Origin of the sequence: Streptomyces sp. NPDC093600 (genome assembly GCF_044764755.1) — a bacterium.
In the GTDB taxonomy this organism is placed as follows: Bacteria; Actinomycetota; Actinomycetes; order Streptomycetales; family Streptomycetaceae; genus Streptomyces.
This window is the reverse complement of record NZ_JBIWIU010000015.1, coordinates 1-56,982: the sequence shown is the minus strand read 5'-3', so window position 1 is coordinate 56,982 and position 56,982 is coordinate 1. Positions and strand designations below refer to the sequence as shown.

General features: G+C 71.3%; 47 protein-coding genes and 1 pseudogene (1 of these 48 only partly in view). 29 read left to right on the top strand and 19 right to left on the bottom strand.

Annotated features, from left to right (window positions below; translation table 11 throughout):
- From ACIRB4_RS28345 to ACIRB4_RS28335, 3 genes are all read right to left on the bottom strand, one after another.
- Nucleotides 1-440, bottom strand: the beginning of a protein-coding gene (locus ACIRB4_RS28345) for a protoporphyrinogen/coproporphyrinogen oxidase (protein WP_403295061.1). Its footprint begins 985 nt before the window's first position; 440 of the gene's 1,425 nt are visible here — the first part of the coding sequence; its start codon is at nt 438-440; its stop codon lies off the left edge, out of view.
- A gap of 201 nt (nt 441-641) precedes the next feature.
- Nucleotides 642-896, bottom strand: coding sequence for a hypothetical protein (locus tag ACIRB4_RS28340; protein WP_403295060.1), 255 nt, complete (start codon nt 894-896; stop codon nt 642-644).
- 64 nt (nt 897-960) lie between these two features.
- Nucleotides 961-2,145, bottom strand: a complete 1,185-nt coding sequence (locus tag ACIRB4_RS28335) for a helix-turn-helix domain-containing protein (protein WP_403295059.1) — start codon at nt 2,143-2,145, stop codon at nt 961-963.
- 120 nt (nt 2,146-2,265) lie between these two features.
- Here ACIRB4_RS28335 and ACIRB4_RS28330 point away from each other — a divergent pair, with 120 nt between their 5' ends.
- Nucleotides 2,266-2,820, top strand: coding sequence for a flavoprotein (locus tag ACIRB4_RS28330; RefSeq protein WP_403295057.1), 555 nt, complete (start codon nt 2,266-2,268; stop codon nt 2,818-2,820).
- A 788-nt stretch (nt 2,821-3,608) separates the two neighbouring features.
- Here ACIRB4_RS28330 and ACIRB4_RS28325 read toward each other — a convergent pair.
- Nucleotides 3,609-10,322 (bottom strand): DUF3320 domain-containing protein, encoded by a 6,714-nt coding sequence (locus ACIRB4_RS28325; RefSeq protein ID WP_403295055.1) that lies wholly within the window; start codon nt 10,320-10,322, stop codon nt 3,609-3,611.
- A gap of 355 nt (nt 10,323-10,677) precedes the next feature.
- On the opposite strand from ACIRB4_RS28325, the gene ACIRB4_RS28320 reads away from it, so the two are divergent.
- The 4 genes from ACIRB4_RS28320 to ACIRB4_RS28305 all read left to right on the top strand — a co-directional run bounded on the left by ACIRB4_RS28320 (nt 10,678) and on the right by ACIRB4_RS28305 (nt 14,077).
- On the top strand, nt 10,678-11,349 hold the full coding sequence (locus ACIRB4_RS28320) for an SMI1/KNR4 family protein (RefSeq protein WP_403295054.1): 672 nt from the start codon (nt 10,678-10,680) through the stop codon (nt 11,347-11,349).
- Nucleotides 11,350-12,084: 735 nt separating this feature from the next.
- Complete coding sequence (locus ACIRB4_RS28315; RefSeq protein WP_403295053.1) at nt 12,085-12,648, top strand: papain-like cysteine protease family protein; 564 nt, start codon at nt 12,085-12,087, stop codon at nt 12,646-12,648.
- A gap of 10 nt (nt 12,649-12,658) precedes the next feature.
- Nucleotides 12,659-13,537, top strand: coding sequence for a hypothetical protein (locus tag ACIRB4_RS28310; RefSeq protein WP_403295051.1), 879 nt, complete (start codon nt 12,659-12,661; stop codon nt 13,535-13,537).
- 204 nt (nt 13,538-13,741) lie between these two features.
- Entirely contained in the window at nt 13,742-14,077 is a 336-nt protein-coding gene (locus ACIRB4_RS28305; RefSeq protein WP_403295049.1) for a thioredoxin family protein, read from the top strand.
- A 375-nt stretch (nt 14,078-14,452) separates the two neighbouring features.
- Here ACIRB4_RS28305 and ACIRB4_RS28300 read toward each other — a convergent pair whose 3' ends face one another.
- Together ACIRB4_RS28300 and ACIRB4_RS28295 are read right to left on the bottom strand one after the other, a co-directional pair.
- Nucleotides 14,453-16,057: an ABC-F family ATP-binding cassette domain-containing protein gene (locus ACIRB4_RS28300; RefSeq protein ID WP_403295048.1), complete on the bottom strand. Its 1,605-nt coding sequence runs from the start codon at nt 16,055-16,057 to the stop codon at nt 14,453-14,455.
- A 200-nt stretch (nt 16,058-16,257) separates the two neighbouring features.
- Complete coding sequence (locus ACIRB4_RS28295) at nt 16,258-16,566, bottom strand: hypothetical protein (RefSeq protein ID WP_403295046.1); 309 nt, start codon at nt 16,564-16,566, stop codon at nt 16,258-16,260.
- 638 nt (nt 16,567-17,204) lie between these two features.
- Between ACIRB4_RS28295 and ACIRB4_RS28290 the strand changes: the two genes are divergently transcribed.
- The 3 genes from ACIRB4_RS28290 to ACIRB4_RS28280 all read left to right on the top strand — a co-directional run bounded on the left by ACIRB4_RS28290 (nt 17,205) and on the right by ACIRB4_RS28280 (nt 20,888).
- The gene (locus ACIRB4_RS28290) at nt 17,205-17,852 is read left to right on the top strand and encodes a LuxR C-terminal-related transcriptional regulator (RefSeq protein WP_403295044.1); all 648 of its coding nucleotides are present in this window, start codon (nt 17,205-17,207) and stop codon (nt 17,850-17,852) included.
- Between the two features lie 154 nt (nt 17,853-18,006).
- Entirely contained in the window at nt 18,007-18,750 is a 744-nt protein-coding gene (locus tag ACIRB4_RS28285; protein WP_403295042.1) for a DUF4255 domain-containing protein, read from the top strand.
- Nucleotides 18,747-20,888 (top strand): ATP-binding protein, encoded by a 2,142-nt coding sequence (locus ACIRB4_RS28280; RefSeq protein ID WP_403295041.1) that lies wholly within the window; start codon nt 18,747-18,749, stop codon nt 20,886-20,888. The genes ACIRB4_RS28285 and ACIRB4_RS28280 overlap by 4 nt, the downstream gene beginning before the upstream one ends.
- A gap of 111 nt (nt 20,889-20,999) precedes the next feature.
- Here the strand turns inward: ACIRB4_RS28280 and ACIRB4_RS28275 are convergent, their stop codons facing one another.
- On the bottom strand, nt 21,000-22,376 hold the full coding sequence (locus tag ACIRB4_RS28275; RefSeq protein WP_403295039.1) for a ricin-type beta-trefoil lectin domain protein: 1,377 nt from the start codon (nt 22,374-22,376) through the stop codon (nt 21,000-21,002).
- Nucleotides 22,377-22,555: 179 nt separating this feature from the next.
- Nucleotides 22,556-23,980 carry a DUF4157 domain-containing protein gene (locus tag ACIRB4_RS28270; RefSeq protein WP_403295037.1) on the bottom strand — a complete coding sequence of 475 codons (1,425 nt, stop codon included), beginning with the start codon at nt 23,978-23,980 and terminating at the stop codon, nt 22,556-22,558.
- Between the two features lie 245 nt (nt 23,981-24,225).
- Here ACIRB4_RS28270 and ACIRB4_RS28265 point away from each other — a divergent pair, with 245 nt between their 5' ends.
- The 12 genes from ACIRB4_RS28265 to ACIRB4_RS28210 all read left to right on the top strand — a co-directional run bounded on the left by ACIRB4_RS28265 (nt 24,226) and on the right by ACIRB4_RS28210 (nt 37,923).
- Complete coding sequence (locus tag ACIRB4_RS28265; protein WP_403295035.1) at nt 24,226-25,848, top strand: phage tail sheath subtilisin-like domain-containing protein; 1,623 nt, start codon at nt 24,226-24,228, stop codon at nt 25,846-25,848.
- Nucleotides 25,849-25,962: 114 nt separating this feature from the next.
- Nucleotides 25,963-26,406 (top strand): phage tail protein, encoded by a 444-nt coding sequence (locus tag ACIRB4_RS28260; RefSeq protein WP_403295033.1) that lies wholly within the window; start codon nt 25,963-25,965, stop codon nt 26,404-26,406.
- On the top strand, nt 26,406-26,930 hold the full coding sequence (locus ACIRB4_RS28255; RefSeq protein ID WP_403295032.1) for a hypothetical protein: 525 nt from the start codon (nt 26,406-26,408) through the stop codon (nt 26,928-26,930). Before ACIRB4_RS28260 ends, ACIRB4_RS28255 begins: the two co-directional genes overlap by 1 nt.
- Entirely contained in the window at nt 26,927-27,085 is a 159-nt protein-coding gene (locus tag ACIRB4_RS28250; protein ID WP_403295030.1) for a DUF6760 family protein, read from the top strand. Before ACIRB4_RS28255 ends, ACIRB4_RS28250 begins: the two co-directional genes overlap by 4 nt.
- Before the next feature lie 2,874 nt (nt 27,086-29,959).
- Complete coding sequence (locus ACIRB4_RS28245) at nt 29,960-30,529, top strand: extensin (RefSeq protein WP_403295028.1); 570 nt, start codon at nt 29,960-29,962, stop codon at nt 30,527-30,529.
- Nucleotides 30,530-30,599: 70 nt separating this feature from the next.
- A complete protein-coding gene (locus ACIRB4_RS28240) occupies nt 30,600-31,025 on the top strand; it encodes a phage tail protein (RefSeq protein ID WP_019884200.1) in 426 nt (141 codons plus the stop codon).
- 13 nt (nt 31,026-31,038) lie between these two features.
- The gene (locus tag ACIRB4_RS28235; RefSeq protein ID WP_403295026.1) at nt 31,039-31,779 is read left to right on the top strand and encodes a LysM peptidoglycan-binding domain-containing protein; all 741 of its coding nucleotides are present in this window, start codon (nt 31,039-31,041) and stop codon (nt 31,777-31,779) included.
- Nucleotides 31,779-33,683 carry a VgrG-related protein gene (locus ACIRB4_RS28230; protein ID WP_403295024.1) on the top strand — a complete coding sequence of 635 codons (1,905 nt, stop codon included), beginning with the start codon at nt 31,779-31,781 and terminating at the stop codon, nt 33,681-33,683. Before ACIRB4_RS28235 ends, ACIRB4_RS28230 begins: the two co-directional genes overlap by 1 nt.
- A gap of 37 nt (nt 33,684-33,720) precedes the next feature.
- Entirely contained in the window at nt 33,721-34,161 is a 441-nt protein-coding gene (locus ACIRB4_RS28225; protein WP_403295023.1) for a GPW/gp25 family protein, read from the top strand.
- The gene (locus tag ACIRB4_RS28220) at nt 34,161-36,119 is read left to right on the top strand and encodes a putative baseplate assembly protein (RefSeq protein ID WP_403295022.1); all 1,959 of its coding nucleotides are present in this window, start codon (nt 34,161-34,163) and stop codon (nt 36,117-36,119) included. Before ACIRB4_RS28225 ends, ACIRB4_RS28220 begins: the two co-directional genes overlap by 1 nt.
- Before the next feature lie 17 nt (nt 36,120-36,136).
- Nucleotides 36,137-36,673 (top strand): phage tail protein, encoded by a 537-nt coding sequence (locus tag ACIRB4_RS28215; RefSeq protein WP_403295021.1) that lies wholly within the window; start codon nt 36,137-36,139, stop codon nt 36,671-36,673.
- Nucleotides 36,670-37,923 carry an NADase-type glycan-binding domain-containing protein gene (locus ACIRB4_RS28210; protein WP_403295020.1) on the top strand — a complete coding sequence of 418 codons (1,254 nt, stop codon included), beginning with the start codon at nt 36,670-36,672 and terminating at the stop codon, nt 37,921-37,923. Before ACIRB4_RS28215 ends, ACIRB4_RS28210 begins: the two co-directional genes overlap by 4 nt.
- Before the next feature lie 149 nt (nt 37,924-38,072).
- On the opposite strand, the gene ACIRB4_RS28205 is transcribed toward ACIRB4_RS28210, so the two are convergent.
- From ACIRB4_RS28205 to ACIRB4_RS28180, 6 genes are all read right to left on the bottom strand, one after another.
- On the bottom strand, nt 38,073-38,777 hold the full coding sequence (locus ACIRB4_RS28205; protein ID WP_403295019.1) for a hypothetical protein: 705 nt from the start codon (nt 38,775-38,777) through the stop codon (nt 38,073-38,075).
- A gap of 100 nt (nt 38,778-38,877) precedes the next feature.
- On the bottom strand, nt 38,878-40,218 hold the full coding sequence (locus ACIRB4_RS28200; protein ID WP_403295018.1) for a peptidase inhibitor family I36 protein: 1,341 nt from the start codon (nt 40,216-40,218) through the stop codon (nt 38,878-38,880).
- A 160-nt stretch (nt 40,219-40,378) separates the two neighbouring features.
- The gene (locus ACIRB4_RS28195) at nt 40,379-40,996 is read right to left on the bottom strand and encodes a TOPRIM nucleotidyl transferase/hydrolase domain-containing protein (protein ID WP_403295017.1); all 618 of its coding nucleotides are present in this window, start codon (nt 40,994-40,996) and stop codon (nt 40,379-40,381) included.
- Nucleotides 40,997-41,161: 165 nt separating this feature from the next.
- Nucleotides 41,162-41,947, bottom strand: a complete 786-nt coding sequence (locus ACIRB4_RS28190; RefSeq protein WP_403295016.1) for an ABC transporter permease — start codon at nt 41,945-41,947, stop codon at nt 41,162-41,164.
- A complete protein-coding gene (locus ACIRB4_RS28185) occupies nt 41,944-42,948 on the bottom strand; it encodes an ATP-binding cassette domain-containing protein (RefSeq protein ID WP_403295015.1) in 1,005 nt (334 codons plus the stop codon). The genes ACIRB4_RS28190 and ACIRB4_RS28185 overlap by 4 nt, the downstream gene beginning before the upstream one ends.
- 20 nt (nt 42,949-42,968) lie before the next feature.
- A complete protein-coding gene (locus ACIRB4_RS28180; protein ID WP_403295014.1) occupies nt 42,969-43,637 on the bottom strand; it encodes a DUF4097 family beta strand repeat-containing protein in 669 nt (222 codons plus the stop codon).
- A 229-nt stretch (nt 43,638-43,866) separates the two neighbouring features.
- On the opposite strand from ACIRB4_RS28180, the gene ACIRB4_RS28175 reads away from it, so the two are divergent.
- Nucleotides 43,867-44,655: a helix-turn-helix domain-containing protein gene (locus ACIRB4_RS28175; protein WP_403295013.1), complete on the top strand. Its 789-nt coding sequence runs from the start codon at nt 43,867-43,869 to the stop codon at nt 44,653-44,655.
- Here the strand turns inward: ACIRB4_RS28175 and ACIRB4_RS28170 are convergent.
- Nucleotides 44,633-45,520, bottom strand: a pseudogene (locus tag ACIRB4_RS28170) (DMT family transporter); the annotation flags it as partial. The gene ACIRB4_RS28175 and the pseudogene ACIRB4_RS28170 sit on opposite strands and share 23 nt — an antisense overlap.
- Nucleotides 45,521-45,567: 47 nt before the next feature.
- Nucleotides 45,568-46,173: a TetR/AcrR family transcriptional regulator gene (locus tag ACIRB4_RS28165; RefSeq protein ID WP_403295012.1), complete on the bottom strand. Its 606-nt coding sequence runs from the start codon at nt 46,171-46,173 to the stop codon at nt 45,568-45,570.
- Between the two features lie 192 nt (nt 46,174-46,365).
- On the opposite strand from ACIRB4_RS28165, the gene ACIRB4_RS28160 reads away from it, so the two are divergent.
- Complete coding sequence (locus tag ACIRB4_RS28160) at nt 46,366-47,523, top strand: ABC transporter substrate-binding protein (RefSeq protein ID WP_403295011.1); 1,158 nt, start codon at nt 46,366-46,368, stop codon at nt 47,521-47,523.
- Nucleotides 47,524-47,854: 331 nt separating this feature from the next.
- Entirely contained in the window at nt 47,855-49,162 is a 1,308-nt protein-coding gene (locus ACIRB4_RS28155; RefSeq protein WP_403295010.1) for a hypothetical protein, read from the top strand.
- Between the two features lie 173 nt (nt 49,163-49,335).
- Here the strand turns inward: ACIRB4_RS28155 and ACIRB4_RS28150 are convergent, their stop codons facing one another.
- Both ACIRB4_RS28150 and ACIRB4_RS28145 read right to left on the bottom strand, forming a co-directional pair.
- Nucleotides 49,336-50,019 carry an esterase/lipase family protein gene (locus tag ACIRB4_RS28150; protein ID WP_403295009.1) on the bottom strand — a complete coding sequence of 228 codons (684 nt, stop codon included), beginning with the start codon at nt 50,017-50,019 and terminating at the stop codon, nt 49,336-49,338.
- Between the two features lie 736 nt (nt 50,020-50,755).
- Nucleotides 50,756-51,424, bottom strand: coding sequence for a class I SAM-dependent methyltransferase (locus ACIRB4_RS28145; RefSeq protein ID WP_403295008.1), 669 nt, complete (start codon nt 51,422-51,424; stop codon nt 50,756-50,758).
- Nucleotides 51,425-51,569: 145 nt separating this feature from the next.
- Between ACIRB4_RS28145 and ACIRB4_RS28140 the strand changes: the two genes are divergently transcribed.
- From ACIRB4_RS28140 to ACIRB4_RS28125, 4 genes are all read left to right on the top strand, one after another.
- Nucleotides 51,570-51,998, top strand: a complete 429-nt coding sequence (locus ACIRB4_RS28140; RefSeq protein ID WP_403295007.1) for a cell division protein SepF — start codon at nt 51,570-51,572, stop codon at nt 51,996-51,998.
- 54 nt (nt 51,999-52,052) lie between these two features.
- Nucleotides 52,053-53,453 carry an AAA family ATPase gene (locus ACIRB4_RS28135; protein WP_403295006.1) on the top strand — a complete coding sequence of 467 codons (1,401 nt, stop codon included), beginning with the start codon at nt 52,053-52,055 and terminating at the stop codon, nt 53,451-53,453.
- A complete protein-coding gene (locus ACIRB4_RS28130) occupies nt 53,450-53,830 on the top strand; it encodes a nucleotide pyrophosphohydrolase (RefSeq protein WP_403295005.1) in 381 nt (126 codons plus the stop codon). Before ACIRB4_RS28135 ends, ACIRB4_RS28130 begins: the two co-directional genes overlap by 4 nt.
- Nucleotides 53,831-53,955: 125 nt before the next feature.
- On the top strand, nt 53,956-54,453 hold the full coding sequence (locus tag ACIRB4_RS28125) for a DUF6099 family protein (protein ID WP_403295004.1): 498 nt from the start codon (nt 53,956-53,958) through the stop codon (nt 54,451-54,453).
- Between the two features lie 26 nt (nt 54,454-54,479).
- Here the strand turns inward: ACIRB4_RS28125 and ACIRB4_RS28120 are convergent, their stop codons facing one another.
- Complete coding sequence (locus ACIRB4_RS28120; protein WP_403295003.1) at nt 54,480-54,773, bottom strand: hypothetical protein; 294 nt, start codon at nt 54,771-54,773, stop codon at nt 54,480-54,482.
- Nucleotides 54,774-55,028: 255 nt separating this feature from the next.
- Between ACIRB4_RS28120 and ACIRB4_RS28115 the strand changes: the two genes are divergently transcribed.
- Nucleotides 55,029-55,952 (top strand): LLM class F420-dependent oxidoreductase, encoded by a 924-nt coding sequence (locus ACIRB4_RS28115; protein ID WP_403295002.1) that lies wholly within the window; start codon nt 55,029-55,031, stop codon nt 55,950-55,952.
- A 15-nt stretch (nt 55,953-55,967) separates the two neighbouring features.
- Entirely contained in the window at nt 55,968-56,891 is a 924-nt protein-coding gene (mmuM, locus tag ACIRB4_RS28110; RefSeq protein ID WP_403295001.1) for a homocysteine S-methyltransferase, read from the top strand.
- Nucleotides 56,892-56,982 lie beyond the last annotated feature (91 nt).

Below are 56,982 nucleotides of genomic sequence, written 5' to 3'. Positions count from 1 at the left end.
CACGTGGCGAAGTCCATACCCGCGGTCATCCCCTCCTCGCGCCGTTGGCAGGCGCGAAGAAGATCGTGCACACATGCCTCGGCGTCCTCGGCCGGGAGGCGGTGGAGGTACTGCTGGAAGGGGTAGGGCACCCACCGGTTGCGGAAGCGGATGTAGGACGACCGGTCGTGATGCAGCAGCTCGTCGGGGGTGAACAGCTCGGCAAGTAACCGGTCGAACTCGCCGAAGTGGGAGAAGACCACGTGCCCGCCCAGGTCCCAAGTGAAGCCGGCCGGATCGACCACGGACGAGGCAAGTCCGCCGGGCAGAGGGGCAGCCTCCAGCAGCGTCCAGGAACGGTGACCCAGCCGCTTCAACTCGTCCGCACAGGCCAGGCCACAAGGGCCGGCGCCGAGAATGACAATCCTCTCGGAGGGTAAGGCGTGCGGTGAATCGGGCATGAAGCCTCCTTCGATCGGCAGACGGTAAAGCTATGGCCCGCGTCCGGCGGGCAGCGGTGACAGAACGGGGGCGGGGTGACCCCACCGCCGATGCACGGGAAGCGGCGGGGTCACCCTGCTCAGCGACGGTTTCGACCACGAGGGGTTGGTGCGTGAGCGCGGGCCGCCGACAGGGTCCGGTCGGCGCAAGCTGGCGGAGCCTCAGGTCGCCGGCCCCTCGGTGTCCGGGTCCACGTGTGCGTTGTGGATGTGGAAGTAGGCCACCTCCACCTGCTCCTCGAAGCCCTTGCCGTCCACGAGCGCCTGGAACATCGTCGCGCTGACGGACCGGCAGTAGTCGCAGGTCTCAACACCAGCGGGTCCTTCGCGGCGCGCCATGGCCGCACGGGCCTGCTCCACTGCTTCGGGAGACAGCCCATCCAACAATTCCTCGGTCAGGTCCGTGTCATCGCTCACGCCGCCATCGTGGCCACTGAGGACCCTGGAAACTCTTTCACTTGAGCGAGAGTCCCATCGGCCCCTACATGCCGATCCAGCCCGCCATGTTCCGCAACGGCTCCGGCGTCCGGCGGGAGAGGTGAACGAGCCCGCGGATCGTCTCCCTGGCACCAGGGTGATAGCGGGTCTGCTCCGGCGCAGCCCGCCGCGCCGCCCAGAGCGACCTCAACGACGCCTCTGCTTTGCCCAGTTCCATCTCGACGCGGGCCCGGTCGATGAAGAAGTGCGCGCGGCGGGACGTCGCGATCGAGGCCGGCAGCTTGATCGCCTTGGCTTGCCGCAGCGCCTCGTCATACTGACGCATCTCCATCGCCACAGTCATCTCGTGCAAGGCCACGTTCACCGGACCGAAATTGAGCCAGTGCACCTTGCTGGCATCTCCGACCCGCCCCGCGTACTCGCGGGCCCGTGCGATGTGGTCGGCGGCCGCGCTAGCGTCCTCGGCCCGCGCGGCAAGCACGGAGCCGCCGAGGTGAAGCTGGCCGGCGACGGTGAGGGCTTCGCGGGTCGCGTCGCCCGGGCCGAGCAGCCTGTGGCCGGAGCCGACCAGGCGCAGGCCGATGCCGTACTCCCCTTCGCGGAAGTAGACCAACCCCCGGAAGTACTGCCGCATGGCCGCCAGGCAGGGGTCCGAGGCCCGCTCCGCGGCCCAGCCGAGCCGGTCGAGGGCGACGCTGGCAAGATCGAAGTACCCCAGCTTCACCGTGACGTCGTGCGCGGTGCGGTAGGCGGAACCTAGGGCCCGCCACAGCTCCGTCGTCGGCGAGCGCCAGCACAGGACGGTCAGCTCCGTAATGACGTCCGGAAGCGCTGCCGCCGCCGCATGCAGGTGGGTGGCGCGGACATGGGCACACAATTCCTCGGTGGCGGTGACGAGCTCGCCGGCCGTGCGTGTGGTGACCTGGGGATCGTCGCCGAGGTCGTACAGGTCTAGGGACTCACGGATCGGCCGGATCAGCTCCGCCAGCCGGTCCTCCTGCATCTGCGTCACGTACGGCTGACCCGTCAGCACCGTGACATCGATCCGCAGCGCCCGCGCGACGGCCGCGACGAAGTCCGAGGACGCCGGCCGGGCTCCGCACTCGACCTGGGTGAGCCAGCTGTACGAGTACGGAATCCGGTCGGACAGCTCCCGCTGCGTCAGCCCCGCCAGCCTCCGCTGTTCCTTGATCCGCGTACCGGTGTGGTCGTCGTCCCGCGTCGGCATGCCTGCCTCCCGTCTTTGACCCGTCACCCGGAACGCTACGCGCTGCTCTATGCCGCGACAGGTGGATTCACAAGGGGAGCCGCCAAGTTGGTGGCCGCCTGACTGTGATCGGATACCCTCATGACCACTCCGACCCTGTACCTGTTCAGTAGCGCGGCCCCGCCCGTCTTCGACGTTGCACGCGTCATCGAGGAGGCGCAGGCCGACGGCTGGGACGTATGCATCGGTCTTACCCCGACGGCCGCCCGCTGGCTCGCCGACTCCCTCGACGGCCTCGCCGCCCTCACCGGCCACCCCGTCCGCTGGGACTACCGCCTCCCCGGACAGCCGGACGTGTGGCCGAAGCCGGATGCCGTCATCGTCGCTCCGGCGACCTTCAACACGATCAACCAGTGGGCGCTCGGGATCACGGACAAGTGGCTCGTCGGCGTAGTTGCCGAGGGCATCGGCAAGGGCATCCCCATGGCGATGATGCCGTGCGTGAACCGGGCATACGTTGCGCACCCGCAGTTCGAGCGCTCGATCGACGCCCTCCGGAGCGCTGGGGTCCGGGTGCTGTACGGCGAAGGCGGTTTCATCCCGAATGAGCCGGGCCAGGGCAATCCCGCCACGTACCCGTGGCGGGCAGCCCTGGACGCCGTCGTCGACAGCCTTGGCCCGACCTCCATTGCATAGAGCCTGTCCAGCCGATCACGTACGGAGCCAGATGGACAGGGCCGCTGCGGTGAGGGTGCCGAGGTAGACGTCGACACGCGTGTCGTATCGGGTGGTGATCAGCCAGACAGGTCCTATCCGTCCGTGCTCGTGGCGAACGGGTCAGTCTGGTCCGAGGCGCACATGATGAGCGGCTGGCAGGCGATCGAGTGGCGGGCGATCGCCCCCAGTGCGCGCGATCGGATCACGCGAACATGGGCACATCCTCCCGCTCGGAGGGCTCTAGACGGCGTCTCATCTCTTGGCCTGATTGCAGCAGGGTGTTGATGTGTTGTTTGGCGAGCTCCTTGTGCCCTTCATCGATCAGCTCTTGTACGGCATCTACCGCAGCCTGGTAGTGGCGAACCCACTGGTAGAGAGGACTGTTGGCTCTGCGGACGATGCAGCTGGCCGCTCGAGCGACTGCCACGAGGAGATCACTGTCAAGGTCTACGAGGTGGGTATGTGCGACTGTCTCCATATAACCGTCTTGAGGTCTCCCTCTGGGGCAGTCGATCGGTGGCTCCGCCTCAGCGATGGCGGAGTCGATCTCGGGGATGTGTGTGTCGAGCAGCTCACGGACGGTTGCGCATGGCGGTATCCCACCGTCAGGACGGCCGGCACGTCGTAGAGCTCGTCCTCGCCGCACAGCTGTTTAGCAAGCCTGTGTCCGCTCGACGGCGGGCAGCTTCGATTCGCCGACGAGGGTGATGGAAGCGACCCACGGCCGCTCGCCGGCAGTCCCGCCGAGCGGCACCACTCGTGACTCGTCAGTCACCATCCGCAGGCATCAGGAAACCGTCCGCTTCACGGACCGCCCCCTTCGCGACGAGCTCGTCCACATCGCGCGTGAGCGCATCCCTGATATCAGGACCCAGCCGTGTCCATCCGAAGAAGCGTGCGACCTCGCGGAGCAGCTCCTCTCGGTGGACGCCCGGACTTTCCTCGACCACATGTCCCACGACGAGCCGCCGCTCGACCGACGGGACCTGCCCGACCTTGCGCGCCACGGTTGCTGTCGGAGTACGAGCGAAGGCCAGCTCCCGGCCAGGAACGTCGTACGCCTCGCCGACTCGCACGATCTGGCCCGCGGAGGAGATCCTCCGCAGCGCTCGACGAACCGAGTCGCGGACCACCGCGCCCGCCCTTGAGATGCCCCAGGCCGAACGGACCCGGGTGAAGATCAGGTCCTCCGTCATCGGGCCCTCAGCCTTGATCACGGAGAGGGCAACGTCGGCGACGACTCCCACGGCGTCCGGGTCCTGCAGCTCCGCATCCCGCATGCCGCGACGCTTGGCGGACGTGACCCGCAGGTTGACCAGTTGAACGTCGACGACCTCCTCATACACCCGGCTCCACGCGGGGGGCCCGTCGTCCACCGCCACGAACGTCACCGACGGCCCCATGTCCACCGTCGTGTCCGGCGCGGCAGATCCCTCTGCAGGAGCCTCCTCGCTGACCAGCTCCTCCGGTCTCACCCGAAACGGGTCCCGCGCGCACGCCTCCTCTACCGCGGCGCGCAGGCGGGCCATCGCGTCCCGGCGGTTGCGGTACCAATCCGTGCCCCAGATGCGGTGCAGATTCCAGCCGAGGTCGCGCAGTACGGCCTCCCGCAGCCGGTCGCGGTCGCGGGCCGCGCGCGAGGAGTGGTACATGACACCGTCGCATTCGATGCCGAGGGCGTAGCTGCCTGGGGCGGCAGGGTGCCGAACCGCCATGTCAATGCGGAAACCGGCGACGCCGACCTGGGGCTGTACGGAGTAGCCCCAGTCGCGCAGGACGCCCAGGACTTCTTCCTCGAACGGGCTCTCCGGCGCGGCGTCCGGGTCGGCCGCGGCCGTCTCCAGGATGTGGGGGCCGTGCTCGGCGTACTGGAGGTAGCGCTTCAGGTGCTGGACGCTCTTATTGCTACTGTCGGCCAGCTCGGAACCATGGAAGGAGGCGACGACCTCCATACGTCGCCGGGCGCGGGTCACGGCGACGTTGAGACGGCGCCAGCCACCGTCCCTGTTGATGGGGCCGAATGTCGAGAGCAGCTTGCCTCGGTGGTCCGGACCGTAGCCGACGGACAGGATGATGACGTCGCGCTCGTCGCCCTGGACGGTTTCCAAGTTTTTGACGAAGAAGCCGTCGAGACGATCTTCGGTGAAGAAGCGATCGAGGTCGGGTCGGGCGGTTCGTGCCTTCTGGACGGCTTCCTCGATGGCCTCGGCCTGTGCCTTGGACAGGGCGACCACGCCCAGACTGAGCCCCGGCCTGGTGGCGAAGTGGTGGATCACGCGCTGTGCGACTGCCGCCGCCTCGCCCGGGTTGTTGCTTCGACCACCCCGGTCGTAGACACCGTCGGCCTTGAAGAACTCGACGCCGAGGTCCGGGCTCTGCTCATACGCACCCGGGAAGGTCACCATGGTGTTGTCGTAGAAATCGTTGTTGCTGAAGGCGATGAGGTTCTCGTGGCGGCTCCGGTAGTGCCATCGCAGCGGCAGGCCACGCAGCACGCCGCTGGCCTTGCAGGCGTCGAGCACGGATTCGAAGTTGTCCGCGCCCTCCTCGTCCCATTCGTCATCGTCGTCGCCGTCGCCGCCGGCGCTGAAGAACGAGGTCGGCGGGAGCTGCTTTTGGTCGCCCGCCACGATGAGCGCGCTGCCGCGGTAGACGGAGTTCACCGCATCCTGCGGCAGCACCTGGGACGCCTCATCGAAGATGACGACGTCGAAGCGGAAGTCCGGCGGCAGGAACTGGCTGACCGTCAGAGGGCTCATCATGAAGCAGGGCTTGATGAGTCGCACGACATCCCGTGTCTCACCCAGCAGCTGCCGTACCGGCTTGTGACGGCGTTTCAATTGCGACTGGCGGCGCAACTCAGCTGCGGGGCCGATATTGGTTCTACGCGGGCGGCGGGCATTACATGCCGCGATGACCTCAGCGTGGGCAGCCTCCACAAGGGCGCGATCCGCGTCTCGGAATCGCTCGACGAGCTGATCGCGGTCCGCCGCGCGCATGGGCTTGAGCCGGGCGTCGAGCCCGAGGCGTCGCTCGATCCAGGCGGTAAGGACGGCGCGTTCGACAGAGGCGGGGAAGTCGGCCGCGGACACGCCGCGCTGGGCGAGCTGGGAGGGCAGCCCGTCCAGGCCGTACCGTCGCAACTGCTTGAGAGCCTCGGAGCACGTGGTCCATGCCTCGGGGCCGAAGGGGTCATTGTCCAGCTGGGACAGACAGGTCGCGGCAGCGGGCAGCGACCCCCGGAGCTCGCGCTGCAGAAGACGGCTGCGTTGCACGTCAAAGTGGGCGACGAGGTTGTCCCGCTGGCGCTGCCAGTCGTCGTGGCGGTCGGCCACGGACGTGTCGGAGGGGGCATCCAGCATCAGCCGGGCTGCTGGGGCGGACAGCGGGGCCCCGTGGCCTCCATGTGCTGTCCGGCGTACCTGCTGGGCCCAGTCCAGGGCGTCGAGCACAGCTCCCTTGTCGGTCGCCGCCCCCAGGTAGAGGTCACCGAGCAGCTCCTCGTGGCGTGGGGCGTCCTCGGTGAACCGCGCAACGACCGCCCGCGCGTCGACCACCGCCGTCACTGCCTGGCGAGCCCGTGAGAGGGACAGCCCGCTGTCGGCGTCGGCGACGCGCCCCACAGAGCGGAGGAGGTCGGCCGCGTCCTCGAAGGGTTCGACGTGGGCGCGTAGCCAGCGCGCCGCGTCGTGCAACGGGCCGGCCAGCAGCTGCGCGCCTGCGGCTGCCAGGTGCGGCTGACCGGCGTACTCCTGCCAGGCGCGCAGGTCGGTACGGAGCTGTGTCTCCGTCCGTCGCACAACGGCGTGCGGAACGGGCCGTTCGTCCGCTAGGAAGCCGATAAGACGTGCCCGTCGGGCGGGGTCGGCGAGCGTGTCCGGCGCCAGCCGCTCAACGGTGTGCGCGGCTTCCAGAGCGTCCTGCAGTGCGGCAGTGTCGACGCCGCTGTCGGGTGCGTACCGACCGAGCAGCCTGCGCTGCTCCTCGTCGGCGCGGGTGCCCGGGGTGGATTCGTGGATGGTCCAGGCGCGGTGCAGGAGTTCGAGGATGCCGCTCGGCCCCTGCTCTGCACCGAAAGAAAGTGCACGCAGTTCGGCGGGATCGGTGTCCAGCCCCTGGTACCAGGAACCGCAAAGACGACGGTGAGTGTTCTCCTCGGACGCGAACCGGGCGGTCTCTCGCCGGCTCTCCTGTGCGGCGCCGACCGCCGCCCGGGCACCTGCGAGCGTGTACGCGAAGTCAGGTCCGTCGTCGCGACGGCCGACGGAAGTGACCGTGTCGATGACGTCGACGGCCCGAGCGAGTGGATCCAGGTGGGCGCGCAGCCAGCGGGCGGCGTCGGACAGAGAGTACTTGGCGAGCTCGTCCGCGACGGCCGCCAGGCGGGGACGTGCCAAATCCTGCCGCCAGGTGTCCAGATCCTCGCTCAGGGCCCCGCAGTGCTCCAGCAGTTCCGGGGCAGGAGTACGACCGTCCGCGACCTGGGCGGCCATCAGGCCGCGACGATGCGGGTCCAGGACCGTGTCCGGCGCGAGCCGGTGCACGGAACCGGCGTGCGCCAGTGCCGCCTCCAGAGCAGGCACGTCGGGCAGTTCCGTCCCCGCGTAGCGTCCGAGAAGAACGGCATGCCTACGGGTGAGAGCCCGCAGGTGGTCGTGGGCCGTATGCCAGGCCAGGGCGTGCGGCAGCCGGGCGTACAGCTCGTTGCGCCACGAGCCCGCGATCGTCAACGCACCGAGTGCCTTGCGGTCTGCGCGTACCGCGCTGGACAGCAGGCCGCCAATTCCGCGTGAGCCTTCGGACAGGCGGCCTATCAAGTCCGGCAGTCCGGGGGTGACGGCGGTCTCGGGCCTGAAGACGTCCTGCGCAGCCTGCTCGGCCTCAGCGAGCCGGCGCGCGGCGTCGGTGATCTCCCCGCAGGCTTCCCGCACCTGAGACATCACCTCAGGGGCGAGCCACGTGTCCAGCATCCGGTGGGGGGCCGTGGCCAGCTTCACGAGGACGAGCAGCTCTTCGGCCTCCTGCATGCTCCTCGGCCGGTCACGCCCGAGAAGCCTGGCCGTGGCTGCGGCATGCCGCTCGGCGGATTCGAGGGTCGCCCCCAGGCTCGCGAACCAAGAGGAGAGCCCCGCGGCCTGCGTACGTGTCAGAGGGCTCAGGTCCAGGCCGGCTGGCTCCAGTCCGGCAAGGTCCTGCTCGGACGCCGGTGGTTGCGTGTCGAGCGTGGCGGGAATCGAGGCCCAACCAGGGCCGGCCTCTACGATCGCGTGTGCCTGTGCGGACAGAACCGTGTCACGTCGGGCGAAGAACGTGCGCAGACCGTCGGCGACGACGTTGACCGCCGCTCTGTCCGCCTCGGATGCTCCCCCGGGCACTAGCCACTGCTCGAGGGGCCGGTGGTCGGCTCCCGCCAGTGCGACGACGTCGCAGAGATCTTCCGCTGCCGCGGCGCTGCCCGGGATGTTCAGCCCCAGCTGCTGCGCAACCTCGGCAAGGGTGCGGTGCGTACGCTCAAGACTGTCCGCGGTCGTCTCGAACTCGTGGGCCAGCTCGTTCGCGTGCTCCTCCGACAGTTCGGAGGGATCGATACCGGCCGGAGAGAGAGCGGCCAGGGCGCGCTCGGCTTCGCTCGGCGCGGGAGTGAGACGCGGTGAGAGTTCCTCCCAGCGGTCCCCTGCCACGGAGCGGGCCGTGGCCTGCGCTCTGACCACCTTCTTGAGAGCGGAGACGAAGTCGTCGACCGGGCTCTCCACCGTGTCGGCGAAGTCGGCACTGGTCAGCCATGTCTCGGGCACCGGGCGGCGTGACTCGATCAGCGCGAGGAGGTCGATGAGCCGACGGACGCCACCTTCCTCATCGATCGGCTCGCCGTCTTGCAAGAGATCCTGGTAGTGCGCCACCGCCGCGGCAAGCCCGTCCCGTGCGGCCATGGCCTGGTCGAGCGCCGGGCGGGGATGGGGACTTCCGGCCTTCAGGTCACGCCAGGGAAAAGACGGATCGGCGACCGCCTGCCAGGCACCGGCAATGGCCTTCGTCGCCTCGATGACGAGGTGCAGGTCCTGTCCGCTGATTGCTGCGGCGTCGAACACCTTCTGCTTGCGGGCACCGCCGTCCGCATCCGAAGCCAGGAAGGCCACGTGCGCCTCGGACAGCTGCCCGACCCTGCCGATCACATCGTGCAGGCTCTGGCCGAGTGGCTGGCTGATCTCGTTCATCGCCTCGGCATAGGCGCTGAGGGCCTCGCGCGCCTCGCGGGCTCGGGCGACCGCCTCCTGGGAGAGCCGTGGGGCTCGCGGCTCCTCTTCCAGGGCCCTTCCCAGCTCCTGAGCGACGGCTCGGCGGCTGGTGTTGTGGCTGTGAAGAGGAAGGGCGTACGAGTCGAGACCAACGGATTTCAGCCGATCCAGCACCACGTCGAGCGCGGCAGCCTTCTCACTGACGAACAGCACGCTGCGTCCCGCGTGCATCAGACCGGCGATCATGTTGGTGATCGTCTGGCTCTTGCCCGTACCTGGCGGGCCGTCGAGCACGAAGGACCGCCCTGCGACAGCGGCCGCGACGGCCTGCCGCTGCGACGCATCGGCATCGAGGACGAGCGGGCTGTCCTCCGGCGGACTGAGCTCGTCGATCCGGTCGGCGTCGATCTCTTCGAAGTCGAAGCGGTCCGACGCCAGTCCTGCCTTGGGGCCGAGCGCCACTGCCCGTACGAGATCGCTCTTCAGGATACGGGCCTCGTTGTCCAGCAGGTCCTGGTACATCGACTCCTTGTGGGAGGCGAAGAGCGCCAGAACCACGCGCCTCGAAACCTCCCAGCCCGATTTCCCCGCCACCGCGGTGTTGACCGCGTCGATCACGGCGTCGAGGTTCGTCGGATCCTGTTCCGTGACGGGCGACCAGTCGATGTGGAACTGCTCCAGCTTGACCTTGAGCGCAGGGTTGAGACGCGGTTCCTCGTCGTCGTTGGCCACCAGGCGGATACGTCCGTTGGCCAGTCGCTCGATACGCACGGGAAGAAGGAGGAGGGGCGCATCGCTGCTCGTCGACGCGCCGTCCTCACGCCAGCGGAGGATGCCGACACCCAACTGGAGCGTCCACAGACCGTAGTCGTTGAAGAGTTGGGTGGACTTGCTGCGCAGGCTTGTCAGCGCACGGAGGAGCGCTGGACCCGTCGTCTTCTGGGTGACGATCCCGTACGCGGCACCATGCCGTTCGGCGAAGCGTGTTTGCGCCTGGCCCCCCTCAGAGTCCTCGGTGGCGGGCTCCTCGTCGGGCAGCGGCGCGAAGTCCCAGCCGCGTTCCAGACCCTCGATGAGTTCCTCGGCCGACGGATGCGCGATCTCCAGGGTCGCCGCCTTGGTGTGCCTGAAGTTGAGGAGCCGATTGCGGCCACTCAGGTCGACGAGTGACGTCCGCCAGTTGGCCAAGATCGCTTCGAACCGCTCCAGCTCTTCACCGCCACCAAAAGCACTCGGGTTTGCCACACTCGTCCTAGCTGCTCGTGTTCTCTCACTGGGCCTCCGAGAAGCGATGTGCCCTAATGAAGCCGCACAAGCCCAGGGCGAAGCCGCTCCCGAGAGAGTGGTGCCCTCCGGCTGCTCCAGTCCCGCCGACCCCCTGATTGGAGAATCCTATGACTCGGGCCCTATGGCGTGAAGAGCGGTGCCCCCCTGGCTCCGCCGTCAGCGACGCGGCTTCTCACGTGTTAACTCACCGCACGCGGAGCATCTCCGGGAACCAGGAGTCCAGCGCCGCCCACTTCGTGTGCCCGGTCGACGACTTGCACGGCGCGCCTGTGCTTGCAACCCGGGTGTCGGTGGCTGCACGTACGGTTTCCGCATGTCTGATGAGTGGTGGGTAGGCGTACGTCGGCAGGTTGAGGCGGCGGGTGCGGGACCTGGGGGCAGCGAGGTGTTCGGGGCGTCAGGGCACAAGTGGGTCGTGGAGGAGCCGCTGACCCAGGACGAGCTTGCCGAACTTGAAGCTCAGATAGGCGTGGGGCTGCCGGAGGAGTACCGGGCCTTCCTGCTTTACGTGGGTGCGGGTGGCGCCGGCCCCGCGTACGGCCTGTTCCCGGTTCGGCGCGTACAAGGTCGCTGGCGTTGGGAAGGCGACGGCGCGGATCTGGCCGACCTGTCGAGGCTTGCCGAACCATTTCCCGACCAGGGCCCGAGCCCGAAGCTGCTCGCCGATCTCCTTGCTCAACGCCCAGAGGAAGAAGACTTCGATGACATCGAGGACTTCGACGACGCCATCGAGGCGTGGGACGAGCGGTGGGAGGCTGTCATGTTTGCTTCGGAGCGCACCGTCGGTGCCATCGCGATCTCCCACCTGGGCTGTGCCCAGAGAGAGTGGCTGATCGTCAGTGGCCGACACCGCGGCACGATCTGGTCCGACAGTCGAGTGAACGATGTCGATCTCACCCCGCTCCTCGATGATGACGGTATGCCGGTGAAGTTCGCTCGTTGGTACACCGACTGGCTGGAGAAAGCCGAGAGTACGGCCCCGTAGGCCCGTCGCCTTGTGTGGAGCTATGAGGCGCCGTCCGGGGAAGTCGGCCACGGCAGCCTGTCCGCTCCGAGTAGAAGGGACGAACTGGGCCGTGACGCTCGTTTGACGCTCTGGGCGCCCACCAGTAGGGCGATGAGCAAAGAACGTGGCTCTGACCTGGGATTTTCCGAAGATCGCTCAGGCCAACATCTTTCCGATGACGCACCACGTGGAGTGCGTGGCGATTCTTGAGCCGGTGAAGAAGGACGCCTGACCTGCGGTTCTGTGTGGGTGCTTTATGGGCGGTTTGGGTATTTTCTCGACGCTGAGATGACGCTCGGGGCGCCCGTTTCACGCCCGTTCTGATGGGGCGTCAGGCGCCTTGTCGGACACCGTCAAAAGTGGCGAGCATCGATGGGCCGTCGAGGGCAGGTGGCGCTGAGCGCGGACCTAGCCTCGTCGCGGTGACCGCGCGGACGAACCGGCAGGAGGCCGACCAGGGTCCGGTGACCTCGATGCCGCCGGCCAGGCCGCCGACTGCCGCTACCTCGCCGAGTGGCTCGCGAGCAACCCCGCTCTGTAGCCGGCCTCCCCCTCGCCTTCGGGTGAGGGGGGCTTCGTAGGGTCCGATTATCGAGCAAATCACCCTTAAGGGCTGAATTTCGTCATCCTCCTTTATGCCTCGTCATGATGCGCTGTCATATGCCTGCGAGATCGCCCCGCTCGTCTCGTTCACCTTCAGGGGAAGGCAGGACCATGGGCAGATTCAGGTACGGCATCGCCGCGTCAGCCGTCGCGCTGGCCGCTGTGGGAGCACTCGCGGTCGCGGGAGGCACGGCTCACGCGGAAGCGGGTCAGGACAACATCGGCATGTACAAGCAGGAGAAGACCCAGTGGTGCTGGGTCGCCTCCGGGCTGACGATCGCCAAGTTCCAGGGTTACGGGTCCACCCAGACGGACTTCTGCAACCGGGCCCAGCCCTACTACGGCTGCAACAACCAGCCCGCCACGCTCGACGACATGGCCAGGGGCTGGCACAGCCTCGGCATGGCCCACCCCGGCTCGGGTCTGAACAGCGCGGCCACGTTCAACCAGGTGTACACCGACGTCAAGGCGGCCCGACCGGTCGCCGCCCGCATCGGGTGGACGTCCGGTGGCGGCCACATGAACGTGGTCTACGGCTTCGACACGTCGAACAACACCATCGGCGTGGCCGACCCGTGGCCGGACACCACCACGTACACGTGGTGGAACTACAACGACTACGTGAGCAACAGCTCGTCCAAGTGGACCCACTCCCGCATCGGCATCTCCCGCTAAGGCAGGCGACATGCGCGACACCAGTACCACCAGAACGGCCGCCAAGAGGGCGAGTTCTCGCTCCGCCCGCCTGTCCATCGTCCTCGCCCTGAGCGCGTCCGCCCTGCTGTCCGTCCTCGGCCCGGCCCACGCAGCCCCGGCAAAGGACCCGCTGCCCGCGGACATCCCCGACTACCAGGCCGCTCTCGAAGCCGTGAAGTCCACGGCCGTCCGCGACACCGTCTGCCGCTTCCTGCGCACCCCGCTGCCCACCGGGACCGGCGAGCCGATGCAGACGATCCCCGAGATGACCGAGCCGTGCCAGGGCCTGCCGGCCTTCACCATCAAGGACCCGCTGGCCCTCAACGAGATCACCCCCGGCTTCGTCGCCGGCACCGCCCGGCCCCTGCCCACTGAAGCGATCAAGCTCACGCAGCTGGTCTCCTCGCCGAGCACCACCGTCAACGGCCGCACGGCCACCGTCATGCTCGCCCCCACCCAGGGCGGCGGCTGGCACCTGGCGGCCGTGCGCGACGGGGACAGCGACGCCTCGTACGCGGGCATGGCCACCGTGGGAACGCTGGCCTTCACCGAGCCCCAGATCCGCGGCTGGTACCAGCTCAAACTCAACACCGTCGAGCCGCTCAACGACCAAGCCCGGCAAGGACTGAACGGGCAGGCGTCGGTATCGCTCGCCGAATACCAGCAACTGGTCAAGGCCCGCTACGCCGACAAACTGCCCGGCTCGGAGTACGACACCAAGGGTTACTCCAGCGGCTCCGGCACCCAGCACCAAGCGGACGGCACACCGGCCTCCACCCCGCTGCTCGCCGGCGGTTCCGGCGCGGCGCTCGCCCTCGCGGGCGGGGCGTTCCTGCTCCGCCGGCGCCGGCGCGCGAACACCGGCTGAGCCCGATCTGTATGCCCCCTCGCCCCGCTCCCGGCAGCCGGCCCGGGGCGGGGCGAGCCCTGGTCCTGGGTGTCGAGCCAGGACAGAACCAATCGAGCGCCGAAGTGTGCCGACTGCTTGCCGTACCCGTAGGGGGGCGGCCGGTGTCGCCGGCGGCGGGGGATGATGGGGGTGGAATGACGGAACGCGAGGTCAGGAGCTTCGATGGCGAAGCGGGTTCACCAGCCCCGTGAGGACGCGGAGTTCGATTTCATCCTCGGGATGAGCGAAGTTCCGGTCCTCGCGTACTTCACCGGGACATGGCCCAAGGCGATCGAGCCCTGCCGGGCGATGGACCTCGTCGTGGGTGGCATCGCCGACGAGTACACCGGCCGCCTGACGGTCGTCCGCACCGACATCACGCGCTGTCCGGCCGCAACCGAGCGATACGGGATCACCGGCGCCCCTTCCTACGTCCTGCTGAAGGAGGGAGAGGCGGTGGCCCGCGGTACGGGGCTCGTGACCGCCGCCGAGGTACGGGAATTCCTGGGGCCGAACTAGGCGTCGACAGCCGGGGCCAGATCCGGGACACCCTGGACGGGGGTATGGGCGACGCCACGCAATGGATCGAGGGGGGCATGACCCGCGGCGTCGGCTCTGCCGGGGGAGCACTACTACCGGCGGCTGATGACCGACCGTGTGCGCGCCGTGGACGCCGTCGCGCACCTGCCCCGTCCGACCACGGCGGCGGCTGCGGCTCCAACCCACCCGTCCAGCTTGACTGGCCGCACGAGCGCGGACTGACGCCGGAGCTGTGACCTCCGTATCAGCCCCCCGATCCTTTCCGCGACGCCGCTCCGTCCCCCGCGCCCGCCCGTTGCGGAGCGAACCACGCTGTCCGGTCGGGCGAGGGCGGGGGTCGGGCGAAGGCGGGGATCAGGCGAGGGCGACCAGGTCGCGGTACTCCTCGCTCCACAGGTCCTCGTCCGCGTCCGGCAGCAGCAGGACCCGGTCGGGGCGCAGGGCGTCGATGGCGTCCTCGTCGTGGGTGACCATCACGATCGCGCCCGGGTAGGAGCCGACGGCGGCCAGGACCTCGTCGCGGGAGGCCGGGTCGAGGTTGTTGGTCGGCTCGTCCAGCAGCAGCACGTTCGCGCCGGAGTGGACCAGCCCGGCCAGAGCCAGGCGGGTCTTCTCCCCGCCTGAGAGCACCCCGGCCGGTTTGTCGGCGTCGTCCCCGGAGAAGAGGAACGCGCCCAGCACGCGCCGGGCCTCACCGTCGCTCAGGTGCGGGGCCGCGGCGGCCAGGTTCTGGCGGACCGTACGCTCAGGGGCGAGGGTGTCGTGCTCCTGGGCGAAGTAGCCCAGGAGCAGCCCGTGTCCGTGCACCACACGGCCGGAGTCCGGCCGCTCCTGGCCGGCAAGGAGGCGCAGCAAGGTGGTCTTGCCGGCGCCGTTGAGGCCGAGGACGACCAGGCGGCTGCCCCGGTCCACGGCCAGGTCCACGCCCTTGAGGACCTGGTGGTCGCCGTAGGACTTGGTCAGGCTGACGGCGCCGAGTGGCATCCGCCCGCAGGGGGCGGGCTCGGGCAGCCGGATCTTGGCGACCTTCTCGGCGCGGCGGGCCGGTTCCAGCTCGGCCAGCATCCGGTCGGCACGCCGCGCCATGCTCCTGGCCATGACGGCGGTCGCGGACCGCGCCTTCATCTTGTCGGCCTGTGCATGCAGGGCGGCGGCCTTGCGTTCCGCGCCGGCCCGCTCGCGGGCACGGCGGCGCTCATCGGCTGCCCGCTGGGAGAGGTAGCCGCTCCAGCCGGTGTTGTGCTGGTCGATCGTGGCGCGGGTGGCGTCCAGGTGGAACACCCGGTTGACCACGTCGGCCAGCAGTGTGGTGTCGTGGCTGATGACCACCAGGCCGCCGGTGTGGCCCTGAAGGAAGGTGTGCAGCCAGGCGACCGAGTCGGCGTCCAGGTGATTGGTCGGCTCGTCCAGCAGCAAGGTGCTGTCGGGTCCGGCGAACAGGATGCGGGCCAGTTCGACGCGGCGCCGCTGCCCGCCGGAGAGCGCGCCCACCGGCTCGCCCAGCACGCGTTCGGGCAGCCCCAGACCGGCGGCCACCCGGGCCGCCTCGGCCTCGGCGGCGTAGCCACCGCCGGCCTGGAAGGCGGCCTCGGCGCGGGCGTAGGCGTTCATCGCCCGCTCCAGCGCGGCGGGCCCGTCGGCGTCGGCCATCGCGGCCTCCGCCGTACGCAGCCGGTGCAGCGCCCGGTCCAGGCTGCGGGCGGACAGGATCCGGTCGGTGACCGTGACGGTGGGGTCGGCGGCGCGGGAGTCCTGTGCCAGGAACCCGACCTCGCCGGTGCGGGTGATGGTGCCATCGGCCGGCTTGGCCTTCCCGGCCAGGGCGGTCAAGAGGGTGGTCTTGCCCGCGCCGTTGCGGCCGACCAGGCCGATGCGGTCGCCGGGGGAGACGGTGAAGGAAATGTCGGAGAACAGCAGGCGGGCGCCCGCGCGCAGCTCGACACCGCGAACGGTGATCATGGGGTTACGCTCCGAGAAAGCAAGAGGACACACTTCTGGCGTGGAAGCGGGTCCTCAGCTAGGAAACTCGGGGCGTAGACATGCGTCCACGGTAAGCGATGCCCTGTGAGCGGTGCATCCGCTTTTCTCTCGGGCCCCCGGTGGCCCCGTTTTTCAGGGGGGGGCGGTTTGGGGTGCGGGAGAGGGCTTCAGGAGCCCCTTCACCCCTTCACCCCTTGACCCCTTCGCGACCGCCGGGCTCCGCCGGAAGCAGCCGCGCGGGCGCTCTGCTCGCCGAGGACGACCTGATCACGGCCGTGGGCGGCTATCCCGCCCTCGCCGACCTCACGGCGGCGGCCCGGCGGAGCGTGTGCTGCGGCACAGGACCGGTGTTCGGTCAGCCGGTAGCCTTCGCCGTTGCGCACGGCGACCGTGCGCAGGGAGCGGGCGTCGGAGCCCGCGTCGGTCTCGGTGAGCGAGAAGCAGCAGGCCCGCTCGCCGCGGATCAGAGGCAGCAGGTACGTGTCCAACTGGTGCCTGGTGGCGTGCTGGAGCGGCTTGATCGCCTCTTCCGGACGGCCGGTTGGGAGGAGGTGAGGTTACGGCCGCCGTACTCCTCGGGCAGGTGGATGCCGTAGAACCCGAGTTCGCGGCTGCGGCGCCGGACCGGTTCGAGGCCGGCGCGGGTCAGGCGGGTGGTCGGCGTGATGCCGTGCTCGCGTTCACGGGTAGGCGAAGCCGGCGTGCCGCCGGAGCGGTGCCGTGGGGATCGACATTCGGTCGACCCGGGCTGGGAGCGCTCTCAGGGTGGGGGGTGTTTCGCGCGGCGTGCGGGGCGTCTTCGTGGCGCGGTGCGGAGAGGGCGTACCGACCACGCTGAGCTGGGGAAACGCTCCGGAGGGGGGCCCGGCGCAACGGCTCTGTCGCCTCCGGTGCCCGGTCGTCGACGAGGCGGGCGCCCGTCACCTTTCGGACACTTCGACGCCGTCCCGACGCGGACGCGGTGTGTTCGACCGTCCGCGGCGCTCGGTCCGACCCTACGATTGTGCCGACCATTGATGGGCACACGTATCCGATTTGTGCCTGCGATTGGCAGCCCGCCTCGGCGTGGGTGCGCCGATATGGGGGGAATTGAGTGCGTAGTTCATTAAGTTCATTACGGACGACCGTGGAGGACGGCGGGGCCGAGCCGGGGCGGCGGATACCGGTCGTCGTCCATACCGCGGATCCCATCTCCCGAGCGGGCGCGGTCAGTCAGCTGCGCCAGCACCCGGCCGTCGAGCTGCGGGAGGGAACGGAGGTCAGGCCGGGGACCGTGGCGGTGCTGATCGGTGAGACGCCGGACGAGTCGCTGCTCGCCCAGCTGCGCAGACTGGTCAGGAGCGAAGGCGCCCGCGCCGTCCTGGTCGTGAGCGCGGTCCGGGAGGCCGAGCTCCTCGATGTCATCGAGTGCGGGGCCGGTGCCGTCGTCTGGCGCCATGAAGCGACCGCGCACCGGCTGCTGCAGGCCGTGCTCGCCGCCTCCCGCGGTGACGGCGACCTCCCCGCCGACCTCCTCGGCCGTCTCATGAGCCAGGTCGGTACGCTCCAGCGTTCAGCGGCTGGCCACCCCGGCACCCCCACCTCCGGCCTCGTGGCGCGCGAGGTCGATGTCCTGCGGCTGGTCGCGGAGGGCCTGGACACCGGCGAGATCGCGGGCAAGCTCTCCTACTCGGAGCGCACCGTCAAGAACGTCATGCACGGGCTGACCACCCGTCTGCATCTTCGCAACCGCGCCCACGCCGTGGCCTACGCCCTCCGGGAGGGCTACATCTGACCGCGCGGGCAGACCCGGGGGCAGCCGCGGAGGGCCGTGCGGCCCCGTGGGTCCGCCCCTTCGCCTTCCCCGGAGCGCCTGCGGTGGCGGGTGCGGAGCGGTGAAGAATCGTCAGCACGGGGCTGTACGTACACGCAAGGCGGGAGCGCGTTCTGTGATCCATGAGGTGGACGACGTCCTCAAGAGGTTGCTCGCTGGTGGCGCCCTCGCCGGTTCCGGCATCGACGTCTCCCTGGAGGCCCCGACCCGTGACTGGGCCGCCCGGCGCAACGCCCCCGCCATCAACGCCTACTTGTACGACATCCGCGAAGACGTCACCCGCCGCCAGCGCGGCACGGTGCCGGTCACGGACCAACGCGGCGCGGTCCTCAAGCGGCGACAGCCGCCCCGTTGGTTCCGGCTGTCGTACCTCGTCACCGCCTGGACGAAGCAGCCCCAGGACGAGCACCGCCTCCTGTCGGCCGTGCTGGCGACCCTGCTGCCCCGCGAGATCCTGCCCCCCGAGGAGCTGCCCGGCTCGCTGGGCGCATTGGGACTGTCCGTACCCCTCACCGTCGCCGGGATACAGAGCGATTCGCGGTCGACGGCGGAGATCTGGTCCGCGCTCGGTGGCGAACTCAAGCCGTCCCTGGACGTGGTCGTGACCGCACCCTTCCCCGCGTTCCCCGAGTACGACGCCGGGCCGCCGGTCACCGAGGGCGCGGCGGTGAGGGTACGCGGGATCGACGGCACCCTGGAAGGATCGCCGGAGCGGCGGCACCGACCGCCGGCGTCGTCCGGTGTCGTCACGTCGGGCGCCGACACCGGTCTCCCGGACGCACGCTTACCGGACAACGGCCCGCCGGCCGCCGGTCTTCCGGACGCCGACCGCGCGAGCGGGGAGACCCGGCGGCAATGACGACGTACGCCTTCGCCGACCCCGCCGACCCCGCCGACCCCGCCGGCTCCGCGCCGGACCGCCCCGCTCCCGACCCGGAGACGGACCCGGCCTCCGCGCTCCTGGACCGTCTGGACCGAGTCCGCGAGCGGGTCGCGCGGCTGGTCGAGCTCCGCCGCGCCGACGATCCCACGGCCGCGGACCCGCTGCGCGGCCTGTACCTGTCGGACGAGGCCGTACGTCACGTACTCGGCTCCACCGTGCGACGACAGGGTTCGCGACAGGGTTTGGGGGAGGACGCCCAGGGCCCCTCCGCCTCCGCCTCCGCCTCGGACCGGTCGGCACGGCTCGCTGTGCGGCTCGGACTGGGGGAGCTGGAGACGGAGCTGCTGCTCATCGCCCTCGCGCCCGATCTGGACCGGAACTTCGAGCCGCTGTACGCCTACCTCAACGACGACGTCAGCAGGCGCCGGGCCACCACCGGACTCGCCCTCGACCTCTGCGGCCTCCCCGCGCACCTGCCCCGCGCGCGGGCCCTCTTCCACCCGGCGGCGCCGCTGGCCGCCCTCGGACTGGTCGAGATCGAGGAGCCTGAACGGCCATTCCTGAGCCGTTCCTTGCGCGTCCCCGACCGGGTCGTCGCCCATCTCCTCGGCGACGACACCCCGGACGCCGCGCTCGCCGGCCGCGTACGTCCGCTCGCGGCGCCCCTCAGCCCGTACGACGAGGAGTTCACCCGCAGACTCGCCGACCGGCTGGCCGCAGGTCCGCTCACCGTCCATCTGCGCGAGCACCGGGAGGGCGACGGGCTCACCTGGGCCGCGGCGGCGCTGGCGGCGGCCGGTCTCGACGCCCTGCACTGCACGCCGCCCGCCCTCACCGCCCCTACGCCGGGCACCGGTCCTGGCCCCGCCCACGGCTCCGGATCCGGCTCCGGCTCCGACGCTGAGCCCTTCGCCGCGCTGCTGCGCGAGGCCCGGCTGCGGGGTCTGGCGCTCGTCGTGTCGCCGCTGCCGGACGATGCCGGGCCGCTGTTCGGAGCGCTGGCCGCCGACGACGTACCGGTGTTGTTCACCGGCACCGGCCCGTACGACCCCCAGTGGTGCGACCGCGACCCGCTGGTCCTCGACGCGCCGAGGCTGCCCACGGGCGCCGCCGACGTGTGGGCGGCGGCGCTCGGCGACGCGGCGAAGGACGCCGGGTTCGACCTGGCGGCCACGGTGGCCCCGTACCGCCTCGGTGCGGACCGGGTCCCCCGGGCCGCGCGTGCCGCCCTGGACCTCGCCGCGTTCGACGGCACACCGCTGACCGCCGGCCACGTCCGGCTGGCCGCCCGTCGGCAGTCCGCGTCCGGGCTCGAGCGGCACGCCCGCCGGATCCGGCCGGACGTCGGCTGGGAGGACCTCGTCCTGCCCGAGCGGCCCCGCGCCCAACTGCGGGAACTCGCCCTGCGCGCCCGCCACCGCGACCGGGTCCTCGGAGACTGGCGGCTCAGCGCCGGAGGCGGCCGGGGGCGCGGCGTGGTGGGGCTCTTCGCCGGCGAGTCCGGCACCGGCAAGACACTGTCCGCCGAGGTCGTCGCCGCCGAACTCGGCCTCGACCTCTACGTGGTCCAGCTGTCGTCCGTCGTCGACAAGTACGTGGGCGAGACCGAGAAGAACCTGGAACGGATCTTCACGGAGGCCGACCGGACCGACGCCGTACTCCTCTTCGACGAGGCCGACTCCGTCTTCGGCAAGCGCTCCGAGGTCAAGGACGCGCACGACCGCTACGCCAACATGGAGAGCGCCTACCTCCTCCAGCGGCTGGAGTCCTTCGACGGCATCGCCGTGCTCACCACCAATCTGCGCGCCAACATCGACGAGGCGTTCACCCGGCGCCTGGACCTCGTGATCGACTTCCCGTTCCCCGACGCGGAGCAACGGCTGGCCCTGTGGCGGCACGCCCTCGCGCGCGTACCCTGCGCGGACGGCACCGACGCCGGGGTGTGCGCGCGCGACTTCGAACTGGCCGGGGGATCGATCCGCAGCGCCGTCGTCACCGCGGCGTACGCCGCCGCGGGCCGAGGCGAACCGGTCACCACGGCCGACCTGCTGGAGGGCGCCCGCCGTGAGTACCGCAAGGCGGGACGCCTGGTGCCGGGCGAGGGCGGCTGGTAGCCGGTCGGGCTCTCGCCCGGTCGGGCTCTCGCCTGGTCCGGTGCCACCCGGCCAGGCCATCGCCCGGCCGGACCTCACCCTCACCCGGCATCAGAGGGGGCGTCTCCCGGCCTACTCCACGCGCCACTTCTGGTTCGGAGTCCCGGCGCACGTCCACAGCAGGAGCCGCGTTCCGTTGGCGGTGCCGTGGTCGTCGGCGTCCACGCACTTGTTCGCCTGCGGGTTCACGAGGTCGCCGGCGCCGCTCAGCACGAACTGCTGGGCCGGGTTGCCGCTGCACCGGGCCAGCTGGATGGCCGCCCCGTCGTCGCGGGAACCGTTCGCGACGTCCATGCACAGGCCGAGCGCCCGTACCGTGCCGTCGCCCCGGAAGTCCCACTTCTGGTTGGCGCTGTCCATACAGTCCCAGAGGTGGAGCTTGGTGCCGTCGCGGCCGACGCCGTCCTGAGCGTTCGGCACGTCGACGCAGCGGTTCGAGCCCTGACCGATGATCAGGGACCCGACCGCGGCCGGCTGCTCGGGCGGCGGGGGTTCGCCGCCCGAACCGCCATCGTCTCCTCCACCTGATGTCGAACCCGCCGTGTCCGGTTCCCCGCCCGCGTCCTGGCTCGGCGGCGCGGGATCCTCCTTGGGCGGCTCCGACGGGGTTGGCTCCTTCGCGGCCGGAGAGCTCGCGGCCGGTGCCGGCGGGGTGGGGCTCGGCAGCACGGAGGCACCGGCCGCCGCCGGCTTCTCCAGCGCCGCGCTGCGTACGTCGGGCTTGTAGGCGATCCAGAGCATCACGAAGGTGATGGCGAGTGCCAGGAGGATGCCGAGGAAGGTGGCGAGCCAGCCGGGGAGGAACCCGCGTTGGACATAGGTGCCTTCGACATCCAGGGGCGTCACTCCGGACCGCTGCACGGCCAGCGTGTACGGCCGCTGCTGTTTCGAGCCGAACCAGATGATCTCGCGGGGCTTGAGCGTCGTGTTCACGAACGCGGCGCGGCCGGGCTCGATCTGCACGTTGGACGGATGGATCTCGTACGAGAGGTCGTCGCCGTTGTCGCTGCCGCTGACCGACGCCGTCAGCTTCGTGTTACCGAGGTTGTCGATGGCCAGCTTGGGCCGCCCCCGCAGCCGCCCCTTCACGGTCGGCGGTACCAGCTCCGCGCGTACCTCCGTGAACGGCGTCACCGTCAGGTTGCCCTCCGGGACGGTCGTGGCCTCCGGGTGCTCGGTCGGCGTGACGCGTACGGCATACGGATGCGGTCCGGCCGCCGCGTCGGGCGTTCGCGGCGGCGAGAACGTCAGTTCCACCGTGCCCGTGGTGCCGGGGTAGAGGCGCAGCGTCTGCGGCTCCACCGTCGTCCAGAGGGCGACGTCGCCGACGGGCTCGAAGCGGTACTCGTCGACGATGTCCCCGGTGTTGCGCAACCGCAGTCGTACGGTCGTCGTGCCACCGGGGTCCACCGTGGCCGACGCGGGTTCCAGAGAAGTCCAAAGGCTCACGTTCGGACGCTAGCCGCGAGGCCGGCGCCGGGGCAGGAGCCGCAGGGGTACGGTCGCTGCCCGCAGGGGCAGCGCGCCATGCCCCGTCTCCGCGCACGTGCCCACTACCGGGAAGCGGTGGAAGCGGTGGAAACAGCGGGAACAACGGGGCGGTGCCGGTGGTGCCGGTGGTGCCGGGGCTACGGGGCGAACAGCTTGTTGAAGTACATCCTGGCGACCCGCGTCTTGATCTTCTCGCGCATCGGTGCCTTCGCCATCCCCTTCCCCTCGATCGCGTCGTACTTCTCGTCCTTCAGCTCCTCGACGATCGCGTCCAGCAGCCGCTTCTGCGAACCCTCGGGGTCGACGCCCTGCTGGGCGAGATAGTCGTTGAGCGCCTTCCACGGGTTGCCCAGGTTGATCCCCTTCGCCGAGGCCGCCTCCCTGATCGAGGAGGCCGTGGTGTTGTCGTCGGTCATGTAGGCGGTGCGCATCTCGCCCGTGAGACGGTTCTCGTTCACCAGCACGTTGTGGTACTCGACCAGCGCCCGCCGGCCACCGGACATGTCGACGTCGAACCCCCTTTCGTGCTGCTGGAGATGGCCCATCTCGTGCCGGATGGTCTGCGCGACGGTGAAGCCGGAGGACGGATTGCTGTTCGCGGCGATGATGCCGTGTGCGGGGAAGTACCCGCCGCCGCCGGCGCCCGCGACCACCTCGGAGGCGGACTGCGCCGGATCGCCGCCGTTCAGGGCGTGGATGCTCAGCTGACCCTCCTCGGGGGTCAGGCCGACGCAGTGGCCCGGAGGGTAGTCGGCGAACGGGGTGTCCGCCCGGATGCCGTCCGGCACCTCCACGATCTTCACGGTCCCGGTGATGCCGAGCACCTCCCGGGCGCTGTCGATCACTTCCATGTCCAGGGCGCGCTGAACGGGAGCGTGCCCGCTCGCTTCCGCCGCCCCTCCGCCCTCGGTGGTGGCACGGGCGCGCTGCACGGGCGGTGCCCCGCTCATCACCCGCCGGGCCGTGTCCTCCGCCTGCCGCTCCGCCCAGTCGGACGGGTCGGAGACCCTGAGGCCCGAGCCGTTGTCGGTGCCGGGGACGGAGCCCTGGCTCTGCTGGCGGTAGTGGTCCAGCTCGTGGGCGAGGGTGTGCTTGTCCTGGCCGTCCCAGACCACGTGCGAGCCCGAGGTGTACGCCTTGGCGCCGATCTCCGTCGCGGACCGCTGGGCGACCGCGTCCGTGTGGACCCGTACGCCACTGAAGTCGTCGCCGCCGAACCGCGCCTCCATCTCGCTCTTCAGCGGCCCGTCCAGCGGCCGGCCGGGGGAGCGCAGCACCTCGTGCACGGCCGAGCGCTGGACCGCGGTGTTCTGCGCGGCGGAGTTCTGCGCCGCCGTCTTCTGAGCCGCCGTGTTCTGCGACGCCGTGTCCTGCGTCGCGGGCCCGTGCCCGCAGTGCGCGTCGTGCTCGTGGCGCTCCTCGGCGACGGCCCGTGCGACGGCCGCGTTGCCCGCCGCCCGCTGGAGTGCCAGGAGCTGGAGCGCGGGTGTGGTCAACGGCGCCTTCGGGCGGGTCCTGCCCCGGTCACCGGCCTGGTCGGCCCGCTGTTCGTGTGCGCGCACGATGCTCTCCTCGCTGGTTGGCATCCCAGCGTTACCCGCTCGCGGCGGCCCGCGGGAGGGCTTTGAGGGCAGTCCCGGGGGCAGGCTCGCGGGTGGTGCGGTCCAGGTGGGGTGCCGGAGGCGCGGTGAACTGCCCCTGCGGGCAACGGCGGTGCCCCCGAGCAGGTACCGCAGGACGTTACGGGTGACACGCCGCGCGCGCGAGGGTGGAAGCCGTCCTGTCGCGTACCCGAGGAGAGCAGAGCATGCCGTCCTACCTGTCGCCCGGCGTGTACGTCGAGGAGGTGGCCAGTGGCTCGCGCCCCATCGAAGGGGTGGGGACCTCGGTAGCGGCCTTCGTGGGGCTCGCGCCCACCGGTCCGCTGAACGCACCGACCCTGGTGACCAACTGGACCCAGTACGTCGCGGCCTTCGGTGACTTCACCGACGGGTACTACCTCGCGCACAGCGTCTACGGCTTCTTCAACAACGGCGGCACGGCCGCCTACGTCGTACGCGTCGGCGGCGCACCCGCGGGAGCGTCCGACGGCGGCCCGGAAGGCCTCGGCGCGGCTGGGCGGGATGCTGCCGCGAACGGCGCCCAGGTGACCGGCTCCGCGCCCCCGGCCGCACTGCTGCCGGGGGAGCCCCGGCAGCTCGGCACCTTCACCGTCAGCGCTGTCGCCCCCGGCTCGCTGAGCGTCGAGGTCGCCGACCCGGAGGGCGACGGCCCGGCCGAGCGGTTCAAGCTGATCGTGAAGGACGGCGACACGGTCGCCGAGACCTTCGACGTGACGGCGAAGAAGAGCGGGCGCAACTACGTCGTCACGCAGGTGAAGGAGCGCTCCCGGCTCATCACCGTTCAGGAGGCGGCGCCCGCCGCGCAGCTCGCACGGCCCGACAACCAGACCGTGGCGCTGGCGGCCCCGGCTCCCGCCCCGGCCGCCCCAGCCGTCCCGTCCGGCACGGCCGCCGCGCACCCCGGGCCCGCCGAGTACCTCGGCGACTCGGCCGACCGCACCGGCTTCGGCGGCCTGGAGGCGGTCGACGAGGTGTCGATGGTCGCCGTGCCCGACCTGATGGCCGCCTACCAGCGCGGCGCGATCGACCTGGAGGCCGTGAAGGCGGTCCAGCTCGGACTGATCGCGCACTGTGAACTGATGGGCGACCGGGTCGCCGTCATCGACCCGCCGCCCGGCCTCAACGCCCGCGAGATCCGGGTGTGGCGCCAGGAGACCGCCGGTTACGACTCCAAGTACGCCGCCCTCTACTACCCCTGGATCAAGGCCTTCGACCCGGCCACCGGCCAGACCCGGACGATCCCGCCGAGCGGCCACATCGCCGGCATCTGGGCCCGCAACGACTCCGAGCGGGGCGTGCACAAGGCCCCCGCGAACGAGGTCGTCCGCGGCGCGGTGGACCTCGAGATCCAGATCACCCGCGGCGAGCAGGACCTGCTCAACCCCATCGGGATCAACTGCATCCGGGCCTTCCCGGGCCGCGGCATCCGCGTCTGGGGCGCGCGCACCCTCTCCTCCGACCCGGCCTGGCGCTACCTGAACGTGCGGCGGTACTTCAACTACCTGGAGGAGTCGATCCTGATCGGCACCCAGTGGGTGGTGTTCGAGCCGAACGACCACGCGCTGTGGGCCCGGATCCGCCGCAATGTCTCGGCCTTCCTGGTCAACGAGTGGCGCAACGGCGCCCTCTTCGGCGCCCGGCCGGAGGAGGCCTACTACGTCAAGTGCGACGAGGAGTCCAACCCGCCGGAGTCGGTCGACCTCGGGCGGGTCATCTGCGAGATCGGTATCGCGCCGGTCAAGCCCGCGGAGTTCGTGATCTTCCGGCTGGCCCAGTTCTCCAGCGGCAGCGGTGAGCTGGAGGAGTAGTCCTCCTCCTCCCGTCCCCTCCCCTCCACTTCGCCCCGCACCGCCGTACGAGCCGAGCCCTCGGCTCGTACGGCCCCAGATCGGCCATGAGCCCTTGAGAAGGACAGAGAACAGATGAGTCTCCAGCCGGGTGACGCCCTCACTTCACATAATTTCGGCCTCCAGATCGACGGCGTGATGGTCGAGTACCTCGCCGAGGTCAGCGGCCTCAGCCTCGAACAGGACGTCATCGAGTACCAGCAGGTCTCCGCGCAGGGCAAGCCCGTCACGAAGAAGTTGCCCGGTGTGAAGAAGGCCGGCACGTGCACCGTCGTGCGCGGAATGACGCAGTCGGCGGCCTTCAACCAGTGGATCACCGAGTCGGTGAACGGCGCGATGGCCACGGCGCGGAAGAACGCCACCATCATGGTGATGGACTACCAGAACAATCCGGTCAAGCGGTACAATATGCGCAACGCCTGGTGCAGCAAGATCGACACCAGCACGGTGAAGGCCGGCGAGGCGTCCGCGCTCACCGAGACCGTGACGATCACGTTCGAAGAACTGGTCATCGAGTAATGCGGCGTACTGCTCCCAGGGCGGGTGCGGGTGCGGGCGTGGACGCGAGCGTGGGTCCGGGTCCGGGCGCGGCGCTCGCGAACGGCCGGCCCGAGACCGGGACGGAGCCGGAGCGGCAGACTGCTGCCCCGGCTCCCGCCCCGGCGGCCGAGCGGCTGCTGACCGAGTTCGCCTTCGAGCTGCCACGCGGCTACGTCGACGAGTCCGGCACCGTGCACCGCCACGGAGTCATGCGCCTCGCCACCGCCCGGGACGAGCTCGTGCCGCTGCGCGACATGCGCGTGCAGGAGAACCCGGCCTACCTGTCGGTGGTCCTGCTCGGCCGGGTGATCACCCGGCTCGGCACTCTGCCGCTGGTCCACGACGGGGTGGTGGAGAACATGTTCGCCTCCGACCTGGCGTTCCTGCAGGACTTCTACCGCCAGATCAACGCCGAGGGCCACACCAGGGCGGGTGTCACCTGCCCCCACTGCGAGCAGCCGTTCGAGGTCGAACTCGGCGGGAGCCGCCTGGGGGAATCGTGACGTACGCGACCGACCGTCTCCACGAGGAGATCGCGTACATCGCCTACCACTTCCACTGGAGCCAGGAGGAGATCCTGAACCTCGAACACCGCGACCGCCGCCGGTACGCCGAACAGATCGCGGGACTCGTCACGCGCGCCTCGGCGAAGGGGTAGGGCGTGGGACTTCTCAGCAGGTTCAGGGACGGTGGCCGACGGCGCCGGGTGGCGGCGGAGGAAGCGGGTGCGGGTAGCAGTACGGGTGTTGGTACGGGTGCCGGTACGGGTGCGACCGAGGACACCCGTGCCGGTGCCGGACCGGGTGTGGTCCGGCCCGCCGGCTGGTCCGCGCTGCCGCCGATCCAGCGTGTGACCGCCGCGTCGGCGGGGCCGGTCGCCGACGCCGGGTTCGGTGCCCGGCTCACGACCTGGCGGAGCCCGGCCTTCGCCGGCCCGCTGTCGCACGCCGTGCTCGACGGGGCCCCGGGCGGGCTCGTCCACGGCGTGCTCACCGCGGCGTCTCGGCCTGCCTCCGGACTCGAACTGCCGTCGCTCTCCCTGCCGGTGGCAGCGCCGGAGGACGCGGACGGCACACCACCCGTGCGGCCCTGGTCCCCGCCGGGCGTCACGGTCACCCCGCTCTCCCGCCCGGTCACGCGCCCGGCCGCCCCCGCCGTACAGCGCCGCACGCTGCCTGCTGCGGCGGGCGGGCGGTCGGTAGGGAGGAGCGGCTCCGGCGCGGGCCCGGATGCTCCGGTACGGGATGGGGCGAGCTCGGCGTCGGTGCGTGGAGCGGTGACGGGTAGGGGTGCCTCGGCGGCTGCGACGGGTCCCGGTGGTCCGGCGTCTGTGACGGGTCGGGATGCCTCGACGCCTGTGACGGGTCGGGATGTCTCGACGCCTGTCACGGGTCGGGATGTCTCGACGCCCGTGGTGGGTCCGAGTTCCCCGGCCTCTGCGACGGGTCCGGGCGCCTTGACGCCTACGGGGCCCATTGGCCCGGCGTCTGTGACGGGTCCGGGTGCTCCGACGCCTGTGGCGGGTCGGAATGCCCCGACGGTTGTGGCCGATCCGGGTTCCCCGGCGTCTGTGACGGGTCGGGATGCCTCGGCGTCTGCGACCAGTACGCGCGCTCTGGCACCCGACGATGTGAGGCCCGCGCCGTCGACAGCACCGGCGACCCGGGCGTCTCGCCCTCAGAAGGGCTCCGGCGCCGGACCGGCGGGACCGGCACGTCAACGGCCTCTGCTCGGCGCGCCCTTGCCCGCCGCGCCGGCGGACGCGACGCCGCTCGCGGGCGGCCCCCTGGCGGCACCGGAGGCCCCGGCCGAACCGATGCCGGCTGTCCAGCGCGCCTCCGTGGGCTCGGGCTCCGCGCACTCCCGGACGCGGCCGGTTCCCCCTCCTGTACGAGCCCTCGCCCCGGCCCGAGCGCTCACTCCCGCGCTGCCGCCCCCGGCCCCCGTGCGACATCGGCAGTCGACCCCGACGGCCGTGCCACTGCGTCGAGTTCCGTCGGCACAGGACCGGCCCGCGACGTCCGCCGCAGCCTCCTCCGCGGCGGAGCCCCCTCGCTCACCGCGTGAACCGGGGGCGGCGGTGGGGCCGGTGTCGGAGTCACCTCGGCCGCGTGCGGCCGTACCGTCCGTGGCGGGTGCGACGCCGGGTGCGGTGTCCGAGTCGCCTCGGGCGGGTGCCGCGGTGCCGTCCGTCGAGCGTCGACCGGCCACGTCGGGTTCGCCGGTGAACTCCGGGCCATCTCGGCCGGGGGTGGCCGTACCGTCCGTGGCGGGTGCGGTGCCGCGCGCGGTGTCCGAGTCGCCTCGGGCGGGTGCCGCCGTGCCGTCAGTTGAACGTCGACCGGCCACGTCGGGTTTGCCGGTGAACTCCGGGCCTTCTCGGGCTGCGGCCGTACCGTCCGTGCCGGGGGCGGTGCCCGCGTCGCCTCGGCCGGGGGTGGCCGTACCGTCCGTGCAGCGTCGGCCCGCCGGGACGGGCGCGGGCGTGAGCCCCGTCTCCGCGCCGCCTCGCCCGGGGCGGCGCGGACCCTCCACGCAGAGCCTCCCCGCTGTGGTGTCCGCCCCGTCCTCCGCAGGGCCGGGCGCCAGCACGAACACGTCCGCCGCCGCGCCGCGCCCGGAGGAGGCGTCTGCCCCGTCGCGACCTGGGGTCACCTCTCCCGCGCCGCCGTTCGGCCCCGCGACTGCCGTGGCACCGACTCCGGGAGGCGAAGGCCCGGCCGGCGCCCCTGCCCAGGCCGTACAGCGGCTTTCCACCCCGCATCCCCGGCCGCGGCTTGGTCTCGGCGCCCCTGTAGCGCGGCGGCTCGTTGGCGATGAGCCGGCGCCGACTGCCCCGAGTGTCGGTAGCGTTGGGAACGTTGGGAGCGTCCCCGCGCCTCCTCGTAAGGCGCCTGGTGACGCCGCCCCGGCCGCACCCGGGCGTCGTGCGTCGGCCGTGCAGCGTGTCTCCGGCGGCGTGGTGACGCAGTCGGCGGGCCCCATGTCGGCGAACCAGCCCGGCCGCCCGGACGCGTCCGGCCACGGCGACGTACATGAACCGGTGGTGCAGCGTCCCGTGGTCAACCCCCACCAAGCGCCGGGCCAGGCAGCACCCGCCGCAGCGCCCCCGTACGTTCCGGCACCCGGGCAATCCGGCGCCGGCGGCCCGGCTTATGGGTCCGTACCTGCGCCGGTGGTGCAGCGTGCCGCGACCGCGGCGCCCGTTCCCGCCGCCGCCCCGGAAATGGGCCCGATCCCGCCTGCCCACGCGCCGGCCGCCCAGGTGAGCACTGCCGCCGCCCACACGCCTCCGCCGAGGCCGCGGTTCGGCACGCCCGCGTCCGTACAAGCTCCAGCCTCCGCCCCTGTACCGGTGCCGCCCGCCCCGGCGGCCGAGGACGGGACCTTCGCGGTGGCGGGTACGGTGCAGCGCGTTGTGGCTGCCGTGCCCGGTCAGTCGAGCGCGGGCGTCGCCCAAACGCCTCTGCCGACGGCGGGGCTGGCCGCGCCCCTGCCCGTACAAGCTCCGGGGGCCACGCTCACACCGGCGGTGCGCCTGACGCCCCCGGCGGCCGAGGACGGGACCTTCGCGGTGGCGGGTACGGTGCAGCGCGTTGTGGCTGCCGTGCCCGGTCAGTCGAGCGCGGGCGTCGCCCAAACGCCTCTGCCGACGGCGGGGCTGGCCGCGCCCCTGCCCGTACATGCTCCAGGGCTCACGCCCGCACCGGCGGTGCGCCTGACGCCCCCGACGCTCACCCCCACCCCCGCAGTCCAGCGTGCCCCGAAAGACGGGCCCGCGCGCGTCCACGCCCCCCAGCCACCCACCCCGACCCCCGCACCCCAGCCCTTCCCGCCGACCGCCGCCGTACCTCCCTCCGTCCAGCGCACTCCCCACCCGGAGCCCCCGCCTCCGTACTCCCCTCCCACGCCGACCACCCCCACCACCACCGACGAACCCCCGCCCGCCTACACCCCCGTCGACTTCGACGCCCGCGCCCTCACCGGCGCTCAGGTCGACGAGTTGACCCATCGGCTCATCGGGCCGCTGACCCGGCTGCTGCGGACCGAGCTCCGGCTCGACCGGGAGCGGATCGGCAGGCTCCGCGACTCCCGCAACTAAGCCCCCGCCAACGAAGCCCCCCGAGCCAACGACAACCTCCCACCCCCACCGTCCCTGAAAGGCGCACCCGATGCCCAGCGATCTCGACCCGGGATCCACCATCTTCTTCACCCTCACCATCGACGGCGAAAGCCTCGGATTCTTCAACGGGTGCGAAGGGCTCGCCTCCTCCGTGGAGGTCGAGCAGCACCAAGAGGGCGGCAACAACGGGTTCGTCTGGCAGCTTCCGTCCCGCGTCACCTTCTCCACCATCCGGCTGACCCGGCCCCTCACCCCGGACACCGCCAAGGTCGCCGCCTGGATCTCCTCCGTCACCACCGGGGTCACCCGGCCGACCGCCCAGATCGCCGCCCTGCGCGCCGACGGGTCCGAGGTGGCCCGCTGGGGGCTCATCGACGTGCTGCCCGTCAACTGGCAGGGGCCGTCCCTGGACCCGGCCAACCCCGGTGTCGCCACCGAGGTCCTGGAGATCACGCACCACGGGTTCACGGACTGAGGGGTCGCGGCACATGGCAGGCAGGGCAGGCAAGGGCGGCAAGGGTGGCGCGGGCAAGAGTCTCGTACGCGCCACGCTGGCCATCCACGAGCCGCCGATCGGGCACAGCACCACACCCGGCGGGCTCATCAAGAACTTCAGTTTCGACTTCAACCCCTCCCAGCTCGCGCTGAGCCGCCGCGCACGCTGGAAGACGACCCCGACCGCCGCCGTGCGCGACGGCGCCCTGCCCGAGTTCATGGGGCCGGAGCCCCGGGAGATGACGGTGGAGATCTTCCTCGACTCCTCGGAGGACCCGAGCGGAAACTCGGTCCTGAAGAAGGTCGAGTCCCTCTTCTCCTGCTGCGAGGTGACCTCCAAGAGCATCGCCGCCAAGCAGCCGTCCACGCCCTGGGTGGTCTTCCAGTGGGGCGCGTTCTCCACCGCCCGCTTCACCGCGTACGTCTCCTCCGTGGACGCCACCTACTCCCTCTTCGGCACGACCGGTGTGCCGATCCGGGCCACGTGCCAGGTGAACCTGCACGAGATCCCCAGCAAGACCAAGGGACAGAACCCGACGTCGGGCGCGCTCACCGCCCAGCGCGTGCACCGCGTCGTGGCGGGCGACTCGCTGGAGTCGCTGGCGTGGCGGGAGTACGGCGACGCGACCGCCTGGCGGGCGATCGCCGAGGCCAACCGCATCGACGACCCGTCGCGGCTGCGGGCCGGCGCGGAGCTGGTGCTCCCCGCCGCCGAAGAGGTCGGTGGTCTCTGATGGTGCAGGCTTCCTTCTCCAACGTCATCCACCTCACCCTGGACGGTGCCAGACTTCCCGACGAGTTCGCCGACGACCTCGTCGGTGCCTGGGTCGACCTCGGGGCCGGGGTACCCGGCGCCTTCCGGCTCACCTTCCGGGATCCGCACGGGCTGCTCCTGGGCAAACTCAAGATTCAGTTCGGCACGAAAGTGGTCCTGGCCCCCGTCTCCGCCGGGCAGGGCGCCGCCTCCCCGCTGCTCACCGGCGAGGTCACCGGCATGGAGACCGACTACGACGGAACCGGCACCTTCACCGTCGTCCGCGGCTACGACCCCGGGCACCGGCTGATGCGGCAGCGCCGGGTCGCCGCGTACCGCAACCAGACCGCCTCCGACATCGCCCGCAAGCTGGCCGGCCTGAGCGGCATTCCGGCCGGCAAGGTGCAGGCCACGAAGACGGTCTACGAGTTCATCAGCCAGGCCAACGTGACGGACTGGGACTTCCTGGCCCGGCTCGCCGACGAGAACGAGATGGTGATGTCGCTCGACGGCAAGGGCACGTTCCAGTTCGTCCGGCCCGAGCCGGCGTCCGGCGCGCCGCCGGCGAGCACCGACGGCGCGAAGAGCCCGTTCGTGCTGCACGCGGGGCAGGACGTGCTGCGCTGCCGGGCCGCGGTCACCGCCGCCGACCAGGTCGGCAAGGTCGAATCCCGAGGCTGGGACGTCACGACGAAACGGAAGCTCACGGCCCTCGCGCCCGCCACGGCCAACGCGGCCGTCACCATCGGCACCACCCCCAAGAAAGCGGGGGCACGCTTCAAGGCGGCCAAGCTGGTCGAGACCGACACCCCTTACGACCGCCAGTCCGAGGTCCGCTTCGCCGCCCAGGCGCTCGCCGACGACATCACCTCCTCCTTCGCGGAACTGGAGGTCACGGTGCGCGGCAACCCCAAGCTGCGCCCCGGTGTGCCGGTCACGCTCAGAGATGTGGGCGCCCCGTTCGAGGGGAAGTACACCGTCACCTCGGCACGGCACGTCTTCGGTGACGACAGCGAGTACGTGACGTGGGTGACCGTCAGCGGCCGGCAGTGGCGCTCCCTCTTCGGCCTCACCTCCGGCGGCGCGGCGGCCACCGCGCCCCGGCTGCCGAGCGTGGCGAACGCCCTGGTCACCGACGTACAGGACCCGCTCAAGCAGGGCCGGGTGAAGCTCCAGTTCCCGTGGCTGGACGACACGTACGTCAGCGACTGGACGCGCACCGTCCAGTTGGGCGGCAAGGGCGGCGGCGGGCTCTTCCCGCTGGACGTCGGCGACGAGGTGCTCGTCGCCTTCGACCGCGGCGCCCTGGACCATCCGTTCGTCATCGGCGGCCTCTATAACGGCCGCGACCAGCCGACCGTCGTCAAGGACGTGCCGCTGCACGACGGACTGAAGAAGCAGGCGATCCGGCACACCCTGTCCGACCGGCAGGGCAACCGTGTCGACCTGCTGAGCCAGCAGACGGGCGCCCGTAAGCAGGGCGTACGGATCGCGACCGGCAACGACCGGCTCACCATCCACCTCGACCGCACCAAGACCGAGATCACCGTCGACAGCAAGGGGTCCGTCAGCATCACCGGCTCCCGCTCGGTGTCGATCGAGGCCGGTACCGACCTCACCCTGAGCGCCCGCCGGGCACTGACCATCAAGAGCGGCGGACCCCTCACCATCGAGGGCCGCGGCCTGGTCAACCTCAAGTCGCTGGGCGGCGCGGTCAACGTGGACGCGATGGGCGCGCTCAGCCTCAAGGCGGTCGGCGCCGCGACGGTCAGCGCGGGCGGGACCGTCCAGGTCAACTCCGTCGCCAACGTGGGCATCCGGGCCGCGACGCTCCTGCTGCAGGGCGTGGTGCTGGTCAACAACAAGCCGTATCCGCTGCCGTGACGGCCGGAGAACCACCAGTAAGGAGAGTGGTCCGCTGATGGCCGAGCAGTTCGTCGGATCCGGCTGGGCGTTCCCGCTGCGGATCGGCCCCACCGGAGCCATCGCCCTGGTCAGCGGGGAGCGGGAGATCGAGGAGGCGATCCGGCTCGTGCTGGCCACCGCGCCGGGCGAGCGGCCCATGCGCCCCGAATTCGGCTGCGCCATCCACGACCTGGTCTTCGCCCCGGTCAACGAAGCCACCGCGGGCCGTATCCAGCACGAGGTGTACGCGAGCCTCGACCGCTGGGAGCCCCGGATCGAGGTGAACGACGTCGAGGTGACGGCCGGCGGCGAGCAGGGCGTCCTCTACATCGACGTTCGCTACTCGATCCGCGGCACCAACAACCCGCGCAGCCTCGTCTTCCCCTTCTACGTCATCCCCTCCCATGGCGAGCCCGGCCCGGACGACCCGGGCACCCCTCCGGAAAGCGACCACTGATGGCCCTGCCCTCCCCGAACCTCGACGACCGCAGGTTCCAGCAGTTCGTCGACGACGCCAAGCGGTACATCCAGCAGCGCGCCCCGGAGTGGACCGACCACAACGTGTCCGACCCCGGCGTCACCCTCGTGGAAACGGTCGCGCACATGGCCGACCAGATCGTCTACCGGCTCAACCGTGTACCGGAGAAGAACCACCTGGCCTTCCTGGACCTCGTCGGCATCTCGCTCTTCCCGCCCTCGGCCGCCCGCGCCGATGTCACGTTCTGGCTCTCCGCGCCCCAGGAGGAGACAGTCGTCCTGCCGGCCGGCACCGAGGTCGCCACGCTGCGCACCGAGAGCGAGGAGGCCGTCGTCTTCGCCACGGAGACCCGATTGGACGTCGTCTCATGCGGGTTGGCTCATGTCGTGGTGCAGTCCAGCGGTGCCGCCGTCGAGGACCGGACCACGGACCTGGCCGAGGGCAAGGACGTCCGCTGCTTCGCCGAGGCCCCTCGGGCCGGTGACTGCCTGCTGCTCGGGCTCAGCGCCGCGGTGCCGCACTGCGCGGTGGCGCTGGAGCTCGACAGCCGGGTCGACGGCGTCGGCGTCGACCCGCGGCAGCCGCCGCTGGTGTGGGAGGCGTGGACCGAAGACGGCTGGGCGGAGTGCGAGGTCGACCGGGACGGCACCGGCGGCCTCAACCGGCCGGGCGAGGTCGTGCTCCACGTCCCTGGCGGTCACGCGGTCTCCCGTACCGGCGGCCGCCAGGCCGGCTGGCTGCGCTGCCGGGTCACCGAACCGCTGCCCGGCCAGCCCTTCTACACCACGTCACCGACCGTACGCTCCGCCGAGGCCTTCACCGTCGGCGGCACCACCCGCGCCGTACACGCCGAGACGGTCCACGACGAGACCCTCGGCGAGTCCACCGGCCTGCCGGGCCAGCGGCTGCGGCTCGCCCACGCGCCCGTCGTCGGCGACGACCCGCCGCTGCACCTGCAGACCGCCGAGCACGACGGGTGGGCCGACTGGACGGTCGTGCCGCACTTCGCCGCCTCCGGACCGGACGACCGCCACATCACCCTGGACGCCGCCACCGGCGAGATCGCCTTCGGGCCCGCCGTACGGGAACCCGACGGCACCCTGCGGCAGTTCGGGGCGGCGCCCGCCAAGGGCGCCGTCGTCCGGGCACGCCGCTACCGCACCGGCGGGGGGCGGGCCGGGAACGTCGCCCGCGGCGCCGTGCGGGTGCTGCGCAGCTCCGTCCCGTACGTCTCCGAGGTCGTCAACCGGGAGGCGGCGCGCGGCGGGGTCGACGGCGAGACGGTCGAGGAGGCCAAGGTCCGCGCCCCCATCACCCTGCGGGCGCAGGAACGCGCCGTGACACTGCGCGACTACGAGGAACTGGCCCGCCGGGCCGCTCCGGAGACGGCCCGCATCACCTGCCTGGAGGGTGACGAGGGCGAGTACGGCGCCTATGCCGTACGGGTCCTGGTGGTCCCGCAGGCCGTACCGGACCCGGGCGGGCGGCTGCGCTTCGAGCAACTCGTCCCCGGCAAGGACCTGCTGAGCCGGATCACCCGGCATCTCGACGAACGACGCCTCATCGGGACCCGGCTGGCGGTCGGCCCGCCCTTCTACCAGGGCGTCACGGTCGTCGCCACCGTGCACGCCTTCCGCGGGGTCGACACGGACCGCGTACGCCGCCAGGCCCACGACGCGCTCTACCGCCACCTCGACCCGCTCAGCGGCGGCGCCGACGGCAAGGGGTGGCCCTTCGGCCGCCCGGTCCAGTCCGGCGAGGTCTTCGCCGTGCTCCAGCGGGTCCCCGGAGTCGAACTCGTCGACGAGGTACGACTCCACGCCGCCGACCCGCTGACCGGTAAGCGCGGCGAGGCGACGGACCGTATCGACCTCGAAGCGCCGTCGCTGGTCTTCTCCTTCGACCACCGGGTCCGCGTGATCGGGGACGGCGCGTGAGAGGCTCGATCGACGGAATGGGGTCCTCCGCGCCGATCGGCGCGATGCTGCCGGCCGTCTTCGCCGACGACGACCTGGCGCAGCGCTTCGTCGCCGGACTCGACGAGGTCATCGCGCCGATCCTCGGCGTCCTCGACTGCCTGGACGCCTACTTCACGCCGGCCCTGGCCCCGGTCGACTTCACCCAGTGGCTGGGTGGCTGGATCGGCGCCGAGACCGACGGTACGGAGCCGGAGGCGCGGCTGCGCGCGGCCGTCGCCGCCGCCGCGTACCTGCACCGCGTACGAGGCACCCGCCGCGGTCTGTCCGAGGCGATCCGGCTGGCCTTCGGGGTGGAACCGGAGATCAGCGAGAGCGGGGCCGCCGACTGGCACGCCCGCCCCCTCGGACCCGTCCCCGGCGAGCGCCGCCCACGGCTCCACGTCACCCTGCGGCTGCCCGATCCGACACCGGCGGACGAGCACCGGCTCGACAGCCTGGTGGCGGCCGCCCGCCCCGCCCACATGCCCTACACGGTCCAGGTGACCGTCTCCGAAAGGAACCCCGAGAGATGACCAGGCGAACCCCCGGGGCCGCGAACTGCACCGAGTGCGGGACCCGGGCGGAACCCGGCCAGTCCTTCTGCGACTCCTGCGGCGCGGTGCTGGGCTGGACGTCCGAAGTACCGGCACGGCCCGCTCCGGCGGCCCCGGAGCCCGGGCGTGGCCCGGATCCGGCCACCAGCACGGGCGCCGCCGCCGGCGAGAGCCCGGCACGACAGGACGTGGAACGGACGGAAGCACCGCGGGCGTCCGCCGCGCCCCCGTCCGGGGGGCCGTCGACCGATGAGCGGACCGCCCCGGTACCGGCCCAGGCGGACGACACCGCCCCCACCCGGCCGCTTCCCGAGGCCGCGCCCGACGACACCGTCGCCCGGGCCAGGTCCCTGCTCGTACCGGTCGCCGAGCCCGGGCCCCGGCCCGCCGCGGGGCCGTCCGTGGAACCCGTACTGCCGGGCCGCCCGGTCGCGAACCGCCCGCAGGTACGGGCCCCGGGCCAGGAGGCGGGTATCGAGGGCGGCGTGCCCTGCCCCTGGTGCGCCACCCCCAACCGGCCCGACCGGCACTTCTGCGGGCGCTGCGCCATGCCGATGTCCCGTGCCACCGAGACACCGGGTCGGCCCCACCGGCCGTGGTGGCGGCGGCTGTTCGGTCCCGGGACGGGGGAGGCGCCCTGGGCCGGCGACCGGCCACGGCTGCGGCGCGGCTTCGGGCGCGTGATGAACGTGGTGGTGGGCGTGCTGGTGCTGGCGCTGCTGATCACCGCCGGAGTGAACACGGAGCGGACGGTGAACGCGGTCCGGGACCACTTCGCCAAGCGTGCCCCGGTCGGACCGGACGGTTTCAAGGCCTCGCGGTCCTTCCCCGGCCATGCGCCGCAGCTCGCCTTCGACAAGCTGAACAACACGTGGTGGGGGCCGGGGGTGACCCAGTCCGGAGACGGCGAATGGATCGAAGCCCGCTTCGATCGCCCTACCCGCCTCCTGGACCTCGTGATCACCCCGGGCGTCTCCACCCGCCCCGACCAGCTCTCGGGCTCGGCCCTGCCCCACCGCGTCGACGCCGTGGTCACCACCGCCGACGGCAGGACCGTCACCCGTGTCCTCACCCTCGACCAGGGCGCCGGGGGCCAGCGCCGCGCGTTCCGGGTGGGCGAGGTCACCGCCGTACGGTTCGTCCTGCGCTCGGCCCACGGAGCCGCCGCAGACAAACAGGTCGCCATCGCGGAGGTCGAGTTCTTCGGCCCGTCGAACAACCGGTCGTAGCCGTATTCGTTGGCGTCCGGTCCGGGAACTGTGGTCAGGACGGGGCTCGGGCCGGTCGCAATGAGGTGAAGGAGGGTCCAGGCGACGCCTCAGCAGTCGTCCGGGCCGCAGCGGGAGACGATTTCTCGGGCATCCTCTGCCGTGACGGCTCAGGCGCGGAACGACAGCCGCCCTTGCTCGTCGACGTGAATGGCCCGGTCCAACCACTCGACGCGCTGGATGTCGTCGGTGCAGCTCACCGAGATGTCCTGGCAGAAGTAGCCCGTCCCCTCGCCGGGCTTTGCCGTGAACACTTTCGGAAGCCGGTCGCATCGCGGGTCCACCGGGGCCAGAGGGCCTTCCGTCGTCCCGTTCTTCCCGGTCTCCCAGGAGAACAGGTCGTAGACCGACTGAGCGGTGTGCACGGACTTCAGCGGCTTCGCCGTGTAGACGAAGTCCTGGCTGAAGGGGCCGACGCTGCCCGATGTCATGCCCTTGCTGGTCACCAGCCACGGCACGGTCACCCCCTCGAAGGACACCGAGCAGCGGACGGTCTCGTCCCGGGGGCGTACGACCTCGCCATCGCACGTGCCCGGGCCGGTCGTGCCGATACCGCCCGCCATGCGCAAGGTCTCCCGCCGCAGGTGGTTGAGTACCTTCTCGACGGGCTCCGCCTCGAACTTCGGCGAGGGGAGGGCTTTCGCCAACTCGGAGCCGCTTATGCCGGGATGCCGTCGGCTCGGTTCGATCGCCACCGGCCGCTTCGTGCCCGCCGCCTGCGAGAGCTTGGGCTGCGCGTCGCACGCGCTCGGCTCCTCGGCGCAGCCGCCGACCAGGACCATGGCCGCCACGGACGGAATCAGAAGACGCCTCATACAACCGTCTTCTCCGCTCCGGCTCGCCGACACACCTGCGGAGCCGGAGCCGGCGAAGAGGCCGGGCCCATGGGCTCGGCTCGGCCTCTTCCGCCTCGCCCTAGTAGGTGAAGGCCGTGCCGTGTGTCTTGGCGATGCGCTGCGAGGCGTATCCGGTATGCACCTGCAGGCGGTTGCCGGCGTGGTTCGACACCTTCAGGCTGACGCGGACGCGGTCGCACGCGCCGAGGTCGGCGGTGGTGAGGTACAGGGTGTTCGTAGCGGTCTGGTGGTGCTTGCGCTCGGTGATGTTCCAGCGCGCCACGGCGCTCTTCAGCGGAACGCCGCAGGTGGAGCCGTCGGCCCTGACCGGCTGTGCCTCGATCCAGGTGGAGGCGTCCGTGTGGTGCGCGGTCGGGTCGTTCTCGCCCGCGCACTTGTCGATCCCGTAGTTGGGCGAGATGCCGTCCTTGTCGTTGTTGCAGCTGGTCATGTTGGCGTCCAGGACGATCGCGATCCGGTCCGCCCCCTGCGGGGTGTACACATGATCGAGGAAGCCCTTCGTGGTCCCCGGCGTGAGGGCGGGCGGTTCCACGGCCTCGGCCTGGGTCCATCCGGCCGTGCCGCCGTACACGGCTCGGGACAGACCCGCGCCCGCCGGCACCTGCATCGCCACCGAGTTCCCCGCGCCGATCCAGGTCGCGTAGCCGAGCACCGAGACGCGGCACCGGTAGCGGTCCGTCGTCGGCGCGACGAACGTCCACCGCACCGAGGGCGCCACGGCCGTCTCACCGGGCGGCACGAGGTTCGCCGCCCAGTACGCTCCGGTCTCCTTGTCGGTGGGAAGCGCGCGCCCGTCCGCGTACATGCAGCGGATCGCGCCGGTCACACCGATGTTCTTGTGTTCGCCCAGTGCCGCGACGTTGCCGACCGACACGTTGCGGGTCCACAGGTACGACGCCTGCCCCTGCGTGGCGTCGAACTCGAGCTTCGTACCCGGGACGTCCGCGTAGCGCAGGGGATCGGCGTCGTCCTCCGCGCCGAAGGTGAAGGAGGGAGACGTCATGGGGTCCGCACCGCCCGTGCACACCTTGTCCAGCCGGTGCCAGGGCGAAGTGGGATCGGAGGCTCCGGTGTTGCTGCTGGCTCCTCCGGACCGGATGCTGCCGCGCAGAATGTGGTCGGCGGAGCTGAGCGCCGATGTGTCGAACTGGTACACCTGCGCCGTGACGGGGAGGTTGTTGACGTACGAGTTGATCCCTCCGGACCCCTCGCCCAGGCCGTACCGGCCCAGCCAGAAGCAGGTCTGTGTGCTGCCCGCCACGAACTGGAGCCCTTCGAGGTCCGTTCCGGAGTACAGGCACAGGCGGTCGGCGGGGCACGGCTCCGCCGCGGCGGCCGGCGAGGCCGTCGCCGTGAGGCCCGAGAACAGGAGCCCCACCGCCGACAACGCCGTCGCCACTCTTCGGGATATACGAGAAATACCCATCAAAACCGCTCTCTTGGAGGGGACAGAAGCGGATCATCGTAGAGCGGCGATCACTCAGCGCGGCAGCCGGGCCGTCCCCGTTCACCAGGGCGTGGCACACGTACCGCCCTGCGGATCCGCCCCGGTGTGTCGGTCACAGGCTGGCGAGGAGATCGTCGAGCGGATCGGGTACTTGGTCGGGGGCCAGGGCGTCGACGAGGAGGTGGCCGTAGCGGATCTTGCGGCCCTTCTTCGTGCCGAGGAAGCGGCGCAACTGCTGGTGCCGGGGCCGTCCGTGCTGTGCGGGCTGGTGGAGGAAGGTCTGCCAGGCGCGGAGGTCGCCCTCCGCCTGGACGATCTCCTCGACCCTCGACGTGCCCAGCGCGCGGATGAGTTCGTCCTCCAGGTCCGCCACGCACACGAAGAAGTCCCGGTGCGGCGCCCGTGCCCGCTTCAGGCCGCGGTCGTAGAAGCGTTGCTCGCGCTCGTCGCACAGTCCCGCCAGGCGCAGGCCGAGGCCGGGCGGCCCGAGGATGCCGGCGTAACGGCCGATGCTCATCGCGCCGCCCATCGAGACGACGCACACCCCCTCGGCGGCGAGGTCCCGGCCGCGGCGGGCGGCCAGCGTCTCCACGGCCGCGAGGTCACTCGGCCCTTCCAGCAGCACCGCCGTCCGCACCCCGAGTCGCAGCGCCAGGTCGCTCGCCGGCCCGCCGGGACCGCCGTTCGCCCAGCCACTGACCGCGTCCCGGAATGCCTGTAGGTCTGCCATGGGGCGAGTCTGCCTCCTCGTTCTTCGCACGGCTTGGAATTTTTCGACGGCCTGGCAACACGGACGGCCCGGCACCACGGACGGGCGGCGCACGCCGACGGGTGTCGGTGTACGCCGCCCTCGGGTGGGACGTGTCGCGGGTGCTGACCCACGTCGTCATGGCGGTTACTTCGGGTCGTCGTTGAACTTCGAGGTCGACCAGAGGTAGCCGACCACCGCGAGGCCCAGGCACCAGGCGACGGCGAGCCAACCGTTGTGGCCGATCTCGGTGCCCAGGAGCAGGCCGCGCAGCGTCTCGATGGCGGGCGTGAACGGCTGGTACTCGGCGATCGGCTGGAACCAGCCCGGCATCGCGTCGACCGGGACGAAGGCGCTGGAGATCAGCGGCAGGAAGATCAGGGGCATCGCGTTGTTGCTGGCGGCCTCGGCGTTCGGGCTGATCAGACCCATGCCGACGGCGATCCAGGTGAGCGCCATGGCGAAGAGCACGATCAGTCCGAACGCCGCGACCCACTCCAGGAGGGTGGCATCGGTGGAGCGGAATCCGATGGCCACGCCGACGGCGCCGACCAGGACCACGCTGATGACGGACTGCAACACGCTGCCGACGACGTGGCCCACGAGCACGGAACCGCGGTGGATCGCCATCGTGCGGAAGCGGGCGATGATGCCCTCGGTCATGTCGTTGGAGACGGAGACCGCGGTCCCGATCGTGGTGCTGCCGATGGTCATCAGCAGCAGGCCCGGGACGAGATACGCGATGTAGTCGGAGCGGTCCCCGCCGCCGATGCCCGCGCTCATGGTGCCGCCGAAGATGTAGACGAAGAGCAGCAGCAGCATGATCGGCGTCAGCAGGAGGTTCAGGGTGAGGGACGGATAGCGCCGGGCGTGCAGGAGGTTGCGGCGCAGCATCGTGGAGGAGTCGCGTACGGCGAGGGCGAGGGAGCTCATCGGGCGTCCTCCTTGGGCTGGTTGGGCCGGTTCGGGTGGTTCGGGTGGTTGGACATGTTGTGCCGGCTGGGGATGCCGGCGCCGCCGCCGGTCAGGGCGAAGAAGACGTCGTCGAGGTCGGGCGTGTGCACGGTCAGCTCGTCCGCCTCGATACCGGCCGAGTCCAGCCGGTCGAGGATGGAGCGCAGTTCGCGCTGGCTGCCGTCGCTCGGGAGCTGCAGCGCGAGGGACTCGTCGTTCCGGGAGGACTCGCGCAGGACCGAGGCGGTGCTCTGGTACGCGGCCGGATCGGTGAAGCGGAGCCGGACGTGCCCGCCGGGGATGAGCCGCTTCAACTCCTCGGCGGTGCCCTGCGCGGCGATCTTGCCGTCGTTCAGCACGGCGATGCGGTCCGCGAGCTCGTCGGCCTCCTCCAGGTACTGCGTGGTGAGGAAGACGGTGACGCCGTCGGAGACGAGCTCGCGGATGATCTGCCACATGTTGTGCCGGGAGCGCGGGTCGAGACCGGTGGTCGGCTCGTCGAGGAAGATGATCCGCGGGTCGCCGACCAGGGTCATGGCTATGTCGAGGCGGCGCTTCATGCCGCCGGAGTAGGTGGAGGCGGGCTTCTTCGCGGCCTCGGCGAGGTCGAAGCGTTCGAGCAGCCCGGCGGTGACCCGCCGTCCCTCGCGCTTGGAGAGGTGGTGCAGGTCCGCCATCAGGAGCATGTTCTCCTCGCCGGTGATCAGGCCGTCGACCGCGGAGAACTGTCCGGTGACGCCGATCGAGGCGCGTACGGCCTGCGGGTCGGTGGCGAGGTCGTGGCCGCCGACGCGGATCGCCCCGTCATCGGCGCCGATCAGGGTGGAGAGGATCTTGACGGCGGTGGTCTTGCCGGCGCCGTTCGGGCCGAGCAGGGAGAACACGGTTCCTTCCGGGACGGCCAGGTCGACACCGTCGAGCACGAGCTTGTCGCCGTAGGACTTGCGCAGCCCGTTCGCCGCGATGGCCAAGTTGCTCATGAGGATGAATCCCTTCGAGGTCAGAGGCTGCGAGCGGTGATGTCGCCGTGGGAGGTGGTCGCGCGGATGTTCAGGTCGGCGGCGCCGTCGGTGTTCTTGAGCGCGTTGTGGATCCGGCCGTAGCCGGTGCCGGCGTCAAGGGAGGCGGACACTCCATGGGCCGCTCCGATGGAGACGTCGCCCATCTGCGTGGTCAGCACGACCGTGCCGCCCACCGCCTCGGCGATCTTGATGTCGCCCTTCTGGGTGCTGATCTCCGCGGGGCCGCCCAGTCGGCCGACCACGACGTCCCCGGCGTGGGCGGTGAGGCGGACGCTCGCGGCCTCGTCGATCTTGATGGCGCCGTTCGCGCCGTCGAAGGCGACGTCACCGAGCCGTCCCACGCCCCGGAATTCGGCGCAGGACGACGTCGCCTCGATGCGCGAGCCGGTCGGCAGCTGGACGGTGACCTCGATCGATCCGGAGGGGCCGAAGTACTGGTTCTTCGCCGCCGGGGCGTCGATCCGCAGGACGCCGTCGCGGTAGTCGACCGTGGCCTGTGCGGCGGCCTTGACGTCGCGGCTCTTGGCGGGGTTGGAGGGGCGGACCTCGACGGTGGCGTCGGTCCGGTCGGCGGCGATGACCTGGAGGCGACCGGCGGGGATGTCGACGACGGTGGCGACCGGGGCGGAGGTGTCGAACTTCTGCATGGTGCTCTCCTGTGCTGTCTCGTTGGCGTTTCCGACATCGCAAAAGCTACGTTGCGTTCGTGTATTCGGCAACGCATGTATTGCAGTGGGCGTGCATTACTGCAGGTAGAACCCAGAAAATCGTTGCAACGAATGCAGATTCAACGCAACATCACGAGGGTGGTGCGTTGCATTGGATGGAGAGTGAAAGCTATGGTGGGGCAAACAAGGAAGTGTGAAGGGAGATCCTGTGCCGGGAGGCAGACTCACCCAGCAGGAACGTCAGCAGATCGCGCTGGGGCTGGCCGACGGGCTCGCGTACGCGGAGATCGCCCGACGTCTCGACCGCCCGACCTCGACCATCACGCGCGAGGTCATGCGCAATGGCGGCCCCGTCGCCTACCGTGCCGACCTGGCCCACCGCGCCACCGAACGCCGCGCCCACCGGCGAAGGCAGGCCGCGCCCAGAGGGCAGCAGGCCCCGGCGCAGGCCCACGGACGGGACGCCGACGCCGTGCGCGAGTACGAGGAGACGTTCACCACCCTGTTCATGCAACAGGGCCTGCCCAAGATGACGGCCCGGGTGCTGACCTGCCTCTTCACCACCGACGCGGGCAGCCTCACCGCGGCCGAACTCGTCCAGCGCCTCGAGGTGAGCCCGGCGTCCGTCTCCAAAGCGATCGCGTTCCTCGAAAGCCAGGGTCTCGTCCGCCGGGAACGCGACGAACGCCGCCGCGATCGCTACGTCGTCGACAACGACGTCTGGTACCAGTCGACGATGGCCGCCGCCCGGTCCAGCGCGCAGCTCGCCGAGACCGCACGGCAAGGCGTCGCCATCCTCGGCCCCGACACCCCGGCCGCCGCCCGCCTCGAGAACATCGCCCGCTTCACCGACTTCATCAGCGAGAGCATCGCCCGCGCCGCCGAGCAGGCGCGCGAGGTTCTCTACGCGAAGCCGGGAACGACCACGGACGGCCCCGGGGAGCCCGGTTCGGCGCACTCGGCCCGCTCGGAGCGCTCGGAGCGCTCGGAGCGGTGAGGACGGCGAGGCAGACGATGACCAGGGCGACACCTGCCCAGCCGGTGGCGGGGAGGCGTTCGCCGACGATCAGGACGGCGAGGACGGCGGCGACGGCCGGTTCGAGCAAGGACAGCGTGGTCGCGGTGCTCGCGGGTACGCGGGCGAGTCCCCAGCCGAACAGGACGTAGCCGGCGAACATGGGCACGAGCGCCATGTAGGTGCCGACCGCCGCGTTGGACCAGGAGCTCAGGAGCGGGGCGCCCGTTGCCAGCAGAACCGGCAGCAGGAGCAGCCCGCCGAGCCCGAACGCGGCGCCCATCGCCGCGCGGGAGGGGATCCGGCGGGTCATCAGCCGGTGCGCGGCCCAGGAGTAGAGGGCGTAGGTCGCGGCGGCGACGAGGCCGAGACCCACGCCCAGGAGCGTCGTGGCCACGGACGCCGATCCCGTACCGTCGGCGGCGTCGGCGGCTTCGGCGGCGTGCGCGGCTTCGGCCACGCACAGCAGGACGGTGCCGAGCAGGCCGAGGGTGGCCGCGAGCATCCAGCGGCGCGTGAGCCGACGGCCGTCCACCACGCGTTCGATCAGGGCCGAGGCGAGCGGAGCCGTACCGATCGACACGACGGCGCCCACGGCGACCCCGGCCAGGTGCATGGAGCTGTAGAACGCCAGGGGATAGACCGCCACCGACACCGCGCCGAGCAGCACCGTGCCGCGCTGGTCGCGCAGTCGAGCCGCGTGGCGGACGATCTGCGGGGCGGCGACGAGGGCTTGGAGCAGACCGCCCAGCCCCATGGCGACGGCCCCGATGGCGAGCGGGCCCACATCGGGAGCGAATGTGGCGGCCGTACCGGTCGTGCCCCACAGAACGGAGGCCGCCAGCACGCACAGCGCTCCTGCCGACGCGGACCGCGGGACTCCGGCGGGCCGCCTCACAGGCGGTCCAGCAGGGCCGCCGCCAGGGAGCGGGCGTGCTGGAGCCGGTCGCCGTCGCCCTCCAGGCCGGCCCGGGCCATCGCGCCCTCCAGAAGGAAGGCGAGGTGCTCGGCCAGCGCGTCCGCCTCACCGGGCCGCCCGGGCAGCAGCTGCTCCAGATGACCGGCGATCAGCCGCTCGACCTCCTCCTTGTGGGCGCGGACCACGGCCCGGCCTTCGTCTCCGGCCGGGAGTTCGGCGGCGGCGTTGAGGAGGCCGCAGCCGCGAAAGCCGTGCTCGTACGCGAACGCGGCGTGATCGGCGTACGCGTCGAACACCGCCAGGACGCCCTCGCGCGGACCCCGCGCCTGCTCCGACCGCGCCCGGTACAGCCCCAGCCACTCCTCGTGCCGGGCGTCGAGGTAGGCCCGGACCAGGTCGGCTTTGGAGGAGAAGTTGTTGTAGAGGCTCATCTTCGCCACGCCGGCCTCGGAGGTGATCGTGTCGATCCCGGTCGCCGCCACACCGTCGGCATAGAAGCGGCGAGCCGCCGCCGCCAGCAGCCGCTCACGGGCCGGGCGCCGTCGCCCGCTGCCCGCCGTCCTCGCATCGGTCACGCTCATCACGCCCAGAGTAGGTAGGTAGGTCTACCTAGAGTACGGGAAGGGCGGGGGCATGCCCACCGGATCGAACGAACGCATAATCGGTTGTCGGCGGGCGACGATGCCGGATGCAATGGCCGGCATGCTCAGCCAGGCGCGCCCGCCACGGCGAGATGACATGGACGCGCATCGTCACACGGGAGACGCCGACGCATGAGTACGCCACCCTCGCCACCCTCGCCATCCGCACCATCCTCGCCATCCGCGGTGGAGTGGACCGACGGATCATCCGTCCGGATCGGCGCCCTCGTTCCGCTCACGCGGCCTGGTTGGGTCGAGGCGGGCCGACATCTGCTCGCCGGACTCGAGTTGGCCGTTCGCGACGTCAATGGCACCGGCGGGATCGGCGGACGACCGGTCGAGCTGGTCGTCCGCGACACCGCGGCTGATCCGCAGAGGGCCGCGGCGGCCGTGGACGAATTGGCCCGCCTCGGCGTGGCCGCCCTGGCGGGGGAGTATCACAGCGTCGTCGCCCGCGCCGCTGCCACGAGGGCCGACGCGCTCGGCCTGCCGTACCTCTGCTCGTCCGCCGTGCTCGACGCGCTCACCGAGGAGCCGACGGACTGGGTCGCGCGCCTTCCCCCGGCGCAGTCCCACGGCTGGCGGCTCTACGCGGACTTCCTCCTCGGCGCGGGTCACAGCCGCATCGCCGTGGCGGCCGAGCCGAGCGTCTACTGGGCGTCAGGCACCCGCATCCTCCGGAACCACCTCGCTGTCCGCGGCGGCACCGTCGTCGAACTCGATGCGCGCGCCCTCGACCCCACGGCCCTCTGCGACGCACTCGTCGACAACCGCGCGACGGCTCTTCTTCTTCTGGTCGGCTTCCCGGAGCCGGCCGTGTCGATCGTCAGGTCCGTCCGCCACGACCCGCGCCTCGCCGAGATCCTGATCGGTGCTCCGGCCGGGCAACCGGAGTTCGCCACATGGGCGACGACGCTGGGCGACGACGGTGTCGCGGTCCCGTTCCTGCGCTATCTGCCCGAGCGTCTGAGCCCACTGGGGGTACGGGTGGAGGCGGCCCTCCGCGACCGGCTGGCCGAGGCGCCCTCCTTCGTCGCGTTCGAGGGCTACGACACGATCGCGGTCCTCGCCGACCAGCTGCGCTCTCACGGCGCGGACCGGGCGCGCATCGCCGCATCCTGGCCGCATGTGGCGGTCGAAGGCACCCGCGGGCGAATCCAGTTCTCCCGCACGCCGGGCATCAGCGTGTGGCAGTGGGCTCGGACCCCGATCCAAGTCGTCGACCGTGACCCGGAGGAACCCGATCGGTTCCGGACCCTTCACACCGGCCGTGGTGAGACGGCGGGGTAACAGCGATCCAGGGCATTTCGCCGTACGGGCATGGCTCGAGTCCCCCCGGGCTCGTGCGCCGCCCCGCGACCCAGTCAGCGCGTAGGAAACGGCTACGTCACCTGATGTCAACTGGCGTTGCGAATCTTGTTACCCCGCCTGGGGGGCAGTGTGCCGTTGTCGATCAAGGGCGTCAAGAGCGGACGGTGGAGGCGGACGCGGAGGCCCCGACCTGAACCGGTCGCACCGGAGAGGGGCGCTGAAAGGCCGAACAAAGCGCCCACGAACGGCAGTTGGAGCCCATGGACCACGCGGCCGTCGTGCGGAAGAAGCAGGTCATAGAGTGACCCGCATGTCCGATGAATTCCCTCCCGGGGCAGACACGGCCGGGATCGGCTCACGCGTGCTGCGCCTGCGCACCGAGCGGGGGCTGACCCAGGCGCATGTAGCCGGCACGGGGTTCACCCGTGCCTACGTCTCCTCGGTCGAAGGGGGCAAGCGCACGCCGTCCAGGCGCACCACCGCCTACTTCGCCGACCGCCTGGGTGTGGACCCCGACGACCTCTTCTTCGGCTACGAAGCCGGCAGACGCAGGAAGCTGTGGCAGGAGGCCGCCGAAGCACGCACGGCCCTGTCCCGAGGTGAGATCGAGCGGGCGCACGAGGCGTACCGGCAGGTCGTACGTGAGGCCGACGACCAAGGCGACTCCGAACTCGGCTATGCCGGACGGTGCGGACTGGGGGCCGTGGCGAGGCATCAGGGCGACACGGACCGCGCACTCGTCCTCTTCCGCGAGGCGGAGGAACCACTGACCGGCCGCCCGGTCGCCGACCGGCTGCAGGCGGTCGTCGGTCAGATGGGCGCGCTCTTCGCCCGAGGGGAGATAGCCGAGGCGCTCGCGCTCGCCGAGCGGCAGCTGCTCGCGGCCGCCGGGACGGACCAGCACGCCGCGGAGTTCGCCCTGCGCGCCGCCTCCGTGCTGCCGCTCGTCGAGCGCGGAGAGCTCGACGAAGCCGGAGCGGCCGCGGACAAGGCCCTGACGATCGCGCCTGCCGTCAAGGACCCCGAGATTCTCGCCCAGGGCTACTACCACCTCAACCGTGCGCTCACCGCCCTGGGCCGGTACGACCAGGCCGAGCAGATCTTGAGCAGGGCACTCGCCCTCTACGAGCACCTCGCCCTGCGCACCGAGGTGGGCATGTGCCATTTCGCCCGCGGCTATCTCGCCGCCCGCAGCGGCGATCTGTCCGGCGCCGAGGCCGGCCTGCGCCTGGCCGCTTCCGTTTTCACCGAGACCAAGTCGCGCCCCCGTCTCGTCAACGCCCTTGCCGAACTGGCCGAAGTCGTCCGCCGCCAGGACCGGCTCGACGAGGCGGCCTCACTCGTCGCCACGTGCAGGGCCGAGGCAGGCGAGTACCGGGACCCGGAGCAGGCGGCCGAGCTGGACCGTATCGACGCGCTCATCGCGCTCGGCCAGGGAGAGGAAGCGGCCTGCGCCAGGCTGTTCAGGTCCGCCCTGAAGGGATACACCGGCATCCAGGCCGTCTACGAGATCGGCGCGACCTGCCGCCTCTTCGGCGACGCCCTCATGACCTGGGGCCGCGTCCAGGAAGCGGCCGGGGTCTACCGTCAGGGCCTCACGGCGCTCGAACGTCCGTAACCGGCGAAGGTCCGTAACCGGCGAACGTCCGTAACCGGCGAACGTCCGTAACGGGCGCATGTCCGTACCAGGCGAAACGGCTCCCGCGGCGCCGGCCGCTTGCCCGCCGGCGCCGCGAGAGCCGTCACCGTCCGCGCACCATCAGTGCACCGGGGAGCGCGTCAGGGGCAGGTTCAGCCGACGAACGACTTGACCTGGCCGTAGACGGTGGCGTCGGTCCGCAGTTCGCTGTGGCTGAGGCACGCGGTCTGGGTGTTGGTCGCGCCGGAGAGGGGGACGCTGCTGTCCGGGTTGATGACGCTGTCGCAGGGCGACCACCAGGTGGCGTACCGGGAGGCGCCGGGCGTCTCGTCGCCGGAGTTCAAGGCGGTCAGGAAGCTGGAGCCGGGGCGCATCTCCGTACAGGAGGCGCCGCCGCAGAAGTAGGCCATGTCCGTGCCGTGGTTGGGTCCGCCGAGGGAGATCCAGGCGTCGACCTTGGCGGAGCCGCCGAGGTTCTTCGTGTAGTAGCGGGACGAGAGTCCGCCCATGGAGTGGGTGACGACGTCGACCTTGTCGGCCCCGGTCGCCGCCAGCACGCGGTCGATCTCCGTCGCGAGCTGGGAGGCCGTGGTGGCGTTGGACTGGCCGGTGTTGTACGTCCACTGGTCGAGGTGGCCGGCCGGCCAGCCGTCGGCCTTGAAGCGGGCGGCCATGGTGTCCCAGGTGGAGCCGCTGGAGTTCCAGCCATGGACGAAGACGATCGGGTCGGGCGCGGCCGCGGCCGGTTCGGCCCCGGAGGCGGGGGCCTGAAGCGCCAGGGCGCCGAGGAGGCCGGCGGCGAGTGAGGAGACCAGAAGGGGGCGAGGAGTGCGCATGGTGTCCTTCCGTGGGGAGTCGGGGACCGTGTGGCCCTGGTGTGGCGTGACCCGGCCGTGGAGCGGGGCGGCCCGGCCGGGCGGGGACGTCAGGAGGCGGAGCGGTACGGGACGTGCTTGCCGACGGAGCGGTGCGCGCGGCCCGAGTTCTTGATCAACTGCGGGACGGCGTCGCGGTTACGGCTGATGGCGCGTTCGAGCACCTCACCGACCGGGTGAAGGCCGCGGCTGGACGTACGTGAGGGGTAGGGCTACGGCTCGAAGGTGCGGCCGGCGGCCCGGGACGTGATGCGGGCGGGGGAGTGGCGAACGGGGCTCCGCCGCCGTGCGTACTACTGCCGGGGGGAGGGGCGCGGACGGCGTGTGGGGGGTCGCATCTGCGGTGCACCAGACCTTTCTTAGACCGGCTCGCGGTGCGTACGGGCCGTGCGGCCGAGGCCCGCTCCTCGGGTGAAGGAAGCGGGCCTGGCCGCACGCTGTGCGGTGGGTCGGGTGGTGCGCGGGGCTGCCCGGGAGCGACGCCCGGCGGTGGAGCCGCTCCTGCGTGGCTCTTCCATCAACAGCGGTTTCGGAAGGTGTTACCCCGCTTCGCCGAGTGTCCTGTTCCCCCGAGTGGACCGTCAAGTCAGCTGCGTGGAAAGGGTTATGGAGCTCGGGTGAGGATTCGGAGGCAGCCTCCAGGGCGAGGGCCGGCCCAGCCGGTCCGCCCCGTGCCGCCGCTCCCGGTGCCTGGTCCTCAGCCGGGTCGCTTGGCCATGACGACCACTCCCGGCCCGGTGTGCTCATCGGCGGGGAGGCGAAGTTCGGCGACCGGCTGCAGTCCGGCCTGCTCGATCAGGGCCACGAACTGTTCCGGCCGCCATTTGTGTGTCGTCCAGCGAACGGGTACACCTCCGTAGGCCTCGGTGCGTACCGCGTCCTCGTCGCCGACGTGCGTCGCGGTGATGAGGTGCCCGCCCGGCTTCAACGCCCTTGCGAACAGGGCGAGAACCTGAGGGAGCACGTCACGCGGGAGGTTGAACAGCGACCACCACCCGAGCACACCGCCGAGGGACGCCTCACCTAGGTCGAGGTCGGTGGCGGAGGCGACACTGAAGCGACATCGCGGATGAAGACGGCGCGCGTTCTCGATCATTCGAGGAGAGAGATCCACTCCCGACACGTCCAGTCCCCGCTCGGCGAGGTAGGCGGTCACCGTTCCGGGCCCGCAGCCGACGTCGAGGACGGGCCCGAGGCCGCTCACGGTGTCAGCGAAGGCGTCGATCGATGCCTTGAGCCATGGATGGCGACGGATGTCACCGATTCCGGTCGTCAGCACCATGTGGGCGTAGTTGTCGGCCACCCGGTCATACGATTCACGTACCACGTCGAGGTCGGCCGGGCGGTCAAGAGGATGTGCGCGCATCGGCCAACGATAGGACGGTGCGATGGACTTGGGAGTCGATCGTCGCCGGGTCGCACCCGGAGGGTGTCGACCGGGTTCTCGTACGTGGCCGACTCGTGACGTGTCGCTGTTGGGCCGAACGAGTGAGGGAGGCGAGGATGGGTGCATGAGTAGGTACGAGAGGTACGACGTCACCGACGAGCAGTGGGAGGGCCTCGCGCAGGTCGTGCCCCTGCGGGGACGGGACGAGTGGCCGTCGAGGGTCGATCACCGGACGCTTCCCGAGCAGTATGAGGCCGCCGAGCAGCGGCGCATGATCGTGTTGCGGGTGCAGGTCTTCGCCGACGCCCGCGAGGTGGCCGAATATCTCATCGCCCAGATTCCCGTCCTGCTGGATCTGACCGGGGCCGACACCGATGTCGCCAAGCGGATCCTCGACTTCAGCAGCGGTGTCGTCTTCGGCCTCGGCAGCGGGATGCACCGGGTGGACCGCAACGTCTTCCTGCTGGCGCCGGCCGGTACCGAGGTCGAGGGCGCGGCCGACGCGACATCGGAGGACGAGGAGGGGGTCGGCGCCGCCGTCCCCCGATCGTAGGAAGGTCAGACGGCGTAACGGTTCGTCATACGACCGACTGCGTACGGTCCGATCATGGACTTCACCGGCGGCCTTACGCCCGATTCCACTGCTTCCGACCCCTCCACCGCCCGAGACACCGACCCGTCCACCGCTCCAACGGCGGCATCTCCAACCGGCACGTCCTCCGCCACCTCCACCGGCACTGACACCGGCACGTCCTCCGCCACCTCCACCGGTGCTGACACCGGTTTTGCCGCCGGTCCCGGGGCCGGGCGTGACACGCCTCGGCACGTCATGGCCGGCTCCCGGCGGAGGCCCGCCCGCCCCGTCGTCACCGAACTCCGCCTCTCCGCCTTCGCCTCCCACCGCGCAGCCGTCTACCCCCTGGGGCCCGTGACGCTGTTCACGGGGGCGAGCGGAAGCGGCAAGTCCACTGCCCTGCGCGCCTACGAGGCGCTGGCCCGGCTCGGGGCGGGCGACGACCTCGGCTCGGTGTTCCCCGATGCGGCCGACTGCGTGCCCGAACGGGCCAGGCCGGACGCGGAGGGGCGGCGGGGGTTCCGGATCGGCTGCACCGTCGACGGTCCGGCCGGTCCCGTGGAGCTCGATATCGCCGTCCAGGCCGAGCCCCGGCTCCGCGTCGTCGGCGAACGGCTGACCTGCCGCGGCCGCACGCTGCTCACCTCGGCGCTCCGCGACCCCAGCCGCAGCAGCGTCCAGGCCGAATGGCACACGGCCGGAGCCACCCCCGTCACCCGCGCGCCGCTCCCGGACGACCTCCTGGGCACCGCCCTGCTGCCGCTGCGGGTGGCCGGCAAGACGAAGGGGCAGCTCCAAGTCCTGGCCGCCGCCGAACAGGTGGTGGTCGCGCTGCGGTCGGTCTTCCCCTGCGACCCTCAGCCGCATCTGATGCGGGCCCCGGTCCCCGTCGGGGAGGGGCGACTGCGGCGCGGCTGTGAGAACCTCGCCGAGGTCCTGCACCGTACGCGTACCGGCTGCCCGCGCCGCCATGCCCGGCTGGCCGCGGTCGCGGGCGCCGGGTGCGTCGGGCCCGTCACGGGGCTCGGGATCGAGGAGTTGCCCGACGCCATGGTCCGGGCGGTACTGGAGAGGGCGGCGCGAGCCACGGGCCCGGACGGCCCCGGGGGAGCCCGGGTGCCCGCCGCCACCCCGCTGGGGAGGCTCGGTGACGGCGAACTGCGCTACCTGGCGCTGGCGCTCGTCCTGCTCACCGGCCCCGGCGTGCTGGCCATGGACCAACTCGCCGAAGTACCCGATGCGATGAAGACGCTGACCGTCGTGGCGGACGGTCTCGACCGGAGGCTCGACCGGCGTCAGCTCCGGGAACTGCTCGGCCTCGCCGCCGCCATCTGCGCGGACGGCCATATCCGGGTTGTCGGCGCGATCGGGGAGGCGGCCGTGGCGACCGCGCGGGAGACGCCCGGGGTGTCAGTGGTAGACCTTGAGCCGTGAGTGAACTGGACGTAGCGGGATTGCAGCGGAGGCTGGCCGAGTTCGCCGCCTCCCGGGAGTGGCAGCCGTACCACACACCGAAGAACCTGGCGGCGGCGCTCAGCGTCGAGGCGGCCGAACTGCTGGAGATCTTCCAGTGGTTGACGCCCCAGGAGGCGGACCGGGTGATGGAGGACCCGGACACGGCACACCGGGTCGCCGACGAGGTCGCGGACGTACTGGCGTATCTGCTCCAGTTCTGCGGGGTCCTCGGCGTCGACCCCCTCGCGGCGTTGTCGGCGAAGATTGACCGGAACGAACTGCGCTTCCCGGTCGGCAGGCCGCCGGGCCGGGCCGCGCGGGCCCCCGAGCATGAGGATCGTCACTCTTCGGAGTGATCGGCTTTGTCGCGTCGAGCTTCCTGTCCACAGATTTCCGAATTCCTCTGGAGTTTTGGCTCAGGCGCCTTCACTCTGGGTAATGAAGGAGTGAGCAGTAAGTCATACGAACGGGGGCGGCGTCTATGCAAGCGGAGCGACTCATCGCGGCCGGAAGGCACGCATTGGCGCAGAGCGGAACGGCGTTGGACATCGTGGCGGAGGCCTGGCAGGCGCAGGCCCTCGCCCAGGCGATAGGAAGTCATCTCGCGCTCTGCGGGCCGCTGGAGCTGCGGAGCGAGGCGAACGGGCTGAGCGAGATCGGCGGGGCGCGCGGAGGGGTCGACCATCCCGTGCTGCGGACGGGTGGCCCGAGGGCGGCGCAGCTCACTGAAGTCGGGGACCCGTGTGCGGCGTTGACCTCGCTCGGATCGCTCCTCGGGGAAGTGGGAATCGCCCTCGTCGGGGTGGCCTGTGCCACGGATGAGGAGGGCCTGTACTGGCAGTGCATCGAGGCGATCGACGCGGCCGACGAAGCGAACGACCGGGTCCGCGGGATGCTGCGCCGCCTTGCGGTACGGGAGCGGGACCGGCCACCCGATGCAGCCTGGGGCCGAGCGGGCCCGGCGGTGAGCCCGCCGTGAACGTGTCGGTGCGCTTCGGGACGCCGTCAGGCGGAGAGACCGCCGGGCCCTCCCCGCAGCACACCGGGGGCGTCCGCATGGCGGTCGGACTCGCGAGACTCCTGCGTCTCCTGGGCCCGCTGAGTCTGCTCGGTCTCTTGGCGGCCCGGCGAGGACTGGAGGTCGGCGTCGAGCTGCGAGAGATCGGCGGTCAGCGCCGCCATCAGCTCCTCCATCTGCTGGAGCAGACCTTTCGGGGCGCCGGCGCCCTTCTGCTCGGGCACGGACTGCTGCACCGGCTGGTCGTGCATCGCCCGCTCCGGCGGGGCTTCCTGGGACATGACGGCCTCCTCGGCCCAGGCCTCTCCGACAGCTCCGACAGCGAGAGGCCACACGTGAGGGCGACGCACCGGCAGCGGCCGCCGGCGCGCGGGCCGGGCGGTCCGGCTCCGCCCGAGCAACGACCGGGCCGGACCACGGTCACTGGCCCAGGGGGTCGCGGCCCGCCGGAGAGGCGGATGTTCACTCGACAGGGACGGTGCGGCACGGGTGCTGACGAAAGGGTTGACAGCCGCCCGGCAGTGCAGGATGGAGGCATGGATCTTCGCATCTTCACCGAGCCCCAGCAGGGGGCCAACTACGACACCCTTCTCAAGGTCGCCAAGGCCACCGAGGACCTCGGCTTCGACGCCTTCTTCCGCTCGGACCACTACGTCAGCATGGGCTCAGGCGACGGCCTTCCCGGGCCGACGGACGCGTGGATCACCCTCGCCGGACTGGCCCGGGAGACCCGCCGGATCCGCCTCGGCACCCTGATGACCGCCGGCACCTTCCGTCTCCCCGGTGTCCTCGCCATTCAGGTCGCCCAGGTCGACCAGATGTCCGGCGGCCGGGTCGAACTGGGCCTCGGGGCAGGCTGGTTCGAGGAGGAGCACCGGGCGTACGGAATCCCCTTCCCCAAGGAGAAGTTCGGCCGCCTTGAGGAGCAGCTTGCGATCGTCACCGGGCTGTGGGGCACCGAGGTCGGCAAGACGTTCACCTTCGAGGGCGAGTTCTACCAGCTCACCGACTCGCCCGCGCTGCCGAAGCCGGCCCAGGCGAAGGTGCCGGTGCTCATCGGCGGGCACGGCGCGTCCCGTACCCCGCGCCTGGCCGCGCGGTACGCCGACGAGTTCAACATCCCCTTCGCGTCGCTCGAGGACAGTGAGCGACAGTTCGGCCGTGTCCGGGCCGCCGCCGAGGCCGTCGGCCGCCGGGCCGACGACCTGGTGTACTCCAACGCCCTGGTCGTCTGTGTCGGCAAGGACGACGCCGAGGTGGCCCGCCGGGCGGCGGCCATCGGCCGGGAGGTGGACGAGCTGAAGGCGAACGGCCTGGCCGGCTCTCCTGCCGAGGTCGTGGACAAGATCGGCCGCTATGGTGCGATCGGCGCGTCCCGGATCTACCTCCAGGTCCTCGACCTGGACGACCTGGACCACCTGGAGCTGATCTCGGCCCAGGTGCAGTCGCAGCTGGGCTGAGAGCGAGGACACGTCATGACATCCACACCTTCCTCCACCCGTTCTTTGGCCGAGGCGCTCGGCGCGGAGGTGCTCGTCCTCGACGGAGGGCTCTCCAACCAGCTCCAGGCGCAGGGCTGCGACCTCTCCGACGAGCTGTGGTCGGCCCGGCTGCTCGTCGACGGCCCCGAGCAGATCGAGGCCGCGCACGCGGCGTACGCGCGAGCGGGCGCCCAGGTGCTGATCACCTCCAGCTATCAGGCCGCCTTCGAGGGCTTCGCCCGCCGAGGCATCGACCGAGCGGAGGCGGAACGGCTGTTCGCGCGGAGCGTGGAGCTGGCGCGGGCGGCGGCGGACGGGGCCGCGCGGCAGGTGTGGGTCGCCGGTTCCGTGGGACCGTACGGGGCGGTGCTCGCCGACGGCAGCGAGTACCGGGGGCGGTACGGACTCACGGTGCGGGAGCTCGAACGGTTCCACCGGCCCCGGATCGAGGCGATCGCGGCGGCGGGACCGGATGTGCTGGCACTGGAGACGGTGCCCGACGCCGAGGAGGCCGAGGCGCTGCTGCGGGCTGTCGAGGGATGCGAGGTGCCGGTGTGGCTCTCGTACACGATCGCGGGCGACCGGACCCGGGCCGGGCAGGGGCTGGAGGAGGCGTTCGCACTCGCGGTCGGCAACGACCAGGTGATCGCGGTCGGTGTCAACTGCTGCGAGCCGGGCGACGCCGCCGGGGCCGTGGAGGTCGCCGCCGCGACGACCGGGAAGCCGGTGGTCGTCTATCCCAACAGCGGCGAGGAGTGGGACGCGCAGGCGCGGGCCTGGCGCGGGGCCGTCAGTTTCGACCCCGACAGCGTGCGGGACTGGCAGGCGGCCGGAGCCCGGCTCATCGGAGGCTGCTGCCGTGTCGGCCCCGAGGGGATCGGGGCCGTCGCCGGGGCGCTCGCGCCACCGAAGGGCTAGGTGTATTGCCCTGTGAGGTTGGGGACGCGGCTGGCGGGCGGTTTGCCTGCGAGTGCGGTGTGTCCGCGGTGGTGATTGTAGGAGTGCAGCC

Coding starts and splice junctions, on each gene's coding strand:
- ACIRB4_RS28330 (WP_403295057.1), top strand. CDS start 2,266: ATGACCACTCCGACCCTGTACCTGTTCAGTAGCGCGGCCCCGCCCGTC.
- ACIRB4_RS28165 (WP_403295012.1), bottom strand. CDS start 46,173: ATGAGCGTGACCGATGCGAGGACGGCGGGCAGCGGGCGACGGCGCCCG.
- ACIRB4_RS28160 (WP_403295011.1), top strand. CDS start 46,366: ATGAGTACGCCACCCTCGCCACCCTCGCCATCCGCACCATCCTCGCCA.
- ACIRB4_RS28335 (WP_403295059.1), bottom strand. CDS start 2,145: ATGCCGACGCGGGACGACGACCACACCGGTACGCGGATCAAGGAACAG.
- ACIRB4_RS28230 (WP_403295024.1), top strand. CDS start 31,779: ATGGTGCAGGCTTCCTTCTCCAACGTCATCCACCTCACCCTGGACGGT.
- ACIRB4_RS28320 (WP_403295054.1), top strand. CDS start 10,678: ATGTCTGATGAGTGGTGGGTAGGCGTACGTCGGCAGGTTGAGGCGGCG.
- ACIRB4_RS28180 (WP_403295014.1), bottom strand. CDS start 43,637: ATGCAGAAGTTCGACACCTCCGCCCCGGTCGCCACCGTCGTCGACATC.
- ACIRB4_RS28240 (WP_019884200.1), top strand. CDS start 30,600: ATGCCCAGCGATCTCGACCCGGGATCCACCATCTTCTTCACCCTCACC.
- ACIRB4_RS28120 (WP_403295003.1), bottom strand. CDS start 54,773: ATGTCCCAGGAAGCCCCGCCGGAGCGGGCGATGCACGACCAGCCGGTG.
- ACIRB4_RS28195 (WP_403295017.1), bottom strand. CDS start 40,996: ATGGCAGACCTACAGGCATTCCGGGACGCGGTCAGTGGCTGGGCGAAC.
- ACIRB4_RS28205 (WP_403295019.1), bottom strand. CDS start 38,777: ATGAGGCGTCTTCTGATTCCGTCCGTGGCGGCCATGGTCCTGGTCGGC.
- ACIRB4_RS28225 (WP_403295023.1), top strand. CDS start 33,721: ATGGCCGAGCAGTTCGTCGGATCCGGCTGGGCGTTCCCGCTGCGGATC.
- ACIRB4_RS28190 (WP_403295016.1), bottom strand. CDS start 41,947: ATGAGCTCCCTCGCCCTCGCCGTACGCGACTCCTCCACGATGCTGCGC.
- ACIRB4_RS28135 (WP_403295006.1), top strand. CDS start 52,053: ATGGACTTCACCGGCGGCCTTACGCCCGATTCCACTGCTTCCGACCCC.
- mmuM (WP_403295001.1), top strand. CDS start 55,968: ATGACATCCACACCTTCCTCCACCCGTTCTTTGGCCGAGGCGCTCGGC.
- ACIRB4_RS28260 (WP_403295033.1), top strand. CDS start 25,963: ATGAGTCTCCAGCCGGGTGACGCCCTCACTTCACATAATTTCGGCCTC.
- ACIRB4_RS28220 (WP_403295022.1), top strand. CDS start 34,161: ATGGCCCTGCCCTCCCCGAACCTCGACGACCGCAGGTTCCAGCAGTTC.
- ACIRB4_RS28300 (WP_403295048.1), bottom strand. CDS start 16,057: ATGATCACCGTTCGCGGTGTCGAGCTGCGCGCGGGCGCCCGCCTGCTG.
- ACIRB4_RS28310 (WP_403295051.1), top strand. CDS start 12,659: ATGCGCGACACCAGTACCACCAGAACGGCCGCCAAGAGGGCGAGTTCT.
- ACIRB4_RS28115 (WP_403295002.1), top strand. CDS start 55,029: ATGGATCTTCGCATCTTCACCGAGCCCCAGCAGGGGGCCAACTACGAC.
- ACIRB4_RS28265 (WP_403295035.1), top strand. CDS start 24,226: ATGCCGTCCTACCTGTCGCCCGGCGTGTACGTCGAGGAGGTGGCCAGT.
- ACIRB4_RS28255 (WP_403295032.1), top strand. CDS start 26,406: ATGCGGCGTACTGCTCCCAGGGCGGGTGCGGGTGCGGGCGTGGACGCG.
- ACIRB4_RS28280 (WP_403295041.1), top strand. CDS start 18,747: ATGACGACGTACGCCTTCGCCGACCCCGCCGACCCCGCCGACCCCGCC.
- ACIRB4_RS28145 (WP_403295008.1), bottom strand. CDS start 51,424: ATGCGCGCACATCCTCTTGACCGCCCGGCCGACCTCGACGTGGTACGT.
- ACIRB4_RS28155 (WP_403295010.1), top strand. CDS start 47,855: ATGTCCGATGAATTCCCTCCCGGGGCAGACACGGCCGGGATCGGCTCA.
- ACIRB4_RS28305 (WP_403295049.1), top strand. CDS start 13,742: ATGGCGAAGCGGGTTCACCAGCCCCGTGAGGACGCGGAGTTCGATTTC.
- ACIRB4_RS28125 (WP_403295004.1), top strand. CDS start 53,956: ATGCAAGCGGAGCGACTCATCGCGGCCGGAAGGCACGCATTGGCGCAG.
- ACIRB4_RS28315 (WP_403295053.1), top strand. CDS start 12,085: ATGGGCAGATTCAGGTACGGCATCGCCGCGTCAGCCGTCGCGCTGGCC.
- ACIRB4_RS28215 (WP_403295021.1), top strand. CDS start 36,137: ATGGGGTCCTCCGCGCCGATCGGCGCGATGCTGCCGGCCGTCTTCGCC.
- ACIRB4_RS28140 (WP_403295007.1), top strand. CDS start 51,570: ATGAGTAGGTACGAGAGGTACGACGTCACCGACGAGCAGTGGGAGGGC.
- ACIRB4_RS28235 (WP_403295026.1), top strand. CDS start 31,039: ATGGCAGGCAGGGCAGGCAAGGGCGGCAAGGGTGGCGCGGGCAAGAGT.
- ACIRB4_RS28185 (WP_403295015.1), bottom strand. CDS start 42,948: ATGAGCAACTTGGCCATCGCGGCGAACGGGCTGCGCAAGTCCTACGGC.
- ACIRB4_RS28210 (WP_403295020.1), top strand. CDS start 36,670: ATGACCAGGCGAACCCCCGGGGCCGCGAACTGCACCGAGTGCGGGACC.
- ACIRB4_RS28150 (WP_403295009.1), bottom strand. CDS start 50,019: ATGCGCACTCCTCGCCCCCTTCTGGTCTCCTCACTCGCCGCCGGCCTC.